A 56828-nucleotide genomic window follows, 5' to 3' on the forward strand; every position below is an offset into this window, starting at 1 on the left:
CCGCCCCGCGATCTCGCGGGGCGGCCCTCTTCGTCATGTACCGGGTCCTACTTCGCCGGCTCCGGCTCCGGCTCCTCCGCCGGTTCCGGCTCCGGGTCCACCGGGGTCTTCACCGACTCGAGGAGCAGCTGGGCCACGTCCACGACCGTGACGGACTCCTTGGCCTTGCCCTCGTTCTTCTTGCCGTTGACCGAGTCGGTCAGCATGACGAGGCAGAACGGGCAGGCGGTGGAGACGATGTCCGGGTTGAGGGACAGGGCCTCCTCGACGCGCTCGTTGTTGATGCGCTTGCCGATCCGCTCCTCCATCCACATCCGGGCACCACCGGCGCCGCAGCAGAAGCCGCGCTCCTTGTGGCGGTGCATCTCCTGCTGGCGCAGGCCGGGGACGGCGGACATGATCTCGCGCGGCGGCGTGTAGACCTTGTTGTGACGGCCCAGGTAGCACGGGTCGTGGTAGGTGATGAGGCCGTCGACCGGGGTCACCGGGACCAGCTTGCCCTCGTCGATGAGGTGCTGGAGCAGCTGGGTGTGGTGGATGACCTCGTACTCGCCGCCGAGCTGCGGGTACTCGTTGGCGATGGTGTTGAAGCAGTGCGGGCAGGTCGAGACGATCCGCTTCGCCGACTTCGGCTTCTTCGTCGACTCGTCCTCGTCGTCCTCGCCGAACGCCATGTTCAGCATCGCGACGTTCTCCTGGGCGAGCTGCTGGAACAGCGGCTCGTTGCCCAGGCGGCGGGGGGAGTCACCGGTGCACTTCTCGTCGCCGCCCATGATCGCGAACTTGACGCCCGCGATGTTCAGCAGCTCGGCGAAGGCCTTGGTGGTCTTCTTGGCCCGGTCCTCCAGGGCGCCGGCGCAGCCGACCCAGTACAGGTAGTCGAACTCCGAGAGGTCCTCGACGTCCTTCCCGACGATCGGGACCTCGAAGTCGACCTCCTTGGTCCACTCGACGCGCTGCTTCTTCGCCAGGCCCCAGGGGTTGCCCTTCTTCTCCAGGTTCTTGAGCATCGTGCCCGCCTCGGACGGGAACGCGGACTCGATCATCACCTGGTAGCGGCGCATGTCGACGATGTGGTCGATGTGCTCGATGTCGACCGGGCACTGCTCGACGCAGGCGCCGCAGGTGGTGCAGGACCACAGGACGTCGGGGTCGATGACGCCGTTCTCCTCGGCGGTGCCGATGAGCGGGCGCTCGGCCTCGGCGATCGCCGAGGCGGGGACGTCCTTCAGCTGCTCCTCGGTCGCCTTCTCGTTGCCCTCCATGTCCTTGCCGCCGCCGGCGAGCAGGTACGGGGCCTTGGCGTGCGCGTGGTCGCGCAGCGACATGATGAGGAGCTTCGGGGAGAGCGGCTTGCCGGTGTTCCAGGCGGGGCACTGCGACTGGCAGCGACCGCACTCGGTGCAGGTCGAGAAGTCGAGGATGCCCTTCCAGGAGAACTGCTCGACCTGGGAGACACCGAAGACGGCGTCCTCGGCCGGGTCCTCCCAGTCGATCTCCTTGCCGGCCGTCGTCATCGGCTGGAGCGCGCCGAGGGCGGTGGAGCCGTCGGCGTTCCGCTTGAACCAGATGTTCGGGAAGCCGAGGAAGCGGTGCCAGGCGACACCCATGTTGGTGTTCAGCGAGACCGTGATCATCCAGGTGAAGGACGTGACGATCTTGAGGCACGCGAAGAAGTAGGTGAGGTACTGGATCGTGCTCAGGTCCAGGCCGTCGAGCAGCGCGATCAGCGGGTACGAGGCGAAGAAGCCCGGCTCCCAGCTCGTCACGTGGTGCTGGACGCCCTCGAGGGCTCGCAGCGTCATGATGCAGAGGCCGACGATCAGGATGACGGCCTCGACGAAGTAGGCCTGGCCCGTCTTGGAGCCGGCGAAGCGGGACTTGCGGCCCGCCCTGGTCGGCTTGCTGAGCTGCCGGATCACGATGAGGGTCACGATGCCGAGGACCGTCATCAGGCCGAGGAACTCGGTGAAGATCTCGTACGGCAGCCAGTCGCCGATGATCGGGATCAGCCAGTCGGCCTGGAAGAGCTGGCCGAAGGCGTTGACGATCGTCAGGAGCAGCGAGAAGAAGCCCACCGCGACGAACCAGTGCGCGAAGCCGACGATGCCCCAGCGGTTCATCCGGGTGTGGCCGAGGAATTCCTTGACCAGGGTGACCGTGCGCTGGGTGGGATCGCCGGTGCGGGTGCCGGCGGGCACGGGCTGCCCGAGGCGCACGAACCGGTAGATCTGCACGGTTGCACGGCCGAACAGCGCGACGGCCACCACCGTGATGGCGATCGACACGATGATCGCGGCGAGTTGCATGAGGGGCTCCTCGGGCGGGCCTACTAAGCGGTAACTTATGGAGTCCGTGCTGAGATTACCCGTTCGGGGCCCCGTGCTGTAGCGGCGCTCGCGGTGATCTGTGTCGCTCAGGCAAACCTTGCCGCGCGACGTCTGCGGACTGCTGGAAGCGTACGCGCCAGGATCGCGAGATCCATCCCCAGCCAGTGGTGGTCCACATAGTGGAGGTCGAGCAGCTCGCGCTCCTCCCACGGCAGGTCCGAGCGTCCGCTGATCTGCCAGGGGCCGGTCAGTCCGGGTCGTACGGAGAGCCGGCGGCGCCCCTCGCCCGCGCACTCGCGGTGGCCGGGCGTCAGCGGGCACGGCCCGACCAGCGACATCCGGCCCCCGACGACGTGCAGCAGAAGGGGCAGCGCGGCCAGCGGGCTCCTCGTGCGGAAGGTCAGCATGGTGAAGGGCCGCCCCCCGAGACCGGCCACCGTGCGGCGGCGCAGCACGCCCCGGCCGGGGGTGGCTCCGCCGAGCGCGACCGAGAGGGCGACGGCCGCGAGGAAGGGGGACAGCGCGACCAGGAGGGCGAGCCCGCCCACGACGTCGAACGTGCGCTTGGCCGTCATTCCCCACACCCTTCCGAGCGGCGAACGAGAATCATGGGATATTCGTGGGATATGGCTGGTTTGCCCGGCATGGGGCAATCGGACTCTCTCACGCGGCACCCCGCCCGGTCCGGGATCGACGCGCGCCCGGCTCCGTATGAGTGAGATAAGGGGTGAAGAGTTGAGCCCCCTCCACTCAGGTCTGTTGACGCAGTCCGCGTCGTCATGCATCCTTGAGTCAGATCCACTCAAGTACGTCAGCTGGAGGAATTGAAATGGCACGTGCGGTCGGCATCGACCTGGGCACGACTAACTCCGTCGTCAGCGTTCTGGAAGGCGGCGAGCCCACCGTCATCACCAACGCCGAGGGCGCCAGGACCACGCCGTCCGTCGTCGCCTTCGCGAAGAACGGCGAGGTGCTCGTCGGCGAGGTGGCCAAGCGTCAGGCCGTCACCAACGTCGACAGGACCATCCGGTCGGTCAAGCGCCACATGGGCACCGACTGGAAGATCGAGATCGACGGCAAGAACTTCAACCCGCAGCAGATGAGCGCCTTCATCCTGCAGAAGCTGAAGCGCGACGCCGAGGCCTACCTGGGCGAGAAGGTCGTCGACGCGGTCATCACCGTCCCGGCGTACTTCAACGACTCCGAGCGTCAGGCCACCAAGGAGGCCGGTGAGATCGCGGGCCTCAACGTCCTGCGCATCGTCAACGAGCCGACCGCGGCCGCCCTGGCGTACGGCCTCGACAAGGACGACCAGACGATCCTCGTCTTCGACCTCGGTGGCGGCACCTTCGACGTGTCCCTCCTGGAGATCGGCGACGGCGTCGTCGAGGTGAAGGCCACCAACGGTGACAACCACCTCGGTGGTGACGACTGGGACCAGCGTGTCGTCGACTACCTGGTGACGCAGTTCCAGAACGGCCACGGCGTGGACCTGGCCAAGGACAAGATGGCTCTCCAGCGTCTCCGCGAGGCCGCGGAGAAGGCGAAGATCGAGCTGTCCTCCTCGACCGAGACCTCGATCAACCTGCCGTACATCACGGCCTCCGCCGAGGGCCCGCTGCACCTGGACGAGAAGCTCACCCGAGCCCAGTTCCAGCAGCTGACCTCGGACCTGCTCGACCGCTGCAAGGTGCCGTTCCACAACGTCATCAAGGACGCGGGCATCAACCTCTCCGAGATCGACCACGTCGTTCTCGTCGGTGGTTCGACCCGTATGCCGGCCGTCGCCGAGCTCGTCAAGGAGCTGACCGGCGGTCAGGACGCCAACAAGGGCGTCAACCCGGACGAGGTCGTCGCCATCGGCGCCGCGCTCCAGGCCGGTGTCCTCAAGGGTGAGGTCAAGGACGTCCTGCTCCTCGACGTGACCCCGCTGTCCCTCGGTATCGAGACCAAGGGCGGCATCATGACCAAGCTCATCGAGCGCAACACCACGATCCCGACCAAGCGGTCCGAGATCTTCACGACGGCCGAGGACAACCAGCCGTCCGTGCAGATCCAGGTCTACCAGGGCGAGCGCGAGATCGCGGCGTACAACAAGAAGCTCGGTATGTTCGAGCTGACCGGTCTGCCGCCGGCCCCGCGTGGTGTCCCGCAGATCGAGGTCGCCTTCGACATCGACGCCAACGGCATCATGCACGTGACCGCGAAGGACCTCGGCACGGGCAAGGAGCAGAAGATGACCGTCACCGGCGGCTCCTCGCTGCCGAAGGACGAGGTCGACCGCATGCGCCAGGAGGCCGAGCAGTACGCGGACGAGGACCACCGTCGCCGCGAGGCCGCCGAGTCCCGCAACCAGGGCGAGCAGCTCGTCTACCAGACGGAGAAGTTCCTCAAGGACAACGAGGACAAGGTCCCCGGTGACGTCAAGGCCGAGGTCGAGGCCTCGCTCGCCGAGCTGAAGGAGAAGCTCAAGGGCGAGGACACCGCGGAGATCCGCACCGCCACCGAGAAGGTCGCGGCCGTCTCCCAGAAGCTCGGCCAGGCGCTGTACGCCGACGCCCAGGGCGCGCAGGCCGCGGGCGACGCCGGTGGCCAGCAGGCCCAGGCCGACGACGACGTCGTCGACGCCGAGATCGTCGACGAGGACAAGCCGAAGGGCGGCGCTGCCTGATGACGGAGGAGACCCCGGGCTTCGAGGAGAAGCCCGACGTCCCCGCCGACGGCACGCCCGAGGAGACCGAAGCCGCTGCCTCCGCCGACAAGGCGGAGGGGGCGGCCCCGGCCGGGGACGCTACGGACGTAGCCCTGCTGGCGCGGCTGGACCAGGCCCGCAAGGCGCTCGAAGAGCGCACCGCGGACCTCCAGCGGCTCCAGGCCGAGTACCAGAACTACCGCCGCCGCGTGGAGCGGGACCGGGTCACGGTCAAGGAGATCGCCGTCGCGAGCCTCCTGACCGAGCTCCTTCCCGTGCTCGACGACATCGGCAGGGCCCGGGACCACGGCGAGCTCGTGGGCGGGTTCAAGTCGGTCGCCGAATCGACGGAGACCATCGTCGCCAAGATGGGTCTGCAGCAGTTCGGCAAGGAGGGCGAGCCCTTCGACCCGACGATCCACGAGGCCCTGATGCACTCGTACGCGCCGGACGTCACCGAGACGACCTGCGTGGCGATCCTGCAGCCGGGGTACCGGATCGGCGAGCGGACCATCCGGCCCGCCCGCGTGGCCGTCGCCGAGCCCCAGCCGGGCGCGGCCCCGGCCAAGGACGACACCAAGTCGTCCGCTGACGAGGAGAGCGGTGCCCCCGAAGAGGGGTAGCGCGAAGATCACCGGAGCTGTCCGGAAGGAGGGACGTCGATGAGCACGAAGGACTTCGTCGAGAAGGACTACTACAAGGTTCTCGGCGTCCCCAAGGACGCCACCGAGGCCGAGATCAAGAAGGCGTACCGGAAGCTCGCCCGCGAGAACCACCCGGACGCCAACAAGGGTGACACCAAGGCCGAGGAGCGCTTCAAGGAGATCTCCGAGGCCAACGACATCCTCGGCGACCCCAAGAAGCGCAAGGAGTACGACGAGGCCCGCGCCCTCTTCGGGAACGGCGGCTTCCGGGCCGGCGGTCCCGGGGGCGGCTCGTTCAACTTCGACCTGGGCGACCTCTTCGGAGGCGCCCAGGGCGGCGGCGGGGCCGGCGGCTTCGGCGGCGGCGGTGGCGGCATCGGTGATGTGTTCGGCGGCCTGTTCAACCGCGGCGCCGGCGCGGGCACCCGTACCCAGCCGCGGCGCGGTCAGGACATCGAGTCCGAGGTCACGCTCAGCTTCACCGAGGCCATCGAGGGCGCGACCGTACCGCTGCGGATGTCCAGCCAGCAGCCGTGCACGGCGTGTTCGGGCACCGGCGACAAGAACGGCACCCCCCGGGTGTGCCCGACCTGCGTCGGCACCGGGCAGGTCTCGCGCGGCAGCGGCGGCGGCTTCTCGCTCACCGACCCGTGCGTGGACTGCAAGGGCCGCGGCCTCATCGCCGAGAACCCCTGCGAGGTCTGCAAGGGCAGCGGCCGCGCCAAGTCCTCCCGCACGATGCAGGTCCGCATCCCGGCGGGTGTGAGCGACAACCAGAAGATCCGGCTGCGCGGCAAGGGAGCACCGGGCGAGCGCGGCGGGCAGCACGGCGATCTGTACGTCGTGGTGCACGTCGACACCCACCCGGTCTTCGGCCGCAAGGACGACAACCTCACCGTCACCGTGCCGGTCTCCTTCACGGAGGCGGCGCTCGGCGGCGAGATCAAGGTGCCGACCCTCGGCGGCCCCGCGGTCACCCTCAAGCTGCCCGCGGGCACTCCGAACGGCCGGACCATGCGCGCCCGGGGCAAGGGCGCGGTCCGCAAGGACGGCACCCGCGGCGACCTCCTCGTGACGGTCGAGGTCGCGGTGCCGAAGGAGCTGGACGACAAGGCACGTGACGCCCTGGAGACCTACCGCGAGGCGACCGCCTCCGAGGACCCGCGGGCGGAGCTGTTCCAGGCCGCGAAGGGAGCGTGACCCGGTGGACGGGCGCCGACGCAATCCGTACGAACTGACCGACGAGTCGCCGGTGTACGTCATCTCGGTGGCGGCCCAGCTCTCCGGTCTGCATCCGCAGACCCTCCGTCAGTACGACCGTCTCGGCCTGGTCTCCCCGGACCGCACGGCGGGTCGTGGCCGGCGCTACTCGGCCCGTGACATCGAGCTGCTCCGTCAGGTGCAGCAGCTGTCGCAGGACGAGGGCATCAACCTGGCCGGGATCAAGCGCATCATCGAACTGGAGAACCAGGTCGCGGCGTTGCAGAGCCGGATCGCGGAGCTGTCGGCGGCCGTCGACGGCGCGGCGGCGGCGATGCGGCAGCGCGAGGCCCAGGTGCACGCCTCGTACCGGCGCGATCTGGTGCCCTACACGGACGTGCAGCAGGCGAGCGCGCTGGTGGTCTGGCGCCCCAAGCGCGGCGAGTAGTCCCCGGACGTCCCGTCCCCGGACCGCAGAAGCCCCCTCCACGGTGTGGAGGGGGCTTCGCCGTGTCCGGAGTCAGGGGATGAGTTCGGCCGCGATGTCGCCGAGGGTCTCCCACCACGGCGCGGCGCCGGTGCCGAACGCGGCGGCGAGGGCGGTGCCGAGGGCCCGGTCGAGCGGGGTCGGGTCGGCGGCCGGGTCCCAGTCGGCGTCCACCCGGCCGTCCCCCGCGGACTCCAGGGTGCCGAGGGTCCGCCCGTTCCGGGTGAGCCGGCTGTCCACGTGCGAGGAGGGCACGAGGCGGTAGCGGATCCCGTCCACGCGGACGTCCACCCGGTAGGAGCGGCGCAGCAGGCGCGCACGGGCGGGCTTGACGGTGGCGGGCTCCCCGTCGACGGTGAGCGCGAGCAGGGCGGCCTTGCGGGTCCCTATCGGCGTGTGGGTGTCGGGTCGGGTTCCCGGGGCTCGTACGAGCTCCACGGTGGGCAGCTCGTACCCGGAGACTCGGAGGGTCCCGGCGGGCCCGTCGAGGTCGATCTGTACGTACACGGTGGTCGCTTGTCCCGTTCGACGCTGGTCAGTTGTCTCCCTCGAGAATGCCCGACTGCGCGATCAGGTAGCCGAGCTGGGCACGGCTCCCGCTGCCGAGGGTCGCGGCGAGCTTGGCGATGTGGGCGCGGCAGGTCCGCACGTTCATGCCGAGGCGCCGGGCGATGGCCTCGTCGACGTGGCCCTCGACGAGGAGTTTGGCGATGGAGCGCTGGACGCCGCCGATGCCGTCCACGGAGGGGCTGTAGGGGATCTCCTCCTCCCAGGGAACGCCGTGCAGCCAGAACTGGTCGAAGACGCCGACGAGGTACTGGACGAGCCCTTCGTGGCGGAGTTCCAGGGCGACCTGGCGGTCGCTGCGCGCGGGCACGAAGGCGACCTTGCGGTCGACGATGATCAGTCGGTCGACGATCTCTTCGAGGGTGCGCAGGTCGAGCCCGTAGGGGGCGACGCGTTCGACGTAGGCGAGGGTGGCCGGATGGTGCCGGGCCGTGTGCTGGTAGAGCGTGCGCATCCGGACACCGCGGTCGAGGAGCGGTTCCATGCGGCGCAGGGCGGCTTCGAGGGTCTCGGGTCTGCGTCCGCTGCCCGGCTGGATGGTGAGGAGCTCCACGGTGCACTCGTTGATGACCCGGTCCAGCGCGGCGTTGATGGCGCTGAGGCCTTCGAGGACCGTGATCGCCTGGGCGCCGGACGGGTCCTGCGTGTGGATGGCCATGAACGGCTCGAACGCGTCCGCCAGGGCTATCGCGTGCTGGCGGCGGACCTGTATCTCCTGCTCGATGGGGTGCACGAGCTGGTTGAGGGCGATCGAGGGCGGCACGGGGCGCAGGCACTCGCTGTCGTCCGGGTCCGGGTGCAGGAGGGAGAGTTCCCTCAGGCAGGGGGCGGCTTCGGCGTCGGCGCGAGCTATTCGGCCGGTGCGGAGGGCACTCGCATAGAGCTCCTTGCCCACGTCGCATAGTTCACCGTGACTGTGCTTATGGCCGGACTCGTCGCATTCTCGCCTCATTTGCACCCCCCTCAGGGTCATGAATTACAGGAACATGATGCCCGGCTTGGCTGGTGGAAAGGGTCGGGAGTGAGCCATCGTCTTACTCGCGGGGGGGAGGTAGTGATCAAAAGAGGTGGAGATCGGCCATGACCAGGATGGTTCGTGCACTTAGCGCCATAGCCGTTGCGGCGGCTGCTCTCGGCGCACTCGCCGTCGGCGAGCCCTCGTGGGAGAGCACCCCGGCGCATTCCGTGGCAGGGCCGGGCGAGCCCTCGTGGGAGTTCGCTCCGGCGCACTCCCTGTGGGCGGGGCCGGGTGAGCCTTCGTGGGAGTCCACTCCCGCGGATGTGGTGCTCGCGTCTCCCTACGAGCCCTCCTGGGAAATCGCTCCCAAGGGCGCGGGCGCGTGACCGTGCCGCCGGACGACCCCAGGTTCCGCCGGGAGATGGCTTCGGCCTACCGATCCGGATGGCATTTCGTCGACCTCGCCACGGCCATCCCCCACCGTGGCGACGCGTTGAAGATCACTCTCTTCGGAGAGCCGATCGTGGTGGCACGGGAGCAGGACGAGGACGTCCGCGCCTACCGCTGCCTCCGCCGTCCCCGCGGCGCCCCACAGCCCATCCGCTGTGCCATCCGGTACGGCATGATCTTCGTCAACCTCGACCAGCGGGACCACCAGCTGATCGAACCCGAGACCATCACCGCCACCCCCCGCAGTGCCTGAGCGATTCCCCCGTCGTTGTAGATCGCTCAAGCACTTCCCCCACACAGCGACGCCATCGCGGACCTGAAACGCGATGGCGTCGCTGTGCTGCGCCCGCGCGTTTCCCCGCGCGGGCGCCTTCGTGTGTCCGGTACGTGTTCCGTACGGGCGGCGGGTGCGCCCTTTCCCGTACGGGACCGGGCGCGGCCTCTCCCGTACGGGTCAGGCGCGGCCCATCGCGCGCGTGAGGGCGATCTCGATGACGACCCGGTCCGGGTTCGGCGCCGGCGTGCGCCCGTAGCGGTCCGCGTAGCGCCCGACCGCGTCCGCGACGACCTCCGCCTCGGTGCGGATGTGCGCGACGCCCTCCAGGGTGGCCCAGCGCCCCTTGTCGACCTGGCAGACCGCGACCCTGGCGCCCTCCGCGCCCGCCGCCAGGACATTGGCGACCTTCCGGCTGTGCTTGTTGGTGATGACCCGCGCGCGGCCGTTCTCGGGGTCGTACGTGACGCCCACCGCCACGACGTGCGGGGTGCCGTCCGGGCGCGGGGTGGTCAGGGTGCACATGTGGTACTCGCGCCAGAAGCCGAGGTACGAGTCGGAAGGGTTCTTCGGGTCGGTCGCCATGCACGGAAACTACCCGGGGCGGGACTCTCCTCGATACCTTGAGCGGGATCGACTCAACTTTGTGTACCCTGGAGGAGTCATAAAGGGAGAGGACCCGAAGCAACCCAGGAGGAGCACCGCACGTGGACGCCGAACTGACCAACCGGAGCCGGGACGCCATCAACGCGGCGAGCAGCCGCGCCGTGTCCGAGGGGCACGCCGACCTGACCCCCGCCCACCTTCTGCTGGCGCTGCTCACCGGTCAGGACAACGAGAACATCACCGATCTGCTCGCCGCCGTCGAGGCCGACCAGGCGGTCGTGCGCTCCGGCGCCGAGCGGCTGCTCGCCGCCCTGCCGAGCGTCACCGGGTCCACGGTCGCGCCCCCGCAGCCCACCCGCGACTTCCTCGCGGTCGTCGCCGACGCCGACCGGCGGGCCAAGGAGCTCGGCGACGACTATCTGTCCACCGAGCACCTCCTCGTCGGGATCGCGGCCAAGGGCGGCCCGGCCGGTGAGATCCTCGACGGGCAGGGCGCGAGCGCATCGAAGCTGCTCGACGCCTTCGAGAAGAGCAGGGGAGGACGCCGGGTGACCACACCCGACCCGGAGGGGCAGTACAAGGCGCTGGAGAAGTTCGGCACGGACTTCACGGCCGCCGCGCGCGAGGGCAAGCTGGACCCGGTCATCGGCCGCGACCACGAGATCCGCCGCGTCGTGCAGGTGCTGTCCCGCCGCACCAAGAACAACCCGGTCCTCATCGGTGAGCCCGGTGTCGGCAAGACCGCCGTCGTCGAGGGCCTCGCCCAGCGGATCGTGAAGGGCGACGTACCCGAGTCGCTCAGGAACAAGCGGCTGGTCTCGCTCGACCTCGGCGCGATGGTCGCCGGAGCGAAGTACCGCGGCGAGTTCGAGGAGCGCCTGAAGACCGTCCTCGCCGAGATCAAGGCGAGCGACGGCCAGATCATCACCTTCATCGACGAGCTGCACACGGTCGTCGGCGCGGGCGCCGGCGGCGACTCCGCCATGGACGCGGGCAACATGCTCAAGCCCATGCTGGCCCGCGGCGAGCTCCGGATGGTCGGCGCGACCACCCTCGACGAGTACCGCGAGCGGATCGAGAAGGACCCCGCCCTGGAGCGCCGCTTCCAGCAGGTCCTGGTCGCCGAGCCGACCGTCGAGGACACCATCGCGATCCTCCGCGGCCTCAAGGGCCGGTACGAGGCCCACCACAAGGTGCAGATCAACGACTCCGCGCTGGTGGCCGCCGCGACCCTCTCCGACCGGTACATCACCTCCCGCTTCCTGCCCGACAAGGCCATCGACCTCGTCGACGAGGCCGCCTCCCGGCTCCGTATGGAGATCGACTCCTCGCCCGTCGAGATCGACGAGCTCCAGCGCTCCGTGGACCGGCTCCGCATGGAGGAGCTCGCCCTCAAGAACGAGACGGACGCGGCGAGCAAGCAGCGGCTGGAGAAGCTCCGGCGCGACCTCGCCGACCGCGAGGAGGAGCTGCGCGGCCTCACCGCCCGCTGGGAGAAGGAGAAGCAGTCCCTCAACCGGGTCGGCGAGCTGAAGGAGCGCCTCGACGAGACCCGCGGCCGCGCCGAGCGCGCCCAGCGCGACGGCGACTTCGACACCGCCTCCAAGCTGCTCTACGGCGAGATCCCGGCCCTGGAGCGGGAGCTGGAGGAGGCGAGCGAGGCCGAGGCCCAGCAGGAGTCGGCCAAGGACAGCATGGTCAAGGACGAGGTCGGCCCCGACGACATCGCGGACGTCGTCGGCGCCTGGACCGGCATCCCCGCCGGCCGCCTCCTGGAGGGCGAGACGCAGAAGCTGCTGCGCATGGAGGACGAGCTCGGCCGACGGCTGATCGGCCAGACCGAGGCCGTCCGGGCCGTCTCCGACGCCGTGCGCCGCACCCGCGCGGGCATCGCCGACCCCGACCGGCCCACCGGCTCCTTCCTCTTCCTCGGCCCCACGGGCGTCGGCAAGACGGAGCTGGCGAAGGCGCTCGCCGACTTCCTCTTCGACGACGAGCGGGCCATGGTCCGCATCGACATGTCGGAGTACGGCGAGAAGCACAGCGTCTCCCGCCTGGTCGGCGCGCCTCCCGGCTACGTCGGCTACGAGGAGGGCGGACAGCTCACCGAGGCGGTCCGCCGCCGCCCGTACAGCGTGGTCCTCCTCGACGAGGTGGAGAAGGCGCACCCGGAGGTCTTCGACGTCCTGCTCCAGGTCCTGGACGACGGCCGGCTCACCGACGGGCAGGGGCGGACGGTGGACTTCCGCAACACCATCCTGATCCTCACCTCGAACCTCGGCAGCCAGTACCTCGTCGACCCGCTGACCTCGGCGGACGTCAAGAAGCAGCAGGTCATGGACGTCGTCAGGGCGAGCTTCAAGCCGGAGTTCCTCAACCGGCTCGACGACCTGGTCGTCTTCTCCGCCCTCGACCGGGCCGAGCTGGGCCGGATCGCGAGCCTCCAGATCGACCGGCTCGCCCAGCGGCTCGCCGAGCGCCGGCTCACCCTGGACATCACCCCGGAGGCCCTGGAGTGGCTCGCCGAGGAGGGCAACGACCCCGCGTACGGCGCCCGGCCGCTGCGCCGTCTGATCCAGACGGCGATCGGCGACCGGCTGGCCAGGGAGATCCTCGCGGGCGAGGTCCGCGACGGCGACACGGTCCGGGTGGACCGCTTCGAGGACGGCCTGATCGTGGGGCCGGCGCGGTAGCTCAGGTGTCGAAGGCCCGGACACGTACGAGGGCGGTGCCGCCGTCCTCGTACGTGATCCGCAGGTTCACGAAGAGCATCTCGTCGAACGACACGTCCAGGCACCGGTCCTGCTCGCAGGAGAACGCGGGCTCCCCGGCCGGGTAGGTCGCTTCCAGCCACCCCCCGACCTCGGAGCGTGGCATCCGGAACTCCGCGTCGGCCACGGTGTCCTGCCAGTGGGCCGCCGTGCAGTGGGCGTCCTCCGCGCTCATCGGGAGGCTTCCCCGGGCGAAGGTCATCACCTCGGAGCAGTCGACCTGCTGCGACTCACCGATCTCGCTCCAGGCCATCGCACCCCAGGCCAGCAGGGCCACCGGCCCGCCGCAGAACACGGTCACCACCGCCGAGACCCACACCCAGGTCCACGCCCGCGGCTTCACCGGCCCGGCCTTCTCCGCCGTTTTCTCCCCCATGAGGACCAGATCTTGTCAGCCCGCAGCGGATCGCGGGAGGTGGGACTTGCCACGAACGGCCCGCGATGGGGGAGGATGGCGAGCATCCGTACGAAGGGAAATACACGGTGAGCATCGACCCGTCCTCGATTCCGAATTTCGGGGGCCAGCCCCAGCCTCAGGCCGCAGGACCGGCGGGCCCCGTCGTCCCCGACCAGGACCTCGTCAAGCAGCTCCTCGAGCAGATGGAGCTGAAGTACGTCGTCGACGACGAGGGTGACCTCGCGGCGCCGTGGGAGGAATTCCGCACGTACTTCATGTTCCGCGGCGAGGGCGAGCAGCAGGTCTTCTCGGTGCGGACGTTCTACGACCGTCCGCACTCCGCCGACGACCGCGCCAAGATCCTCGACGCGATCGACGACTGGAACCGCCGCACCCTGTGGCCCAAGGTCTACACGCACCTGCACGAGGAGGAGGACGGCTCCGCCACCCTCCGCCTCATCGGTGAGGCCCAGATGCTGATCGGCACCGGCGTCGCCCTGGAGCACTTCGTGTCCTCCACGGTCAGCTGGGTCCGCGCCTCCATCGAGTTCGACAAGTGGGTCGTGGAGCAGTTCGGCCTGGAGTCCCCGGAGGACAAGGCCGCGGGTGACGAAGAGGCCTAGGCCCTTCCCGTAGCAGAGCGGTACGAGAGCCCGGCCGGGCCGTGATCATCAGGATCGCGGCCCCGGCCGGGCTCTCCTCGTGACCGCGCCGGGTCACGGAGGGGTGCCTCAGGCCAGCCGCTTGAGCCGGGAGACGGCCTCTTCCAGGACCTCGGTCTTCTTGCAGAAGGCGAAGCGGACGAAGGGGGCGCCGGCCTCGCGGTCGTCGTAGAAGACGGCGTTGGGGATGGCGACGACGCCGGCGCGCTCCGGCAGCGAGCGGCAGAAGGCGAAGCCGTCCTCGGCGCCGAGCGGGCGGATGTCCGTGGTCACGAAGTAGGTGCCCGCGGGGCGGTAGACCGCGAAGCCCGCCTGCGCGAGGCCGTCGCTCAGCAGGTCCCGCTTGGCCTCCAGGTCGGCGCGGAGTCCGTCGAAGTACGCGGCCGGGAGGCGGAGCGCCTCGGCGATCGCGTACTGGAACGGCCCGGAGGAGACGTAGGTGAGGAACTGCTTGGCCGAGCGGACCGCGGCGGTCAGCCCGGGGCTCGCGGTGATCCAGCCGACCTTCCAGCCGGTGAACGAGAACGTCTTGCCGGCCGAACCGATGGTCACCGTGCGCTCCCGCATCCCGGGGAGGCTCGCGATCGGCAGGTGCTCGGTCCCGTCGAAGACCAGGTGCTCGTAGACCTCGTCGGTGACGACGAGCAGGTCCCGCTCGATCGCTAGCTCGGCGACGGCGGTCAGCTCGGCCCGGGTGAGGACGGTGCCGGTCGGGTTGTGCGGGGTGTTGAGGAGGATCAGCCGGGTCCGGTCGGTGACGGCGGCCCGCAGCTCGTCGAGGTCGAGGACGTAGCCGCCCTCGTGGGGGCGGAGGGTGACGGGGACCCTGGTCCCGCCGGCCATCGCGACACAGGCGGCGTACGAGTCGTAGTACGGCTCCAGGGCGATCACCTCGTCGCCCGGCTCGACCAGGGCGAGCAGTGCCGCCGCGATCGCCTCGGTGGCGCCCGCGGTGACGAGCACCTCGGTGTCCGGGTCGTACGCGAGGCCGTAGCGCTGCCGCTGGTGGTCGGCGATCGCCGACCGCAGCTCGGGGACGCCGGGGCCCGGCGGGTACTGGTTGCCCCGGCCGTCCCGCAGGGCGCGGACCGCGGCCTCCCGGATCTCCTCGGGGCCGTCGGTGTCGGGAAAGCCCTGACCGAGGTTGATCGAACCGGTCCTGGCGGCGAGCGCGGACATCTCGGCGAAGATCGTCGTACCGAATTCGGCGAGCCGGCGATTGAGCAGCGGTCGTGTCATGACGGCCATCCTGCGGCGAAGCTCTGGAGTTCCTCAAGTGCGCTTTGGCGCGTGGCCGGGCGGGGGATCGCCATGGCATGAGCATCACACTCTTCCTCTGCGGGATCGCGCTCGTGATCGCGATCGGGGTGGCGATCATCGGATGGGGGCTGAGGGACAGCCGGCGCGGCTCCGGCGGCGGGGACAGCTGGTGGGCCGGCCCGACGGGATCGACCTCCTCGTCCTCCTCCTCGTCCACCTCCTCCTGCTCGTCGTCCTCCTCCTCGTCCAGCTCCTCCTGCTCCAGCTCCTCGTGTTCGAGCTCGTCCTGCTCCTCGTCGAGCTGCTCCAGCTCCTCCTCGTGCAGCTGAGAACCAGGAACGGAAAGGGCTCCGGAGCCAAGCTCTGGAGTTGCTCAAGTCGGCTTTGACGGGATGCCACCCAGGGCATCTTTCTCGCACAACAGAACGGGGGAATTACTGATGGGAATCTTCTTCGGCCTCATGGGTCTTCTGGTCGTCGTGGCGGTGTTCGTCACGATCAAGGGCAGGCTCGGGGGTGGCACCCGGCGGTCGCGGCGGCGCGGCGGGCGTTCGGCCGCGTCCGGCAGCGGCGGCGGCATCACCTGGGCGGACGGCGGCGGGGGCGCTGGCTGCGGCAGCTCGTCCAGCTCCTGCGGCGGAGGCTCCGGCTCCTCCTGCGGCGGGGGCGGGGGCGGCGGCTGCGGCGGAGGCAGCTGAGCGGCCACCTTCCGGTAGGGCCCACGTCGCCTGGCACGTGACGTGGGCAAGGGGCACGGACCTGTCGGCCGAATCCGATTGAACAAGTGAACTGTGGGGTCCCCGAAGGGGTTGGAAAACACAGCAAGTTGGGTAAAAACGCTGCGAGTCGCCCGGGGTCCGTGGTTCTCTCGCTCCTGACAGAGACAGCCCTCGGACCGTGTGTGGACCCGAGCCGGCGATTCCCCACTGCCGTTGAACCCTTCTCCGGGGCGCCCCCGGCCCACCCGTCAAACCGTGTTTGCGGAGCCGACCCATGCTCACCACCCTGAAAACCTCGTACACCGACACGCGTGCGGCCGATCTGGCCTGGGCGCTCGGGCGTGAGCCGTTGCCCGCGCTCGCCGTACTCGACCTCGAACTCGCCGGAGCCAGACTTCAGTTGAGACTGCTCGGCGCCTCCCACCAGGTGCTTCTGGAAGAGGAGGGCCGCAGCTGCTCGGAGACCGTCGCCTGTATGCCCGGCAGCAGCACTCCGCTCCCGCTCGGCGTCTCCAAGCGCTTCGGCGAATGGGAGTACGAATTCGCGGCGCGCGTCGAGACGCTCTCGCACGGCTCCTTCGCGGGCCGCGCGCAGGAGCTGCTCGCACTCGTCGCCGACCACCCCAACGGACTCGCGGGGACCTTCCCCGGCTCCCCGCACGCCTTCACGGCGATGCTGGCGCAGCGCCACGAGGGCCAGGTGCGCTGGCGCACCTGGCACGCCTACCCGCAGGAAGGGCAGTTGGTGGTGACCAGGACCCGTATCGGCGCACGTATGCCCGCAACGCTCTGATACGCCCTCCCGGAGCCCCAGATGCACTCGTGTGGGTGACAAAGGGCATTCAGGTAGTGACGTAGCGTTACGGTCATGATGGAGCCGACCGTGACCATGCCGCCCGAGCGGGTGAGACGGGCGCCCGCGCGGCGGCCCGAGCCGCCGCGCGAGACGGTGCGGTTCCCGGTCCTCGCGGTGGTCTTCGTCTGCGCCGCCTGCGGACTGGTCTACGAACTCGAACTGGTCGCGCTCGCCTCCTACCTGATCGGCGACTCGGTCACCCAGGCCTCCGTCGTGCTCTCCGTGATGGTCTTCGCCATGGGAGTGGGCTCGCTCCTCGCCAAGCGGCTGCGCTGCCGCGCCGCCGTCGGCTTCGGCCTCGTCGAGGCCGGGCTCGCGCTGGTCGGCGGCTGCTCGGCGATGGTGCTGTACGCGGCCTTCGCCTGGCTCGGCGAATCGCGGTACGTGCTCGTGGCGTTCTCGCTCGCCATCGGGGTGCTCATCGGCGCCGAGATCCCCCTCCTGATGTCGCTGATACAGCGGGACGGCCGTCCTGGGCGCACCGGGCGCAAGGCCCCTCACGGGGAGGAGGACGACGCCGCCGGGACGGTCGCCGACCTCTTCGCCGCCGACTACGTCGGCGCACTGGTCGGCGGCCTCGCCTTTCCCTTTCTGCTGCTGCCCTGGCTCGGCCAGCTCACCGGCGCCCTCGTCACCGGCGCGGTCAACGCCGTGGCGGGCGGCGGCCTCGTCCTCTGGGTGTTCCGCCGTGACCTGACGGCCCGCTCCCGGGCCCTGCTCGTCGCCGTGAACCTGTCGGTCCTGGCCGTCCTCGCCACGGCGACCGTGCTCGTCGACGACTTCGAACAGGCCGCGCGCCGCGCCGTGTACGGCGAGCGGGTCAGAGTCGCCGTCCACACCGAGCTCCAGGAAGTGGTGGTGACCGGGGGCCGCGAGGGCCCGCCGGACCTGTTCCTCGACGGGCGGCTGCGGGTCGCGGGACAGGACGAGTACCGCTACCACGAGGCGCTCGTCCACCCCGCGATGAACGGTGCGCACGCGGACGTGCTGATCGTCGGCGGCGGGGACGGCATGGCCGCCCGCGAGGCGCTGCGCTACCCCGGGGTCCGCTCCCTCACCGTCGTCGAGCTCGACCCGGGGGTCGTCCGCCTCGCCCGTACGGACCCGGCGCTCGCCACGCTCAACGCGCAGGCGTTCCGGGACCGGCGCGTCCGGGTGGTCCACGCGGACGCCTTCCACTGGCTCCGGGGCGCCACCGATCGTGTGCAGGAACGGTACGACGTGGTGATCTCCGATCTGCCCGACCCCGGAATCACCCCCAGCACCAAGCTGTACTCGGAGGAGTTCTACGGCCTGGTGGCCCAGGTCCTCACCCCCTCGGGACGGTTCGCCGTGCACGCCGGGTCCGTCGCCGACCGGCCCCGCACCTACTGGACCGTGGACGCCACCCTGCGCGCCGCCGGCTTCGCCACCCGCCCGTACAGCGCGAGCGGCCGTACCCCCGGCTTCTCCGCGGGACCCGACCGCGCCGACCGCACCAGCGGTACGGACCGGGGGCCCGGCGACTGGGGATTCCTCCTCGCCGTCCCCGGCAGCCGCCCGCCCGCCCTCGGTCTCGCCCCCGACGCGCCCCGGCTGCGCTCGCTCGGCGAGAACACCCTGGAGGCCGCGGCGCGGCGGGCCGAACGCGGCCGGGGTGCCGCGGCGCCGCCCCCCTCGACGCTGGTGCACCCGAGGTACGGCGGCTGAGGGTCTTCTCTCCCTGTCCGCCGGGGCGCGCGGGCGTCCGCCCCTCCGTGAGCACCGGGCGCGCGGGCCCTCCGCTCCGCGACCACCGAGGGGCGCGGGCGTCCGCCGCCGCGCCAAACAGGCGACGGCGCGCCCCGGCCTGAGTAGGCTCGGCTTCCATGGAGCATGAGGTGTTCGTTCCGGTCCCGGCCGAGGTTCTGCGCGCGACGCTCACGGACCCTGCCCGGGTGGCGCGCTGCGTACCCGGCCTCCAGCGGGATGCCGACGCGGAGGCGGGCCCTCTCACGGGCCGGCTCAAGGTCCGGGTCGGCGGCAACACCATCACCTACCGGGGCGCCCTGAAGGTCGTCGAGCGGGACGGTGCCATCACCTACGAGGGCCAGGGCACCGAGGCCCGGGGGAAGGGCTCGGCGGAGCTGTCGCTCACCGTCGTCCTCACTCCGGTGGCCGAGGGCACCAGCCTGAGCTTCACCGGCGGTCTGACGGCGGCCGGCCGGCTCGCCGAGGCGACGGACGAGGCGCGGTCCACGGCGGCTTCCCGGCTGCTCGACAAGTTCGTGGAGACGCTGGCCGCCCTCGCCGAACAGCCGGAGTCGGAGCCGCAGCCGCGGTCGGCGCCGGACGGGGCGCCGGAGCCGGACGCGAAGGCGGAGTCGTCCGAAGGGGCGGCCGCCGTCGAGACCGACGGACAGGGCGACACCGCCGACGACACCGACGACACCGACGACACCGACGACGACGGGGTCGACGACGGGGTCGAGGAACCCCGCCGGAGCTCCGTCTTCGAGGCGCCGGTCCCGCCGCCCTCCCTCGACCCCCTCGTGGACGAGGACTTCCCCGGCACCCCCATCGAGTTCCCCGCCCCGCAGCCCGCCGCCGAGGCCGCCCACGCCCGGCGGACCATGATCGGGCGGAGCGCCGAGGAGGTCGACCACGCCCCGCCGCGCGGCCGGTACGCCCCCGTCCCCGCCCCCGAGGCGTCCAGCGCCGGGGCCACCCTGCGCTGGATCGCGCCGGCCGCGGCCCTCGCCCTCGCCTCCGCGGTCGTCGTCGGCCGGGCGCTGCGTCGCCGCCGCTAGGCCGTCTCGGGAAGACACGGCCTGGGGGATGTCCGGAAGGCCCCGCCCGGCCCGCGAAGCCCCGCCCGGCCCGCGCCGGGAAGCGCCCCGGAACATGCCCGGAAAGGGTCGCTCACGTTCGGGGTCCCGCACGATTAGGGTCGGGGCGTGAGCATGCAGACGCGACTGACGGCGGGCGACGCCGAGTTGACCATCAGCCCCGAGAACGGCTGCCGGATCGAGAGCCTGCGCATCGGCGGCACCGAGGTGCTGCGCCAGGGCGAACGCTTCGGGAGCTTCCCGATGGTGCCCTGGTGCGGGCGGACCGAGAACGGCCGCTTCCGCAACGGGGCGACCACCCATCAGCTCCCGGTCAACGCGCCCCCGCACGCCATCCACGGCACCGTCCGCGACCTCCCCTGGAAGACCGCCAGGACCTCCGCGACCGAGGCCGTCCTCACCTGTGAGCTCGGCGATCCCTGGCCGTACAAGGGCACGGTCACCCAGGTCTTCGAGCTGGCCGAGGACTCCCTGACCCTGCGCTTCGGGATCGAGACCTACGACGACTCCTTCCCGGCCCAGGCCGGCTGGCACCCCTGGTTCCTGCGCAACCTCGGCCGGGGCGGTCAGGACGTGCGGCTCGACTTCACCCCCGCCTGGCAGGAGGAGCGCGGGGAGAACCATCTCCCCACCGGCCGCCGGATCGACCCCACCCCCGGCCCCTGGGACGACTGCTTCGGCATGCCCGACGGCGTCGACGTCACCCTCACCTGGCCGGAGGAGCTGGAGCTGAAGGTCGCGAGCCGCGCTCCCTGGGTCGTGATCTACGACGAGCCCGAGGACGCCGTCTGCGTCGAGCCGCAGTCCGGCCCGCCGAACGGTCTCAACACCCACCCGCGTCTGGTGACCCCGATCGACCCGCTGGAGGTCGAGAGCACCTGGACGTGGCGGCGGCTCTAAGCTGCTCAGCATGACTGACGTACGCGCTGAGCTGCTCCAGCAGATCAAGGACAAGGCCGTGGTACACGGCAAGGTGACCCTCTCCTCGGGTCTGGAAGCCGACTACTACATCGACCTGCGCCGGATCACGCTGGACGGCGAGGCCGCGCCGATGGTGGGTCAGGTCATGCTCGACCTCACGGCCGACCTGGACTTCGACTGCGTCGGCGGTCTGACCCTGGGCGCCGACCCGGTCGCGACCTCGATGCTGCACGCCTCCGCCGCGCGCGGGCAGCGCCTCGACGCCTTCGTCGTACGGAAGGCCCAGAAGGCGCACGGCATGCAGCGTCGTATCGAGGGCGCGGACGTCAAGGGCCGTCGCTGCCTGGTGGTCGAGGACACCTCGACCACGGGTGGCTCGCCGCTGACCGCCGTCGAGGCCGTCCGTGAGGCCGGCGGCGAGGTCGTGGCCGTGGCCACGATCGTCGACCGGGGCGCCGCCGAGGCCATCGCGGGGGCGGGCCTGACGTACCTCACCGGCTACCGGCTGGCCGATCTCGAGCTGGCGTAACCGCCGCGAAGTCGTGACTTAGGTCCCGGACCTCGTCGAGAACGGTCCTGACCTGCGTTTTTACCCAGGGGCGGGGTGTTTCACGTGAAACACCCCGCCCCTTCGTGTGCCGTGCCCGTGGGAGCCCGCAGAAGAGTCTGGAAGGATGGGCGTCGACGATGACGTCGCCCCCAGGTCAGGGACAGCAACGCACACACTCCCGCACATCACAAGGAGCGGACGAATGCCCATCGCAACCCCCGAGGTCTACAACGAGATGCTCGACCGGGCGAAGGCAGGCAAGTTCGCCTACCCGGCCATCAACGTGACTTCGTCCCAGACCCTGCACGCCGCTCTGCGCGGTTTCGCGGAGGCCGAGAGCGACGGCATCATCCAGATCTCGACCGGCGGAGCCGAGTTCCTGGGCGGCCAGTACAACAAGGACATGGTCACGGGCGCCGTTGCCCTGGCCGAGTTCGCGCACATCGTCGCCGCGAAGTACGACATCACGGTCGCGCTGCACACCGACCACTGCCCGAAGGACAAGCTGGACAGCTACGTCCGTCCGCTGATCGAGGTCTCCGCCGAGCGCGTCGCCCGCGGCGAGAACCCGCTGTTCCAGTCCCACATGTGGGACGGCTCCGCCGAGACCCTCGCGGACAACCTGGCCATCGGCCAGGAGCTGCTCGCGAAGGCCGCCGCCGCCAAGATCATCCTCGAGGTCGAGATCACCCCGACCGGTGGCGAGGAGGACGGCGTCAGCCACGAGATCAACGACGAGCTGTACACGACCGTCGACGACGCGCTCCGCACCGCCGAGGCCCTCGGCCTGGGCGAGAAGGGCCGCTACCTGCTCGCCGCCTCCTTCGGCAATGTGCACGGCGTCTACAAGCCGGGCAACGTCGTGCTCCGCCCGGAGCTCCTCAAGGACCTCCAGGCCGGCGTCGCCGAGAAGTACGGCAAGGCCTCGCCGTTCGACTTCGTCTTCCACGGCGGCTCGGGCTCCACGGCCGAGGAGATCGCCACCGCGCTGGAGAACGGCGTCGTGAAGATGAACCTGGACACCGACACCCAGTACGCCTTCACGCGTCCGGTGGCGAACCACATGTTCAAGAACTACGACGGTGTCCTGAAGGTCGACGGCGAGGTCGGCGTCAAGTCGACCTACGACCCCCGCACCTGGGGCAAGCTGGCCGAGGCCGGCATGGCCGTCCGCGTGACCGAGGCGTGCGCCGCGCTGCGCTCGACCGGCACCAAGCTGAAGTAACGAAGCAGATCGTGTGAGCGAAGGGCCCGGTACCTCCCCAGGTGCCGGGCCCTTCGTCCGTCGACGAGAGGGCCCGATGTACGACTTCGACCGCGAGATAGACCGGCACGGCACCTGGTCGGTCCAGTGGGACGGGATCGCGGATCGCTTCGGCGTGCCCGACCTGCTCCCCTTCACCATCTCCGACATGGACTTCGCCTCCCCGCCCGAGGTGCTCGCCGCGCTCCGCGAGCGGGTCGACCACGGGGTCTTCGGCTACACCGACTGGCGGCTCGGAGAGTTCCGCGAGGCGATCCGGCACTGGTACGCGAGCCGCTTCGCCACCGAGATCGACACCGACGCGCTGGTCTACGCGCCCTCCGTGCTCAACCAGCTCTCGCAACTGCTGCGGATGTGGACCGGGCCAGGCGACGGCGTGGTCGTCCACACCCCCACCTACGACGGCTTCCGCAAGGCCGTCACCGGGCTCGGACGCGAGCTGCGCGGCGTACCCCTCGGGGACCTCGAAGCCCTCGAACGCGAGCTGGCCCGGCCGGACAGCCGGATGCTGCTGCTCTGCTCCCCGCACAACCCGACCGGCCGGGTGTGGACGGAGGAGGAGCTGACCGTCTTCGCCGAGCTCGCCGAACGGCACGGCGCGGCCGTCGTCAGCGACGAGATCCACGCCGACCTGACCACCGAGGGCCACCGCCACATCCCGTGGACCCGGATCGCCGAGCCGGGCCGCGGCCGCCGCTGGGCCCTGGTCACCTCGGGCACGAAGGCCTTCAACTTCCCGGCGCTCTCCGGGTCGTACGGGATCGTCGGGGACCCCGACGAGCGCACCGCCTTCGTCCGCCGGATGGAGACCGGCGAGGGCCTGGCCTCGCCCGCCGTGCTCTCGCTGACCGCCCACATCGCCGCGTACCGGCAGGGAGCCGACTGGCTGGACGAACTCCGCGCGTATGTGGCGGGCACGATGAGCACGGTCCGGGAGCGACTCGCCACGGGCCTTCCGGGGGTCGACTGGGAGCCCCCGCAGGCCGGCTATCTCGCCTGGATCGACCTGCGGCCGCTCGGCATCGAGGAGGCCAGGCTCCAGGAGGAGCTGGTGGCGGTCGAGAAGGTCGCCATCATGCCCGGCGGGGTGTACGGCACGCCGGGCTTCGTCCGGCTCAACGTGGGCTGTCCCCGGAAGAAGGCCGAGCGGGGTGTGGACGCCCTCGTCCGGGCGGCGGGGCGGCTGCGGACGACCTGAGGGGACGTCGACGGCCCCGGTGGGGCGCGGCGCGGATACCGGGAGGCGGGGTGTCGCAGACGTGTTCTAGTCTTCCTGCACCGTGCCCCGTGTTGAGGGGCCGGAACCATGCTCTTTGGGGGGCTCTTCATCGTGCGCAAGCGCGCTCTCTCGGCCGCGACGTCGTTCGCGGTCCTTCTCGGTTCCGCGACGCTGGTCGCGGGCACGGCGGTCCCGGCGGCCGCCGACTCCGTCGTGCCGCTGAACGTCGGAACCATCGGCGACATGGTGGTCGACGGCGCCCACCAGCGCCTGTACTTCAGCGACACGTACAACAACCGCGTCGTCGTCACCGACTTCGCGGGCAAGTTCGTCAAGGCCATCGACGATCTGGCCTATGTCCGTGACCTCGACCTCTCCGACGACTCGGCCACGGTGTACGCGGCGCTCGAGAACGCGGACAAGCTCGTCGCCATCGACACGGCCCAGCTGGCCGTCACCGCCGAGTACCCGACGGGCCAGGGCACCAAGCCCTCGACCGTCGCGTCCGCCGCCGGCCGCGTCTGGTTCGGCTACGGCGAGAACTGGGACTCGGATCTCGGGTCGGTCGACCTGACCACGGCCGTGCCGACCGTGACCCTGGCCCTCACCACGGGTGCCAACTGGTCGCACGCGCCCACGCTCCGCACCGACCCGGCGGCTCCGGACACGCTCGTCGCCGCCGACGGCACCATCAGCTCGGGCCCGATCGTCGTGTACGACACCGGGTCGGGCACGCCGGTCGTCCGCACGTCCGCCGAGCGCCAGGGGTTCGTGAAGGACATCGAGATCGCCCCCGACGGCAAGAGCGTCGTCGCGGCGGACCGGGTCACCTCGCTCACCAGGCTCAGCCTCACCGACCTCTCCGAGCAGGAGAAGTACCCGGTCTCCTGGAGCGCGGAGGCCGTGGCCGTCGCCCCGGACGGCACCGTGGCCGGCGGGACGAGCGACCGTGACGACGTCGGCGACGTCTTCGTCTTCAACGGCGGCTCCACGACCCCGGCGAGCGTCCGGGACACGAAGTCCTGGATGCTGTTCGGCGGGGAGATGGAGTGGGCGCCCGACAGCACCCGGCTCTTCGTCCCGGTGCAGCTGCCGGGCCAGTCGGAGCACGTGCTCCGGATCTACACATCGCCGAAGCTCCACACCGTCTCCGTGACGGTGAAGGCCCCGGCCAACGCGCCGATCAACAAGCCGCTCACCGTCTCCGGCTCGGTCTCCTCCACGCTGAAGCTCCCGGCGGGCGCTCCGCTCACCGTGACGCGGTACGACGCCGAGAACCCGGCCGGCAAGGCGCTCGGGACGCGGACGCTCGCGGCGAACGGCACCTTCTCGTTCCCGGACACCCCGGCCGCGGCCGGGAAGGTCTCGTACAAGGTGGCGTACATGGGTGACGCCAAGCGCGCGTACTCCACCGGGACGGCCGCCGTGCAGGTGGCGCCCTTCCCGACGTACCTGAAGCTGGACCAGAACCGTCGCACGGTCGACTACGGCACCAACGTGACGTACACGGCCTCGCTCGGCTGGTCGTACCGGAACCGGGTGGTGGAGATCTGGGCCGACCCGTACGGCTCGGAGCCCAAGCGGCTGCTCAAGCGCGGCACGGTCAACTCGGCGGGCAAGCTGTCGGTGACGACCCGGATGACCCGCGACACCTGGGTGACCGCGGACTTCGCCGGTGACACCCGCTCCGGCCGAGCCCACGTCGGCTCCACCGTGTACACCCGGGCCGGTCTGACGACCGCGTTGTCCCAGCACTACAAGTGGTCGAAGATCGGCACCATCTGGTACCAGTCGTACCACCAGACCGGCGACGTGAAGGTCACCGCGTGGAACAACCCGTACCCGGGCCGGATGACCAAGTACGAGGTCCAGGTCTGGTACGCGGGCGCCTGGCGCACGGGCTCCGAGGACTACGTCCGGCTGAACAGCGGCGGTATGGCGTACATCCTGTTCGACGGCGCCGGAGCCGAAGGCGTCCGCGCCCGGGTCCGTACGGCGTACGTGGACGGTGTGTCCGGCGACAACGTGAACACCACGGTTCACGGAGCGTGGAAGTACTTCAACATCACCCGCTGACCCGTCGGCCACGGCCGCCCCGTCGACCGCCGCCCCGTCCACCGTCTCCTCGGATTCCGGTGGGCGGGGCGGCGGCGTTCGGGGGACCATGCAGGCATGGGCGACCGTGACGTACGGATGGCCTCGGGGACCGGGCGATGGATCGTGTTCACGACCGTCCTCGGTTCCGGGATGGCCCTGCTCGACTCCACCGTCGTCAATGTCGCGCTGCCGCACATCGGCGAGGACCTGGGCGCCGACCTGGCCGTTCTCCAGTGGACGGTCAACGCCTACATGCTGACCCTGGCCGGGCTGATCCTGCTCGGCGGGGCGCTCGGCGACCGGTACGGGCGGCGGCGGGTCTTCGTGATCGGGGTGGTGTGGTTCGCGCTGGCCTCGCTGCTGTGCGGGCTCGCCCCGAACGCCGGGGTGCTGATCGCCGCCCGGGCCCTCCAGGGCGTGGGCGGGGCGCTGCTCACCCCCGGCTCCCTCGCGCTGATCCAGGCGAGCTTCCACGAGGACGACCGGGCCCGGGCGGTGGGGCTGTGGTCCGGCTTCGGCGGTGTGGGAGCGGCGATCGGGCCGTTCGTCGGCGGCTGGCTGGTGGACGGGCCGGGCTGGCGGTGGGTGTTCCTGCTGAACGTGCCGCTCGCCGCCCTCTGCGTGCCCGTCGCCCTGCGGCATGTGCCGGAGTCCCGGGACGAGACCGCGCACGGCCGTTTCGACGTGCTCGGCGCGGTCCTGGGCGCGGCGGCGCTCGCCCTCGTGACGTACGCGCTGATCGGCGAGGCCTGGTGGGCGGGGGCGGCCGGGGTCCTCGTCGGGGTCTGGTTCGTGGTGGTGGAGCGGCGGCTCGGCGAGTCGGCGATGGTGCCGCCGTCGATCTTCGCGTCCCGGATGTTCACGGCGGTCAACCTGGTCACCCTGTGCGTGTACGCGGCCTTCGGCGGCTTCTTCTTCCTGGCCGCCCTCCAGCTCCAGGTGGTGGCGGGCTACTCGGCGCTCGGCGCCGGTACGGCCCTGCTGCCGACGACCGTCCTGATGCTGCTGCTGTCGGCGAAGTCCGGGGAGCTGGGGGAGCGGATCGGGCCCAGGATCCCGCTCACGGTGGGGCCGCTGCTGTGCGCCGCGGGGATGCTCCTGATGCTGCGGGTCGGCGAGGACGCCTCGTACGTCCGGGACGTGCTGCCGGCCCTGCTGGTGCTCGGGCTCGGTATGACGGCCCTGGTCGCCCCGCTGACGGCGACCGTGCTCGCCTCGGTGGACGTGGCCAGGGCGGGCCTCGCGAGCGGCATCAACAACGCGGCGGCGCGGGCGGCCGGGCTGCTGGCGGTGGCGGCGCTGCCGATGCTGGCGGGGATGGGGCCGGAGGCGTACCGCTCGGCGGAGGAGTTCGGGGAGACGTTCCGGAAGGCGATGCCGATGTGCGCGGGGATCCTGGTGGTGGGCGCGGTGATCGCCTGGACGACGATGCGGGGCCCCGTGAGGGCGGGCTGCCACCCGGAATGCCGGGTGCACTGCGGGGTGACGTCCCCGCCGCTCGACCCGGGGCAGCGGGACGCCTCGGCGTGAACGGGGCGGGGCGGTTCCGGCGGCGGTGGGCGGGGCGTCCGGGGCCGGGCGTCCGGGGCGGTCCGTCGCGGGTGTCCCGGGCGGGTCCGGTACGCCGTCCGAGGCGGGGCCCGGCGCGGTGGTCGGCGGGTGGGGCGGTTCCGAAGACGCGGCGCGCCGTCCGGGGCGGGGCGGTTGCGGCGCCGGTGGGCGGTGGGTGGGGCGGGTCCGGTGGGGCGGCCGGGGCGTGGGCGCCGCGGCGGGCGGGGACTGAGGCAGACTGACCCCATGGCCATCCACGAGAACCTTCTGGGGGGACCGGCCCCCACCCACCTGCCCGACGACCCGGGACCGCGCGAGCTGCTCGCGAGCGGTACGGCGCCGGCGGAGGTCGCCGCGAAGTACCCGACCTCCTCGCTCGCCTGGGCCCGGCTCGCCGACGACGCGTACGAGCGCGGTTCGGTCGTCGAGTCGTACGCCTATGCCCGTACCGGCTACCACCGCGGCCTCGACGCGCTGCGCCGCAGCGGCTGGAAGGGCCACGGCCCGGTGCCGTGGGAGCACGAGCCGAACCGCGGTTTCCTGCGCGCGCTGCACGCGCTGGCCCGGGCGGCCGGCGAGATCGGCGAGAAGGACGAGTTCGAGCGCTGCTCGACCTTCCTGCGGGACTCCTCGGAGACCGCGGCGGAGACGCTCGGCTGACCTGTTCCGTATCTGACGCTGTCCGGATTTCGCCCTGTCCGACGGACCGGGCGAAATCCGGACGGACCCCTCGATCCGTTCGATCGTGTTCGAGCGGTGCCGGTACGATCCCCGGGACCGCAGGACCGAAGACGCCGGTACCGAGGCCCCATTCCCTCTTCCCCCACCGCCGGCCGACGCAGGGGAGACGTCTGTCGTGGGCAAGCGTGCGGCATCCGCAGGACGGCGACGAACACAGGGCCGACGGCGGGGCGGAGGAAGACGCGGCCCCGCGGCCCGGCTCGCGCTGCCGACGCTGGTCCTGATGACGGTCGCGCTCGGCGCGGGCGTGGCCCTCGCCCACTTCAACGGCCCGGCCCCCGAGGACAGGGCCGCCCCGGCGTCCGCTCCCGCACCGGAGCCGGTCACCGAGAGCCCGTCCCCGACGACGGCCGCTCCCACCTCCCGGCCCGCGACGGCGAAGCCGAAGCGGCCGAAGCCGCCGTCGAAGACGCCGGAGGCCCGGCCGAAGCCGAAGGCGACCCCGAAGGCCCCGGCGAAGGTGGCGGCCGTGCCGCAGTCCGGTGCCGGGACCTTCACCACCGCCCAGGCCTCCGGCGCGCCGATCGGCGAAGGCGGCGAGCTGCGCAGGTACCGGGTCCAGGTCGAGAAGGGGATCGCGCTGTCGGCGCGCGGGGCGGCCGCCGAGATCCAGCGGATCCTGGCGCATCCGCGCGGCTGGGCGGCGCACGGCCGGGGCCGTTTCCAGCTGGTCTCGGGGGAGGCCGACTTCGTCATCCGGATCGCCACCCCGGACACGGCCGACGCGCTCTGTCTGCGGCAGGGCCTGGACACCCGCGGCGAGCTGAACTGCGAGACCACCGACGGGGTCGTGGTGAACCTCAAGCGGTGGATGCTGGGTTCGCCCACCTTCGCGGGGGAGCCCGCCGAGTACCGGCATCTGATCATCAACCACGAGGTCGGGCACGAGATCGGCATCCGGGAGCACATGGGCTGCCCGGGTCCGGGCAGACTCGCACCCGCGATGATGCAGCAGATCAAGGGCCTGAACGGATGCAGATCGAACGCATTTCCGTATGACGAAGACGGTAGCTACATCACCGGCCCGATCGTGTCATGATGCCGTTGGGACGGCGCGCGACGAAGCACGCCTCCCGAGGGGACCGGGGCTCCCGTGACGCATGGACGACCGTGCGCGCGGTGGAGCAGACCGCTACCCGGTAGTTCGTATCGAGGAGACAGAAATGTCACTCTCCCCGGGTTCTCCCGATTCCGCAGCCGGTTCGGTCGCTGTCGACCCGAATCTCGACTTCGCCGGCACGACGCCGTACGAGGACTACGTCCAGGCGGACGTTCTCACCCATCTCCAGCACCTCCGCTCGGACGACCCCGGCGAGATGGTCTTCCTGGTCACCACCCAGGTCATGGAGCTGTGGTTCACGGTGATCGTCCACGAGTGGGAGACCGCGAGCCGCGCCCTGCGCGAGGACCGCGTCCCCGTCGCGATGGACGCGCTCAAGCGGTCCGTGCGCGAGCTGGAGGCCCTCAACCACTCCTGGCGCCCGCTCGCCCAGCTCACCCCCGCCCAGTTCAACGCCTACCGGTCCGCGCTCGGCGAGGGCTCCGGCTTCCAGTCCGCGATGTACCGGCGGATGGAGTTCCTGCTCGGCGAGAAGTCCGCGTCCATGCTCGTCCCGCACCGGGGCGCGCCCCGCGTCCACTCCGAGCTGGAGAAGGCGCTCCACGAGCCCAGCCTCTACGACGAGGTCCTCGCGCTGCTCGCCCGCCGCGGCCTGCCCGTCCCGGACGCCGTCCTCGGCCGCGATCTGGCACAGCGGTACGAGCCCTCGGCCGAGGTCGAGGCGGTCTGGGCCGGGATCTACGCGGACGCCGACCAGAACGGCGAACTCGTCCGGCTCGGCGAGGCCCTGAGTGATGTCGCCGAACTCGTCTGGCGATGGCGCAACGACCACCTGGTGGCGACCCGGCGCGCGATGGGCGCGAAGACCGGCACCGGCGGTTCGGCGGGCGTGGCCTGGCTGGAGAAGAGGGCCCAGAAGAACGTGTTCCCGGAGCTCTGGACGGCGCGCAGCCATGTCTGAGACCTACGGAGAGAAGGCCGCGCGCCTCGACGCGATCGACGAACTCGGCAAGCACCGCGAGAAGTTCGCCCTCGACGCCGGGACCGTCTACCTCGACGGCAACTCGCTCGGCGCGCTGCCCGCCCACGTCCCGGCCCGGATGGCCGACGTCATCACGCGCGAGTGGGGCGAGCTGCGCATCCGCTCCTGGGGCGAGTCGGGCTGGTGGACCGCGCCCGAGCGGATCGGTGACCGGATAGCGCCGATCGTCGGCGCCGCCCCCGGGCAGATCGTGGTGGGCGACTCGACCAGTGTGAACGTCTTCAAGGCGGTCGTCGCCGCCGCTCGTCTGAGTGGTGAGGACCGCGACGAGATCCTCGTCGACGCGACGACCTTTCCCACGGACGGGTACATCGCGGAGTCCGCGGCGCGGATGACGGGGCACCGGATCGTGCCCGTCGAGCCGGCGGGGATGGCCGACGCGGCCGGCCCGCGCACGGCCGCCGCCCTCGTCAACCACGTCGACTACCGCAGCGGCCGCCGGCACGACCTGCCCGGCATCACGGCCGCGCTGCACGCGGCGGGCGCGCTCGCCGTCTGGGACCTCTGCCACAGCGCGGGCGCGCTGCCCGTCGGACTGGACGCGCACGGGGTCGACCTGGCCGTCGGCTGCACCTACAAGTACCTGAACGGCGGGCCCGGTTCGCCCGCCTACCTGTACGTCGCCGAACGGCACCAGGCCGCCTTCGACTCGCCGCTGCCCGGCTGGAACTCGCACACCGACCCGTTCGCCATGACCCCCGGGTACGAGGCGGCCGCGGGCGCGGTGCGGGGCCGGGTCGGCACGCCCGACATCCTCTCCATGCTGGCCCTCGAAGCGGCGCTCGACGTCTGGGACGGGGTCGCGATCGAGGACGTGCGGACCAAGTCCCTCGCGCTCACGGACTTCTTCCTGGAGTGCGTCCGCGCGTACGTGCCGGAGGGCCGGGTCCGCTCGGTGACACCCGACACGCATGCCGAGCGGGGCAGTCAGGTGGCGCTGAGCTGCGAGAACGCGCCCGCCGTCATGGCGGAGCTGATCCGGCGCGGAGTGGTGGGCGATCTGCGCCGCCCGGACGTGCTGCGGTTCGGCTTCACCCCGCTGTACGTCGGGTTCGCCGACGCGGAGCGGGCCGCGCGGGTTCTCTCGGAGGTTCTGGCGGAGGGTCCGGCCGGCCTCGCCTCCTGAGACCTCGACGGTCTCGTACGCGGTCCGATGATCGCCCGATCTGCGGGGGCTCCACTCCTGGTACCGTCCCCGCAGGTCAGGCCAATTCGGCCCCGTACCCGAGAGGTTGGAACAGCATGCCGGACCCCGCCGCGCGCGCCGCCGCCGAAGAGGCGTCCGCCTTCTCGCACCCGGCCGTCGTCCCCGACGCCTCCGCCGCGTACGGCGAACACCCGGACCAGGTGATCGACTTCTACGCCCCGCGCGGCGGCGCCACCCGGGCGCCGCTCGTCGTCGCCCTGCACGGCGGCGCCTGGCGGGCACCGTACGACAGGCAGCACCTGACCCCGTTCGTGGACTTCCTGGCCCGACGGGGCTTCGCCGTGGCCAACGTCGAGTACCGGCGCGGCAGCGACATCCCCCGGCAGGGCGGCGCAGCCCCGGTCGCCGGGCGCTGGCCCGAGACCTTCGACGACGTGGCCGCCGCGCTCGACGCCGTACCGGAGCTGGCCGCCGCGCATCTGCCGCAGGCCGACACCGGCCGCATCGTTCTCACCGGCCACTCCGCGGGCGGCCAGCTCGCCCTGTGGGCCGCCGCCCGGCACGTGCTGCCCGTCGGCTCCCCCTGGCGGCTGCCCGCCCCGCCCCCGCTGCGCGGGGTCGTCGCCCTCGCCCCGATCGCCCATTTCGGCCGGGCGGTCGAGCTCGGGGTGTGCGGCGGCGCGGTCACCGAACTGCTCGGCGACCCCTCCTCGTACGAGGAGCGGGCGGCCCACGCCGACCCGTCGGCGCTGCTGCCCACCGGGATCGCGACCACCGTCGTCCAGGGTCGCGAGGACGTCGACGTCCCGTACACCGTCGCCGACGCCTACGCCGAGGCGGCGGCGAAGGCGGGCGAGACGGTCGGTCTGACGCTCCTGGAGGAGGTCGGCCACTTCCCGCCGATCGACCCGGCGGCGGACGCCTGCGCGGTGGTCGCTGAGGAGATCGCCCAACTGGCCTGGTGAGTACGAGAGGGTCGCCCGGTGACATCCGAGCAACGCGAACGGGTCTTCGAATTCTCGTACAACCCATCGACTTCCTCGTGAGTCTGATCGGACACGGAAGCGGTACTTCCGTGTCCGATCACCTCCTGGGGGTTCACCTTGCGGCTCCGCTCCACCCGTACCCGTCTCGGTCTGGCCGTCACGGCCGTCCTCGCCGTCACGACCCTCGGCGCCGGGACACTGGCCACCGCCCCGGCGTTCGCCGCCGCTCCGGTCGCCGCCCCGGCCGAAGCCGGCGAGGCCACCGGCCTCCCCGTCTTCCCCGAGGGATCCAACCTCGGGGGCGTGGCCACCACCGGCTTCCTCAGCTACTCCTTCGACAGCGGCGGCAACCGGAAGCTCCGCTGGACGTCGTACGCCGGCGGCAACCCGATCCCGGTCCAGGTGCCCGAGGGCGGCGGCTGGACCCTGGGCGCCGGTGACGTGCTCGTCATCGGCGATGCGAGCTGGTCCCCCGAGATGCGCTCGATCACCCTGCGGAACATGGCCACCCCCGCCGCGCCCGGCGTCGCCATCGACCTCGGCGCGCTCGACGGCAACTTCGTGGCAGTCCTGAGCCCGACGAGCGTCCTCGCGCAGGTGAAGAAGGCCGACGGCGGGTCGGAACTGCGCATCGTGACCAAGAACGGCGCCGAGACGACCAGCCGCGCGATCTCGGGGCTCCCCGCGGACGCCACCGACTACTTCGGCTCGACGGCCCACGACGGCCTCGTCCTCGTCGGCTACGAGACGGGCTCGGACCTGCGCACCGGCGGCCGGGCCCTGATCGACCTGGCCGCCGGGACGGTGACCAAGACCTACTCCGCCCACGAGTCCGGTTTCGGCTACGGCGGCCTGGGCTTCTCCGACTCGCACGTGACCTGGTTCGGCTACGAGTTCGGCAAGGGCGACTTCATCACGTCCGTCGACCGGGCCACGGGCAAGGCGACGGTCACCGTCCTCGGCGCCCACCTCGACGAGTGGTACCACGTGCTCGTCGGCGACTGGCTGGTCTACGGCAACCCGTCGAAGCCCGCCCGGGCCCTCTCCCTGACCGGCGGCGAGACCGTCGAGCTCGGCATCACCGCGACGAACGCGGCGGACGTGGCCGACGGCAGCGCGGTCCTGAGGGGCAGCCGCGCCGCCGACGGCGACGGGCTGTTCCGGATCACGGCCGCGCAGGACGGCGCCCCGACGGTCACCAAGGTGGCCGACACCGCCGAGCTGGTGATCCCGCTCTCGATCGACCAGGTCCACGTCCCCGAGGCGGTGGACCTGGACAGGTCCGGCGGCAGGGTGAACCTGGGCTGGACGCTGTCGGACAGCGACGCGACCCTGGACGTCACGCTCACGCACATCGCCACCGGCAAGGAGTTCCGGACGCGGGTGACCGCCCCCGCCACCGGCACCCGCTTCGACTTCGACTGGGACGGTGTCATCGGCGAAGCCGACGCGCCGAACGGCAAGTACGCCGTGGAGGCCGAGGCGACGCCGACGGGCGGCACGGGCGAACCCGCCTACCAGGGCTGGTTCATGAACCTCACCCGGACGTACAACCCGCACGACCTGAACGACAACGGCTCCACCGACGTCCTCGCCAGGGACGCGTCCGGCCAGCTGTGGCGCGACGATCTGCGGGACCGCCCCGACCACGGCCAGGTCAACGTCGCCGGGCGCACCCGCATCGGCCACGGCTGGGGCATCTACCGCCAGATCGAGGCCGTCGGCAACGTCGGCGGCGCCGCCCACGGCGACGTGATCACGGTCGACGGCGCCGGCGTGCAGTGGCTCTACCTCGGCAAGGGCGACGGCACGCTCGCCCCCCGGGTGCAGGTCGGCACGGGCTGGCAGATCTACAACAAGATCGCCGCCGGCTCGGACCTCGACGGCGACAGCCGTCCCGACCTGGTGGCCACGGACAGCGCCGGCGTCCTCTGGTTCTACAAGGGCACCGGCAGCTACGCGAAGCCGTTCGCGCCCCGCGTCAGGATCGGCGGGGGCTGGCAGATCTACAACCACCTCGCGGCCGTCGGCAACATCGCCGGAGCCTCCGCCGGAGACCTCGTCGCCCGCGACAAGGACGGCGTGCTCTGGCTCTACCTGGGCAAGGGCGACGGCACCTTCGCGCCCCGGATCAGGATCGGCGGCGGCTGGAACGCCTTCACCCAGCTCGTCGGCGCCGGCGACCTCGACAACGACGGGCGCCCCGACCTGATCGCGTACGGGCGGGACGGCGCGAGGTTCTACCGCTCGACGGGAGTCACCACCGCCCCGTTCAGCCTCGGGCAGACCCTGCTGTACTCCGGCGACGGCGCCACGTTCGACAACGTCTCCTGAGACGGGCGCTCTAGTCCTCAAGGGGGACCCGGAAGGATCCGCAACGAGCGGGACGACCGGGTCCCCCGCCGCCCGTACCGTGGTCGACGTGACTCAGACACAGACCCCCGAGACGAGCCGCGCCCCCGAGTTCCACCTGGTCCAGGTCGTCCTCGGCGGGCTGCGGCAGGAACTCTTCCACGATGCGCTCGCCTACCGCCCGCTCCAGCCGGCCGAGGTGAACCCCAGGGTGGCCCGCTTCGTGCCCAAGGGGATACGCCCGCACCTCGGACTGTTCCCGCACACGGTCGTCGCCTTCCTGGCCCTGATCGTCTTCGCCCTCGGGTACGAGGAGTTCGACACCGGGTTCGCCCCGCTCTCCCTGGCGGTGATCTGCGCGCCGCCCGCGATCGTGCTGCTCACCCTGGTGCGGCCGGTCCTCGCCTTCTGGGCCTCGCTCCTCAGCGCGCCCGTCATCGGCTACCTCACCGGCTACGACGCCGGCTGGCCCTGGTCGCACATCACGTTCTTCTCCCACCTCGTGGTCCTCGGCGTGGTCGCCGCCCGCTCCCGGCCCCGCGCCTCGGCGTGGATGTGGCTCGTGACGGCCGCCTTCTGCCTCTTCACCGAGATGTTCCTCGGAAGGGGATACACCTCCGACTCCGTCCCGCTGCTCTTCGTCGCCGCCCTCGTCCTGCTCGCCGTCACCGTCCTCCAGGTCCGCCGCCAGGCCGACCGCGAGGTCACCGCCCAGCTGACCGTGACCGAGCAGGAGCGCTCCAAGAGGACCCTCCTGGAGGAGCGGACCACCATCGCCCGCGAGCTCCACGACGTCGTCGCCCACCACATGTCGGTGGTCGCGATCCAGGCGGAGGCCGCCCCCTACCGGGTCGAGAACCCGCCGCCGGAGCTGGAGCAGGCCTTCCTCACCATCCGCGAGAACGCCGTCGCCGCGCTGACCGAACTGCGCCGGATCCTCGGCGTCGTCCGCGCCGAGGACTACGAGGCCCCCGACGCCCCGCAGCCGACCCTCGGCGACCTGGACTCGCTCGTCCGCAACGTCCAGGAGGCCGGACTCGTCGTCGAGAAGACGGTCACCGGCGCCGTGCGCGAGCTGCCGCAGGGCGTGGAGCTCTCCGCGTACCGGATCGTCCAGGAGGCCCTGTCCAACGTGCTGCGGCACGCGCCGGGCGCGGCCGCGAAGGTCGAGGTCAGCTATGTCCTCGGCGGCCTCGGCCTCCGGATCGCCAACGGTCCCGCCCGGGGACTCGTGAAGCCCTCGCCGGGCGCCGGTCACGGCATCACCGGCATGCGGGAACGTGTGACGATGCTCGGCGGGGAGATGACGGCCGAGGCGACCGAGGACGGTGGCTACGAGGTGGCGGCCTTCGTCCCCGTGAGCCGTGAGGAGGCCGACCAGTGATCCGCGTACTGATCGTCGACGACCAGATCATGGTCCGTGAGGGATTCTCGGTGCTGCTCGGCGCGATGCCGGACATCGAGGTCGTCGGGGAGGCGGTCAACGGCCGGGAGGCGGTCGCCCAGGTCGCCGCCCTCCACCCCGACGTGGTCCTCATGGACATCCGGATGCCCGAACTGAACGGCATCGACGCGACCCGGGAGATCGTCACCGCCGACGCGGACGCGAAGGTCCTCGTCCTGACCACCTTCGACCTCGACGAGTACGTCTACCAGGCGCTGCGCGCCGGCGCCTCCGGCTTCCTGCTCAAGGACGCCTCGGCCCGGCAGCTCGCGGACGGGGTACGGATCGTCGCCGCCGGCGAGGCGCTGCTCGCGCCGACCGTCACCAGGCGGCTGATCACCGAGTTCGCGAAGGCGCCGGGAAGCTCCCCGCGCCCGCCGGCGATGGCGCAGATCGGAGAGCTGACGGAGCGGGAGACGGAGGTTCTGGTGCTCATCGCGCAGGGCCTCTCCAACTCCGAGATCGCCGACCATCTCGTCGTCGCCGAGTCGACGATCAAGACGCATGTGAGCCGGATCCTGGTGAAGCTGGCCCTGCGGGACCGGACGCAGGCGGCGGTGTTCGCGTACGAGGCGGGTCTGGTGCGCGTCGGCGGCTAGGGGGTGTCGGGACTTTCCGGGCACCCCCCGGGCCGTCTCTTCCGGGTCCTGCCCGGCCCGCGCCGCCCGGCGCCCCCTGGAGCCGGTCCCGGTGCGCGGGTAGCGTCCGGTCATGGACGCTGCTGACACCGTGTACGACCCCTGGTCCCCCGGGTTCGTCGCCGATCCCTACCCCGCCTACGCGGAGCTGCGGGCGGCGGGCCGTGCCCACTGGCACGCTCCGACCCGCCAGTGGCTGATCCCGCACCACGAGGACGTGTCGGCGCTCCTCAGGGACCGGCGGCTCGGGCGGACGTACACCCACCGCTTCACCCACGAGGAGTTCGGGCAGGAGGCGCCGGACGCCGCGTACGAGCCCTTCCACACGCTCAACGACCACGGGCTGCTCGATCTGGAGGCCGCCGACCACGGCCGGATCCGGCGGCTGGTGTCGAAGGCGTTCACGCCGAGGACGGTGGAGAACCTGGCGCCGACGGTACGGCGGCTCGCCGCCGATCTGGTCGGCGGTCTGGTCGCGGCCGGCGGCGGCGATCTCCAGGCCTCGGTCGCGGAGCCGCTGCCGGTCGCGGTGATCGCCGAGATGCTGGGAATCCCGGACGACGAGGAGGAGCGGGGACGGCTGCGTCCCTGGTCGGCGGCGATCTGCGGGATGTTCGAGCTGAACCCCTCGAAGGAGACGGCCCGGGCGGCGGTCGAGGCCTCGGTCGAGTTCTCGGACTATCTGCGGGAGCTGATCGCGCGGCGGCGGCGGGAACCCGGCGACGATCTGATCTCGTCCCTGATCGCGGTGGAGGAGCTGACCGAGCAGGAGATGGTCTCCACCTGTGTCCTGCTCCTGAACGCGGGCCACGAGGCCACCGTCAACACCACGGTCAACGGCTGGTGGACACTGCTCCGGGAGGGCGTCCGTCCGGATCCCGAAAAGTTGTCCACAGCTGTGGAAGAACTTCTGCGGTACGACACCCCGCTCCAGATGTTCGAGCGCTGGGTCCTCGACGACATCGAGATCGGCGGCCGGACCATCCCCCGCGGTTCCGAGGTCGCCCTGCTCTTCGGCTCCGCCAACCGCGACCCGGCCCGCTTCGGCCCGACCGCCGACACCCTCGACCTCACCCGCGCGGACAACCCGCACATCACCTTCGGCGCGGGCATCCACTACTGCCTCGGCGCCCCGCTCGCCCGGCTCGAACTGACGGCGGTCTTCGGCGAGCTGCTGCGCCGGGCCCCGGGCCTGCGGCTCGTGGCGGAGCCGGTACGGAAGCCGGGGTACGTGATCCGGGGGTTCGAGGAGCTGCTCGTGGAGGTGTGAGCCCCGGCGGGCGCCGGGACCCGCCCGGCCCCGGGGTGCGAGCCCCGCCGGGCGGCCTACAGGGCGGCCCGGGGAGCCGCGTCCTCCTCCGAAGGCGCCGGAGGGCTCATGGGCGGGGCGAGCCGGGCGAGGAGCGCGGCGCCCTCCGCCCCGCCCGCCGGCCGGTACGGCCCCGCGGGCCACAGCGCCCGGCCCTCGAACCGGGCGACGACGACCGGCAGGCCGTCGGCGGAGAAGTCGCGCCAGCCGCGCAGCTCGACGGTGCCGGCGGGATCCGACGGCAGCCCGAGCCACGGGTGCTTGGCGGTGCCGGGCGCCACCAGCGGGAGGAGCCCCTCGGGCAGGTCGTGCGGTCCGCCGTGGGCGGCGAAGACGACCAGGACGGGAATCCCGTCCCGCGGGTCGTGGAGCAGGACGTACCGGCGCGGGACCGGTACGGGGGAGCGCGCCGCCCGGGCCATCAGCCGGACCGCGGGAATCCCGTTGGTCAGCAGCCGGTGGCCGGAGTACGCGAGGGCCGCGAGCGCCACCATCGCCACGAGGAACAGCTTCATCAGGCCGCCCCCCTCCGGCCGGAGGGCCGCCGCCACGGCCGTCGCCGCGCAGAAGGCCAGCGCCACCAGCACGCGGCCGGCACCGGCCGCCTGCCGCAGGCTGCGGACGCGCCACCACGCCACCTCGCGGGCGTCCGCCTCGGGGCGCCGGGTCCTGGTCCGGGGCCGTGCCACGGCCTGCCGCCCGGCGTGGGCGGCGAGCCGCGCGTACGTCGGCGCGCCGGACGGGTCGGACTCGGGCGGCTTGACCAGGCTCACGCGGGGGGCCGGAACGGTGGCCGTGACCGGACCTGGGACCGGACCCGTGACCGGACCCGGGACGGGCGGCACCAGGTCCGGCGTCTGCGGCTGGACGGGAGCCGCCCGGCCGAGGAGACCCGTCCGCGCGGCCTGCTCCACGATCCGCCGGCGCGCCCGCCGGTGCTTCACCGGCCTGGTCCAGAGCAGCGCCCCGCCGCCGGGCGGCGCGAGCACCCCGCCCCTGGTCGGGTCCCCGCACCACCACATCACCCCGTCGGGGCCCGGCCGCAGCGGCTCGTACCGCTGCCGCATGGCGACCACCTCCAGCGGCCACAGCCCGTCCCCGGCCGGGGACCGCAGCACGACGGCCTCGGTGGTCCGCATGCTCCGCACGGCCACCGCGGCATGTGCCGACCAGGCCGCGGAGCCGAGCACGCGTCTCATCCGGCGCGCCAGGAACCAGGAACCGGCCCCGGCGCCGAGGACGAGCACGCCCAGGGCGACGAGCGCGCCGATCAGGTCGCCCGCCCACGGCTCACCGGGCGCCACGAGCGCGACCCCCGCGGCGGGGACGAACAGGACGCATCCGCCCGTCACCACCGCGCCCGCTCTTCGCCCGTACCGGTCCAGCGCCCGTGCCGTCTCCGGCAGATCCAACGCCCGCGCCATCCCGCATCCCCCGTCACGCATGCCGTCCACGCCACGCGTGACGTTAGACGGCGGCCGTACCCCGGCACCAGTCCGGACGGCCCCGGCTCGGCTCGACGGCCCGGCTCGACGGGGCTCGGCTCGGCCGGGCGAAACGATCAGTCGCGGGTCGGGGTCAGTCCCTGGGAAGCGTGAGGCCCCACGCCTCTCCCAGGACCGTCCAGGTCCGGCGGCGGACCGGCCCCGTGACACGGCCGTCCGCGCGGTAGCGGAAGTCCGGGCCGGAGACCGTGAGGACCCGGGCGGTCGCCTGCCGGGGCGGGGCGGCGGCGGGGTGGACGGTCACCTCCGCCGCACCGCCCGCCGAGCGGACCGTCAGGCTCTCCACCGGGGTGTCGACATCCGTGAGGAGCACCCCGTCCACCTCCACCCGCAGCCGGTGGGTGCGGACCGCGAGGGCCGTCGGGGCGGGCCGGACCAGGGTGCGCACCAGGGAGCGGCAGGTGCCCCAGACGGTCGGTGCCGCCGAGCTCAGGTCGGGTACGGCCGGCACCAGGAGCTCGTCGAGGACGACACCGTCGCTGTCGTCGACCAGCAGGTCCAGGCGCCGCACCCGCCCGTCGAGGACCGCCCGCGCGGCGGCCGGCGTGGAGCGCGGCACGCCGAGCGCGTGGGCGATTTCCAGGGAGTCCGGAGCGCCGATCGGGACGAGGGAGAGGGCCCCCGTGGCGAGCTCCCGCTCGCGGTGCAGCAGGGCCACCGCGCGCAGCAGCGTGCGGTCGTCCCCGAGCACCACGGGGCGCCGGGAGCCGCGCCGGGCCAGGGCCCGGCAGAATTCCTCGGGGCTGTCCGGCAGGCAGATCTTCGCTTCCGCGCCCGCGGACAACACATCTTTCGCGATCCGCACGGACTCGCCGTCACTTCGGCGGGCGACCGGGTCGATGACCACCAGCAGCTGGTCGTGAGCCGACACCTCGGTCCTTCCTCGGGTAGCATCTTTGTGCAAGAGCCCCTTGCGCTATTGCGCCAGGGGCTTCGTCTATTCCGGGGCACACCGGTGAGGCGGCCTCGGCCCCTGACCTTGGACATGCCCCACCCGGAAGGGGTGTACGCCTGTGCCCGCACTTGTGCTGCTCGGTGCTCAGTGGGGTGACGAGGGCAAGGGAAAGGCCACCGATCTCCTCGGTGGATCCGTTGATTATGTAGTGCGCTACCAGGGCGGCAACAACGCCGGCCACACCGTCGTCGTCGGCGACCAGAAGTACGCGCTGCATCTTCTCCCTTCCGGAATCCTCTCGCCGGGGTGTACCCCGGTGATCGGAAACGGTGTCGTCGTCGACCCGGCGGTCCTGCTCTCCGAGCTGAGTGGACTGAACGAGCGTGGCGTCGACACGTCCAAGCTCCTGATCAGCGGTAACGCTCACCTGATCACCCCGTACAACGTCACCCTCGACAAGGTGACGGAACGGTTCCTCGGCAAGCGCAAGATCGGCACCACGGGTCGCGGCATCGGCCCGACCTACGCCGACAAGATCAACCGCGTCGGCATCCGGGTCCAGGACCTGTACGACGAGTCGATCCTCATCCAGAAGGTCGAGGCGGCGCTGGAGGGCAAGAACCAGCTGCTCGCCAAGCTCTACAACCGTCGTGCGATCGACGCCGCGCAGATCGTCGAGGAGATGCTCCAGTACGCGGAGCAGATCAAGCCCTTCGTCGCGGACACCACCCTGATCCTCAACAACGCGCTCGACGAGGACAAGGTCGTCCTGTTCGAGGGCGGCCAGGGCACCCTCCTGGACGTCGACCACGGCACGTACCCCTTCGTCACCTCCTCGAACCCGACCGCGGGCGGCGCCTGCACCGGCGCCGGCGTGGGCCCGACGAAGATCAGCCGGGTCATCGGCATCCTCAAGGCGTACACGACCCGTGTCGGCGCCGGCCCGTTCCCGACGGAGCTCTTCGACGCGGACGGCGAGGCGCTGCGCCGCATCGGCGGCGAGCGCGGTGTCACCACCGGCCGTGACCGCCGCTGCGGCTGGTTCGACGCGGTCATCGCGCGGTACGCGACCCGGGTCAACGGCCTGACGGACTTCTTCCTCACCAAGCTCGACGTGCTGACGGGCTGGGAGCAGATCCCGGTCTGCGTCGCGTACGAGATCGACGGCAAGCGCGTCGAGGAGCTGCCCTACTCGCAGACCGACTTCCACCACGCGAAGCCGATCTACGAGATGCTGCCGGGCTGGTCCGAGGACATCACCAAGGCCAAGACCTTCGCCGACCTGCCGAAGAACGCGCAGGCGTACGTGAAGGCCCTGGAGGAGATGTCGGGCGCCCCGATCTCCGCGATCGGCGTCGGCCCCGGCCGCACCGAGACGATCGAGATCAACTCGTTCCTGTAGGACCTGTAGGACCTGCAAGGCCTGTGGGTCCTCGCAGCACGACACCCGCCGCCCACGCCTGTTCCACCAGGCGCGGGCGGCGGGTGTCGTCGTACCCCCGCGGTGCGCTCACCCGTCCAGCTTCGTGTCCCGGCCGGTCTTCTCCCAGGTCGTCACATCCGACCTGACCTGGTCCAGATGGCCCAGGATCGTGTCGATCGAGTCGTCGCCGAGGGCGAGCCGCAGAGGGGTCTCCTTCGCGTCCAGTGCCGCGAGGACCGCCGCCGCGGCCTTCGCCGGGTCGCCCGCCTGCGTTCCGCCGCCCGTCTCCACGAACGTGCGGGTCGCCCCCACCGTGTCCGCGTAGTCCGCGATGCCGTCGCCGCTCAGGCTGTGGTTGCCGAAGAGGCTCGTACGGAAGGCGCCCTGCTCCACGATCAGGACGTCGATGCCCAGCGGGCGCACCTCCGCGGCGAGCGCCTCCGACATGCCCTCCAGGGCGAACTTGGTGGCGCTGTACGCCCCGAAGCCCGCCATCGACATCTGGCCGCCGACACTGCTGAGCTGCACGATCGCCCCCGAGCGGCGGGCCCGCATATGGGGCAGGACGGCGCGGGTGAGAGCGGCGGGGCCGAAGACGTGGACGTCGAAGAGGGAGCGCAGCTCGGCGTCGCCGGTCTCCTCGACCGAACCGACGTGGGTGCGGCCCGCGTTGTTGACGAGGACGTCGATGCGGCCGTGGCGCTCGGCGACCTCCGCGACGACCCGGTCGACCGCCGCCGTGTCGGTGACGTCCAGGGCGACCGGGTCCACCTGGTCGGGATGCGCGGCGACCAGGTCCTCCAGGGTCTCCGTGCGGCGGGCCGCGGCGACCACGACATCTCCGGCGGCGACCGCCGCCTCGGTGAACGCCCGCCCGAAACCGCTGTTGGCGCCCGTGACCAGCCAGACCCTGCTCATGTCCGTACTCCCTCGTCGTCTGCTTCCCGGTGACACAACAAGCCTGTGCCACAGGGGCGTTGGTCGTCCAAGAGCTGTCGTGATAACCCATGGGCATGACGATCACCGACGTGCACGTGCGGGAGCTGCGCTACTTCCTCGCGGTCGCGGAAGAGCTCCACTTCACCCGGGCCGCCGAGCGGCTGTACGTCTCGCAGCCCGCGCTCAGCAAACAGATACGAGCCCTGGAGCGACAGCTCGGCGCCCCGCTCTTCGACCGCGACCGGCGGGGCGTCGCCCTCACCTCCGTCGGTACGGCCCTGCTGCCGCACGCCCGCGCCGTACTCGCCGCCTGGGAGACCGGGCGCGAGGCCGTACGGCGAGCCCGGGAGGCCGCGGACCACACCCTCGTCGTCGGGATGAGCACCAGCCCCGGGCGCGGCGGACTGCTGCCCGCGATCCGCTCCCGCTTCACCGGGGCCCACCCGGAGGCCGCGCTCAGGCTGCGCCAGGTGGGGTGGGAGGACCCGACGGCGGGACTCGCCGACGGTGCCAGCGACGTGGCGTTCGTCTGGCTGCCGCTGGCCGGTGCGGAACGCTTCCGCTGGGTCGTGGTGGCCGCCGAACCCCGGCTCGTCGCCCTCCCGGAGAACCATCCGCTGGCCGCCCGCGAGCGCCTGGACTTCGCGGACCTCCTCGACGAACCCTTCCTCGCCCTGCCGGACACCGGCCCCGAACTGCGCGACCACTGGCTGGCGCTGGACTCCCGGAACGGCCGCCCGCCGGTCGTCGGCGGGGAGATCGCCAGTGCCGACGAGACGTACGAGGCGCTCGTCGGCGGCCTCGGCATCTGCCTGGTCGCGGCCGGCAACGCCCCGCTCCTCGCCCGGGACGGCGTCGTCGTCCGCCCCGTCGACGGCGTCGCCCCCAGCCACTTCGTCCTCGCCTGGCGCGCCGACGACACCCGCCCCCTGGTCCACGCCTACGCCCGGGCGGCGGCCGGGGCCACCCCTCAGGACCGGTAGTACTCGTTCGGTTCGCCGTCGAGCATCGGGTAGACGAGGAGCCGGTCCTTGCCGTTCAGCCTGTCGACGGCGATGTAGCCGGACATGCCCTCCTGGCACTCCCGGTCCCAGGCGGTGGTGTCCCGGGTGTGGGGGCCGATGATCAGCAGGTTGCCGACGCCCGCGAGGACGGACGTGAGGCCGCAGGACCAGTCCTCGTCGGTGGGCACGCCGTCGACGACGCGCGGATAGCCGTTGATGACGCTGACCACCGGGGCGCCGACCGGGCCCTGGGTGATCGTCACCTGCGAGGTGTAGCGCTCGTCGTTCTCGCCGTAGACCTCCGGGGCCGGGATGCGCGACCAGCGGCCGAGGAAGCGGGCCGGGACGACCGCGGTGCCGGTGGGGGCCTTGCGGAACGTGGCCTTCGCGGCGCCCGAGCTCCACTCCAGGACGTCGGGGGAGCGCAGCGTGAGGGTCTGGTGGGCGGCGGGGACACAGCGCGCGGTGGGCACGCTGGTCGTCACGTCGGACTCGCCGAAGACCACCTTGTCCTCGTCGGCGGAGACGAGCCGGGAGCGGCCCATGCACATCCGGGTCTCGGTGACCTGCACGTAGACCGCGTTCTTGCTGCCGGGCGTGCCCTGGCTGATCTCGATCCGGGCGGTCTCGCGGGGATGGTCGGGGGAGCCCTGGAGGACGCCCTCCCAGGCGCCGAGGAAGGTGGCGGGGACGATCCCGGAGGGGCGGGCGGAGGCGCTGCCCGTCCCGCCCCGGCCGCCGTTCTTCCCGCCGTCGCCGTCGCGGTCGGGCCAGAAGGAGTACGTGACGGTGGCCGCGGCCGCCAGCGCGAGAGCCGCCAGACCGGCGATCAGGGCCGTGCGGCCCCGGCGCCGGGCCGGCGGCCGGGGCGCCGTGGAGGCGGTGGACGGCAGGGGAGTGGGCGGGGTCGGGTCGCCGGCCGCGCGGGCGGTGGAGCCCGTCCCGGTCGCGCTCTCCGTCTCCGCCTCCAGGAGCCGGGCCGCGTGGCGGCCGAGCCGGGCGAGTACGTCCGCCGGGAGCCAGGGGTCGGGGACCGGCAGGGTCTCCGCGATCTCCTCGGCCGAGGGGCGGCCCGCCGCGTCCTTGGCGAGACAGGCCCGGATCAGCCCGGCCAGCTCGGGGGCGAGATCCGTCAGGTCGGGCTCGTCGTGGGCGATGCGGAACATGGTGGCGTGGACGCCGCTGTCCGCCGTCCCGAAGGGGGAACGGCCGGTCGCCGCGTACGCGAGGACCGAGCCGAGGCAGAAGATGTCCGACGCGGGGGTGAGGCGATCGCCGCGGACCTGCTCGGGCGACATGAATCCGGGGGAGCCCACGACCGCGCCGGTGGTGGTCAGACCGCCGCCGTCGGCGATCGTGTCGACGGCGCGGGCGATGCCGAAGTCGATGATCCGGGGACCGTCGACGGTGAGCAGCACATTGGACGGCTTGAGGTCGCGGTGGACGAGTCCCGCGGCATGGATGTGGACCAGGGCGCGGGCGAGCCCGGAGGCCAGCGCCTTCACGGTCGCGGGCGGCAGCGGCCCGAACTCGTCGCCGACCACGGTCCGCAGCGAGGGCCCCGGCACGTAGCCGATCGCCACCCACGGCGACTCTGCTTCGGTGTCCGAGCCGAGGACGGGCGCGGTGCCCGTGCCGCCGACCCGCTCCAGGGAGGCGACCTCCCGGGCGAACCGGCGCCGGAACTCGTCCTGGGCGGCCAGCTCCGCGTGCACCACCTTCACCGCGACGGTCCGCCCGCCGGCCGAACGCGCGAGGAACACCCGGCCCATCCCTCCGACCCCGAGGCGGCCGAACAGACGGAACGGGCCGATGCTGACCGGGTCTTGGGCGTTCAATGGCTCCACGTCGTCAGAGCATGCCAGACCGGGGGTCAGCCGTCCCCACAGATCCGCAGCCCCTTCGGGGTGGCGCAGGGCAGATGGCCGTGGGTGCGGACGACGTCCTGGCCGCTCCCCCGGCTCAGATAGGTGAGGAAGCTGGAGGCGAGTGAATCGGCCGGCGGCTCGCCCCAGGTGTAGGCGTATTCGATCTCCCGGTACGGGTACGGGGAGTCGCCGATCTCGTCGACGCTCGGCCGGTACCCGTCGAGGGCGACCCGGCGCAGGCCCTTCAGTACGCCGCCGTTCCGGAACTCGGCGTATCCGATCGCCCCGGGCAGCCGGGCGACGGTGGACAGGACCTGTTCCGTGGAGTCGAGTTCGCAGCGGACGACCCTGGACTCGGGGTCGTTGCTGGTCGCGCAGTCCAGGGAGGAGTTCGCGGGCTCGTTGCGTCCGAGGACGCGGCGCTGGAACACCTCCCGGGTGCCGGAGCCGGCGTCCCTGCTGACCAGCAGGACCGGCTGGTCGAGGCCGGGGACCAGCTCGCCCCAGTTGGTGATCTCGCCCCGGTAGATGCGGCGGATCCGGTCCAGGGAGAGGTTGTCGACGGGCACCCCGTCGTTGACGACGACGGTGAAGAGGGAGACGGCGACCATGGTCTCCCGCAGCTGCGGGTAGCCGCCGGGCTTGCGCCCGTCGGAGAGGGCGACGACGGCGGGGGAGCCCTTGGCGGTCCTCGCCCCCTCCTCGGCCAGCTTCCGGATCCCGGAGGCCGACCCGTGGGCGTCCACGATCACCTCCGCGCCCTCGCAGTCCTTCTCGTACTTCTTCGCGAGCTCCCGCACGACGGGCGCGAAGGCCGTCGACCCGGTGACGGTGAGCGTGCCCCTGGCGCAGCCGATGGGGGGCGGGGTCTGCTCCCGGACGATGATCGCCGCGAGGGCGACCACACAGACGGTGAGGACGACGGTGACGGTCCGCGCGACCCGGCTGAAGACGGGCGGCTTGTCGTCGGGGGTCGTGCTGTGGTTGACGTGGACGATGCCCTCGTCGAGGGTGCCGTGGACCTGGACGGGGACGCCGACCGGGCCGTCGGTGAGCAGGACGAGCAGCTTGTAGTGGGCGCCCCGGTTGAGCGGCACCTTGGGCAGGACGACGGTGCTGTCGCCGTCCGACGGGCCCGGCCAGTCGCGGAAGTGGGTCAGGAGGCCCGGGTGGTCGGGGGCGGTCACGACGACCGCCGTCACCTTCCGGGTGCCGAAGCCCACCGTGAGTCCGTGGTCGCCGCCGTCGGTGTAGTGGTCGCGGGTGATGGCGAGGGCGCCGTCGTTCTCGATCCTGAGCAGGACGAGGGTGGAGTTCTCCAGGGCCGGGGTGGCGTTGAAGAACCCGCGCCGCACGGTCGCGCCGGGGCCGGTCGCGGCACCGTCCGTGGCCCCGTCGCCGATGGCGGTGTCGAGCTGGACGCGGTAGCCGAGGCGCCGCTGGTGCGGCACCCGCCGCTCGTACCAGACGGCACCGGTCGAGACGAGGACACCGAGGAGTGCGGTGACCACGGCGATGAGGTTCTCAGCGGTAAGCCAGTCCACCCGCGCGACGGTACGGACGTGTGTGCGGTGACGGGGGGTGCGTCGCTGCCCGTCACCTGGAGTTCTTCCTTCCGTCGGCGGGCTCCGGGGCCCGCCCTGCGCGGGCGGCTCATCAGAGGTTGCCGGGGGTGTGGAGCGTGGGTGTAATGGCCACGAGGGGGCCTTTTGTCTGAGGAGAACCCCATGCGTGTCGTCGAAGTGACCGCCTACGGCGGACCCGAGGTCCTCAGAATGGCCCGCCGGCCCGAACCGGAGGCCGGGGACGTCCCGGGCAGAGTGCGGGTGCGGCTCAAGGCCGCCGGTGTGAACCAGGCGGATCTGCGGATCCGTGCCGGTTACTACGCCGACGCGGTCGGTGCGCTCAAGCCCCCGTTCGTCCTGGGGACGGACTTCGCGGGAAAGCTGCTCGACCCCGTGCCCGGGCTGGCCCCCGGGACCCGGGTGGCCGGCTTCGTGCCCTGGTACGAGGAGCTGACCGGCGAGGGCACGTACGCGGAGGTCGTACGGGTCGCCCCGGAGTGGCTGGCCCCGATCCCGGACGACGTCGAGTTCACCGTCGCCGTCTCCGTCCCCCTGGCCTCGGCCACGGCCCAGCAGGCCCTCGACCGGCTGGCGCTCCCGGCGGGCTCGACGCTGGTGGTGACCGGCGCGAGTGCCGTGGTGGGCCGTCTCGCGGTCCAGTACGCCGCGGCGGCCGGACTGCGGGTCGTGGCCGTCGCCCACCAGGGCGACGAGAGCGAACTGAGGATTCTCGGCGCGGAGCACGCCGTCCCGCGCGGCGGCACACCGGCGGATGTGGTCGCCAGGGTGCTGGAGGTCGTGCCGGAAGGGGCGGACGGGGTCTTCGACGGAGCGCTCGCCGGTGAGGGAATCCTTCCGGTGCTGAAGGACGGCGGCGTCTTCGCCGCGATCGCTCCCGACCGGATCCCCGTGGCCGAGCGGAGCATCCGCGTCGAGGCCGTCCGGGCCGGGACGGACGCGGCCCGGCTGAAGGAGACGCTGGAGAAGGTGGCGGCCCGCGAGCTGATCACCCGGGTGGCCGACGTCCTGCCCCTGGAGGAGGCCGCCGAGGCCCACCGTCGCGCGGAGGCGGGACACCGTCCGGGCCGGATGGTTCTGCTGATCTGAGAGGCGGGCTCCTCCCGGCGTACGAGGCTCGGGCCGGCCCGTGAAGGGGCTGGCCCGAGCCCTGTCGTTCCCCTGTGAGAAGCTTCAACTCTCCGGCGGCATATGACTGTGCCGCCGTCGAGGCATGGACTGATTTGAGTGAATCCCAGGGGGGAATCTTCATGATCAACCGACGCAGCCGCGCGTTCCGCGGCGCGATCGCAGCCGCCGCCGTCACCGTCGCGATGGCCGCCACCGCCGGCACCGCCTTCGCCGCCGGCGACCCGGCCGGAACGGCCCGTGCCAAGGCCGTGGCCGAGCACCAGGCCAAGGCCTCCCAGCGCGCGGGCACCTTCGCCGCCGAGGACGCCCCGGTGGAGACGCCCACCTTCCCGATGACGGGCGTCCACAAGCAGAGCTCCGAGTGGTACCTGTACTTCCCGAACCTCGAGGGCGGTTTCGACCCCCGGCTGAACATCGGGCCCGCGCCGTACGCCATCTCCGACGAGATCGACGTCGACAACGACAAGGACGGCTGGAGCGACGGCGGTTGGACCGTCTACAAGGACGGCAAGCTGACCTTCACCTACATGGGTGATGACATCGACTTCAACCAGAAGCAGGTCGGCCGGGGCTGGAACATCTACAGCACCGTCCTGTCTCCCGGCAGCATCGGCGGGGCCGGCGAGGCCGACCTCGTCGCCGTCGACAAGGCCGGTGTCCTGTGGTCGTACCTCTCCTACCCGGAGGGTGACCTCACCCCGCGCACCCGCGTCGGTGGCGGCTGGGACGCGTACAACCAGATCGCCGGCCAGGGCGACCTGACCGGTGACGGCAAGGTCGACATCGTCGCCAAGGACAAGAGCGGCGTCCTGTGGCTCTACAAGGGCACCGGCAACTACAAGGCCCCCTTCGCGGGCCGGGCGAAGATCGGTGGCGGGTGGGGCATCTACGACCGGATCCTCTCGGTCGGTGACCTCGACTTCGACGGCACGGCCGACCTGATCGCCCGCAAGCCCAACGGCGACCTGTTCCGGTACTCGGGCTCGGGCAACGCCTCGGCCCCGTTCCAGAAGCCGGTCAAGATCGGCAACGGCTTCCAGATCTACAACCTGCTCTAGCGGTACCCGCTCCGGCGGCACCCGTCCGGCGCGTTTCCCCGACTCCGTGGCCCCGCGCCCGGAGTCGGGGGCGCGCCGGACCCGGTCAGGGCCGTGGCTCGTGCCACGGCCCTGACTCATGTCCCGAACGGCTCGACGAGGTCGTCGCCGGCGGCTCCGGTCGAGCCGGTGGGTCCGCTCACCGTCACCGAACGGGCGCCGTGTGTCGCCCTGTTGGGGCCCACTCATCAGCCGCCGAGATGAGTGGGCCCCAACTTTCACCATTTCTGGTCTAGACCTTGACAGGTCCAGACCAATCGCGCTTCGCTGTGGCTTCCCCGACCCGGATCCCCCCACCCGGAAGGAAGCACGCATGCTGCGTAAGTTGGTCACCGCGATGGCCGCGCTCTGTACGGCCGTCGGTCTCGCCGTCCTTCTCGTCCCCGCCGCCTCCGCCGGTGCGGCCGCCGCCTGCGCGGCCGCCTGGAACTCCTCCAGCGTCTACACGGGAGGGATGACGGCCTCGCACAACGGCCACAACTGGTCGGCCAAGTGGTGGACCCAGAACGAGACCCCCGGCACGACCGGTGAGTGGGGCGTCTGGGCCGACCAGGGTGCCTGCGGCGGCGGGCCCACGACCCCGCCCACCACCCCGCCGACCACCCCGCCGACCGGCGGATTCGTGGTCTCCGAGGCCCAGTTCAACCAGATGTTCCCGAGCCGGAACCCCTTCTACACGTACGCGGGCCTCACCGCCGCCCTCAAGTCGTACCCCGGCTTCGCCAACACCGGCAGCGACACGGTGAAGAAGCAGGAGGCCGCGGCATTCCTCGCGAACGTCTCCCACGAGACGGGCGGCCTCGTCCACATCGTCGAGCAGAACACGGCCAACTACCCGCACTACTGCGACACGAGCCAGTCCTACGGCTGCCCCGCCGGCCAGGCCGCCTACTACGGCCGCGGCCCCATCCAGCTCTCCTGGAACTTCAACTACAAGGCCGCCGGTGACGCCCTCGGCATCGACCTGCTGAACAACCCCTGGCGCGTCGAGCAGGACCCGGCCGTCGCCATGATGACCGGCCTCTGGTACTGGAACACCCAGAGCGGCCCCGGCACGATGACCGCCCACAACGCCATGATCAACGGCGCCGGCTTCGGCCAGACCATCTGGGCGATCAACGGCAGCCTGGAGTGCAATGGCCGCAACCCGGCCCAGGTCCAGAGCCGGGTCACCAAGTACCAGCAGTTCACCCAGATCCTGGGCGTCCCCACCGGGGCGAACCTCTCCTGCTAGTCGGCTCCACCCGCCGCTCCGGTCGAGCGGCGGACGATGACAGGGCGGCGGGCCCCACGGCGAACGTGGGGCCCGCCGTCGTCCTTCGGGTCGACAGAACCACGCAGGCCGCATGAGCCGGCGCGGGCCGTACGGAGCCGGTCGCGTGAACGAGGACGAGCGGCGGGCCAACTAGGACGGGAGCCGACCCAGTTGCTCCCTAGCCTCGTCCCATGAGCGACATCAAAGCGGTCCCGGACGGCTACACCACCGTCACGCCCTGGGTCATCGGTCACGACACGGCGGGGCTCATCGACTATCTGGAACGGGCGTTCGGCGCCGAGGACCTGGGCCGGTTCGTCATGGAGGACGGCACGATCGGGCACGCGGAGCTGCGCATCGGGAACGGGCGGATCATGGCCTTCGACAGCCCGCCGGGCTGGGGGCCGACGCCCGCCTTCGTGCGGCTGTACGTGGAGGACGCGGAGGCCGTGCACCGGCGGGCGGTCGAGGCGGGCGGCACGTCCGTGACCGAGGTGACGCATCTGTTCTTCGGCGACAAGGTCGGGCGGGTCCGCGACCCCTACGGGAACCTCTGGTGGATCCAGACCCACATCGAGGACGTCGACGAGGCGGAGATGGGGCGGCGGCTCGCCGACCCCGAGTTCACCCGCGCGATGGAGTACGTGTCGGGAGCCCTCCGGGAGGGCCCCGACGCCGCGGCCCCGCCGGACCGGCCGGAGCCGTCGACGGGCCCCCGGGACCGTCGGGGTCCCTGAACGTCATCGGATTCCCGAGCCCCGGACGCCGTCAGGAACCCCGGACGCCGTCGGGGTCCGCGGCGGGCTCCGGCGTCCCGAAGCTCGCGGCGACCGTTTCCAGGGCCTCCGAGAGCCTCGCCAGCACCCGCACCGTGTCGTCGAAGGCCTCCTGGCCGCCCAGCTCCCGCACGAGCGCGGCGGCCAGCGCGGCGTGACCCGGGTCGATGCGGCGGATCGCCGCCCGGCCCTGCTCGGTGGGGGCGAGGAGCTTGGCCCGGCGGTGGGCCGGGTTCGGCTCGTACGCCGCCAGTCCCTCCCGTACGAGCAGGTCCGCGATCCGCTGGACGCTCTGGCGGGTGATGCCCATGACCCGGGCGATCCCGGCGACCGGGAGGGGCTCCGGGAGGACCGCGCCGAGGACCTGCCACCAGGCGGCGGTCAGGCCCGCCGGCTCGGCCAGCTTCTCGGAGACGCCGAGGAACTGGCCGTTGAGCCGGAAGACGCTCAGGGCGGTGCGGGAGAGTGCGTCCTGCGATGCGCGGGTCATCTACTCGTCGTCTTCCGCGTTGAGCTCGGCGTACGCGGCCGGGTCCGAGTCGTGGAAGAGGCGGAACCAGGCGTCCCGCTTGCCCTCGTAGGCGCCGAGCGCGCCGAAGATCTCCCGTGCGAAGGCGACCGGCTCCGTCGGGCCCGCCGTGATCAGGTCGCCGGTCCCGGCCTCGCCCGCGGACGTCACCGCGTCCGCGTCGACGTAGTGCTCGCCGCCCTTGTAGCCGGTGGCGGCCAGGTAGAACGAGACCGCGCCGGTGTGCGGGCGGTCGTCGAGCAGGCCCTCCCTGGCGAGTCCGGCGGTGGCGCCGCAGATCGCGGCGACCGGCACGCCGGCGTCCAGGAAGGTGCGGGCCGCGGTCGAGAAGGGGGCGAGCTCGTCGCCCTCGTCGTACTTGTCGGCGCCGGGAAGGATCAGCAGCGCGCTGTCCTCGGGGCGGAGGTCGCCGAGCGCGAGGTCGGGGACGATCCGCAGGCCGGCGATGGTCGTGACGGGCTCCCCGGCGACCGGGCCGACGGTCCTGACCGTGTAGCCGGCGCGGGCGAGCCAGGCGGTGGCGTGGCCCGTCTCCCAGTCGGCGAGGGTGTCGTACACGGCGAGATGAACGGTCTTCGTTTCCATGACGGACCCCATGACTGACCCCTTGGTCGGTGTGATCGATGCCCTGGTGCTTATGACAGGAGACTGTCATGACGACAGTATGCTGTCAATGGGGTGGGAGGGGAGGACAGCGCCACGGGAGCGGGTGCGGGAACAACGTGTCGCGTCCGCCCCGGTCTCGGTGGACAAGATGGCCATAGTCCGTCCTACCTGCGGTTCCTTACCCTCGACCGCATGACCCCTCATGTCATCGAACCCGATCCCCAGGCCGGGGCCGCCGTCAAGGCCGCCGACCGCGCGCACGTCTTCCACTCCTGGTCCGCCCAGGGCCTGATCGACCCGCTCGCCGTCGCCGGCGCCGAGGGTTCGTACTTCTGGGACTACGACGGAAACCGCTACCTCGACTTCAGCAGCGGCCTCGTCTACACGAACATCGGCTACCAGCACCCGCGCGTGGTCGCCGCCATCCAGGAGCAGGCCGCGAAGCTCACCACCTTCGCGCCCGCCTTCGCCGTCGACGTCCGCTCCGAGGCCGCACGCCTCATCGCCGAGCGGACTCCCGGCGACCTGGACAAGATCTTCTTCACCAACGGCGGCGCCGAGGCCGTCGAGAACGCCGTCCGCATGGCCCGGCTGCACACCGGCCGTACGAAGGTGCTCTCCGCCTACCGCTCGTACCACGGCGCCACCTCCACCGCGATCAACCTGACCGGTGACCCGCGCCGCTGGGCCTCCGACAGCGGCACCGCGGGCGTCGTGCGCTTCTGGGCGCCGTTCCTCTACCGCTCGCCCTTCTACGCCACCACCGAGGCGGAGGAGTGCGCACGGGCCCTCCAGCACCTGGAGGACACGATCGCCTTCGAGGGTCCGGCGACCATCGCCGCGATCATCCTGGAGACCGTGCCCGGCACCGCCGGCATCATGACCCCGCCGCCCGGCTACCTCGCCGGCGTGCGCGAGATCTGCGACAGGTACGGCATCGTCTTCATCCTCGACGAGGTCATGGCCGGCTTCGGCCGCACCGGCAGGTGGTTCGCCTCCGAGCACTTCGACGTCGTGCCCGACCTGATGACCTTCGCCAAGGGCGTGAACTCCGGTTACGTGCCCCTCGGCGGCGTCGCCATCAACGCCGAGATCGCCGCCACCTTCGACAAGCGGCCCTTCCCGGGCGGCCTGACGTACTCCGGTCACCCGCTGGCCTGCGCCGCGGCCGTGGCCACCATCCAGGTGATGGCGGACGAGAAGGTCGTCGAGAACGCCGCCCACATCGGCGAGAACGTCCTCGGCCCCGGCCTGCGCGAGCTCGCCAAGCGTCACCCGTCCGTCGGCGAGGTCCGGGGCATGGGCGTCTTCTGGGCGCTCGACCTGGTCAAGAACCGCGAGACGCGCGAACCGCTCGTCCCGTACAACGCGGCCGGCGAGGCCAACGCGCCGATGGCCGCCTTCGGCGCGGCGCTGAAGAAGAACGGCCTGTGGCCCTTCATCAACATGAACCGCACCCACGCCGTCCCCGCCTGCAACGTCACCGAGGCGGAGGCCAAGGAAGGCCTCGCGGCCCTGGACGCCGCCCTCTCGGTGGCCGACGCGCACACCGTGTGACCCCGCGGGGCTCTTCGGAGAAGGCCCCCTCCGTCTGGACTAGGGTGTCCGAAGCCGGACGGAGGGGGCCGACCCATGCCCGCGAGCGGAGCTGTCACCCGCAACACCCTGCGACAGCAGATCGCGGACGCGCTCCGTGACGAAGTGCTCGCGGGCCGTCTCCAGCCCGGTCAGGAATTCACGGTCAAGCAGATCGCCGAGCAGTACGGGGTCTCCGCGACCCCCGTCCGCGAAGCCCTCGTCGACCTCTGCGCGCAGGGCCTCCTCGACTCCGACCAGCACCGCGGCTTCCGCGTCCACGAGTACTCGGTCGACGACTACCGGGGCATGGTCGAGGCCCGGATGCTGGTCGTCGACGGCATCTTCCGCCGCGACGCGGCCATGGTGCCGCCCCGCTCCGCCGTCACGGAACCCGACCTCGGCATCGGGGTCGCGCTCGTCTCCGTACGCCGCAGGGGCGAGGCGGCGGCCCGCGCGGCCCGCGCCGGGGACCTCGACATCCTCATCGGCTACGACATCCGCTACTGGCGCGAGCTGGGGCGCCTGGTCTCTGCCAACGACTACATCGCCGACTTCCTGCACCGGCTCCGTGTCCAGGCCTGGGTCTTCTCCGTGCCCTACCTGCGCTCCGAGCGGGACATGCTCGGCTGGCTGTGGAGCGACCACGTGGAGCTGGTCGACGCGATCACCCGCGGTGACGCCGACGCGGCCGTCGATGTCGTACGGCGGTACAACGCGCACTCGATGGAGTGGGCGGGGTACCTGGAGGCTCGGGCCCGCTGAGGCCGGGGCCGGCCGGCGTGTACCAGTGGCGGGGCGCGTTGGGCCGGGGCCGGAGTTCGGGTTGAGGCCGGGTCTTCGAGGGCAGTTCCTCAGCGGGTGGACGGTTCCCGAGGGGCTCCGACTACCCTGGCCGTCCCCGCAAAACCACCTGCGAGCGTCCCCCGCAACTGACGGAGAGCGAGCCTCCCTTGGCCTGTGACCTGTGGCTGGTCCCCCTCGTCGACGTGCTGTGCCACAGCCCCGACAATCCCTTCGCCGAAGAGATCGCCGCCTACGACGCGGTGCTCAGCGCGTCCGGTCTGCCGACCGTGCCCGTCTACGCGTACATGCCGGGACTCTCCGGAGACGTCGCCCCGATCGCCGGCTTCGACTACGAGGCCCTGCACTTCCTCCGCCGTGCCTACCTCCTCCAGATGTGCGGACTGCCGGTCGAACCGGTCGGCGAGCTCGGCGGGGACTACGAACAGCTCCTGGAGATGTTCGAGGCGACCGCGCAGCAGTCGCACCTGGTCTGGCACTACGACCACGCGGGCGCCTACGTGCCGGTCGACTTCCCGGTGCCGCTCGCCAGCGACGAGCTGCTGGAGGGCGGCGGACCGCTCGGCTCCTCGTACGGGCTGCTGCGCGAGCTGCAGTTCGTGGCGCCCTCGATCGGCATCGACCCGGCGAACCCGCCGGCCGCCCCCGTACCGCCGGAGCGGCCGACCTCCCTGGAGGAACCGGCGGCCGTGCCGGCCCAGCAGGACGGCGGCCCCTTCGCGCGGGAGCGCCATGTGTGGCTGGGGCTGCACGCGGCGGCGACCCGGAGCCTGGCACAGGGCTCCATGATCATCCTGAGCTGAGGTCCGCCGGGGTCCCGGGAGCCGGGCTCCGACGGCCCCGTGGCCTGCTCCGACGATCGACGCCGGAGCGGGCCCGGCGGGCCCGGTCGGCCCGGCAGCCCCCCAGTCGGCCCGGCGGGCCGGGCAGGCCTAGCGGGCCTCCGGGGGCCGCTGGCGCGGCATGTTCGGACGGGTGCCGGGCGGCAGCGGGAAACGCCCCGCCGGGTGGGCGCTCTCGGGCCGCGCGGGCATGACGCCCACCGACTGGAGCGCGAGCGGCGCCGGACCCGAGCGGAACTCGACCATCCAGTCCGCGGTCTCCGCCCGTACGAGCTCCGTCACGTCCTCGGAGAAGCGGCGCAGCACGCCCAGACAGCGTTCGGCGGCCTCGCTCGCCGTGCCCTCCGTGGGGCCCAGGACCTCCCGGACGCTCTCCGAGGCCCAGTCGAACTGCAGGGCCTGGAGACGCCGCTGCACGGCCTGTGCCGTCGCCACGTCCCTTATCCAGCCGGACGTCAGCCCGAAGTACCGGTCGCAGGCCAGACAGGCGGCGCCGAGCAGCAGCGAGAGATAGCCCCAGCCGGCGGTGCCCTCCGCCACGCCGGTCAGGTCCAGCAGCGGGAGCGCGGCACCGGCGATCACCCCGGCGGCCGTGCCGATCCGCAGGAGCCGGGCGCTGCGGCGCTTCCAGACGCGGTCGGAGAGGTACCACTCGGCGGTGCGCAGGGCATTGGACTCCACCCAGCGGTACAGCTCGTCGAGCCGTTCCGCGGGCTCGCCCCAGTCACCCAGGGGGAACGGCGTACCGGTCAGATCGCGGTGGACGTCTCCCCCGGGGGGCCCCGGTGGCTGCATCTCCGGCTGCTGGCTCACCGGGGGACTCCTCTGTTCAGCTCAGTGCTCATGTCCTTCTGTGACGTGCGGTGCACGTGGTGCCTGCCCTTCCTACCGCCGAATGGTGGGCGGTGGGCCCGGAATCCCAGGATTTCCGCCCGCAAGGGGGTCTTGATCAGGTAGAGGAGCCCGCAGTTTCTCACCCGAAAGAGTGATGGAGG

Annotated in this window: 51 protein-coding genes; 36 read left to right on the forward strand and 15 right to left on the reverse strand. The window is 71.8% G+C overall.

The annotated features are described in order from the left end of the window. Positions 1 to 47: 47 nt before the first annotated feature. The gene (locus IE311_RS14170; protein WP_189832023.1) at positions 48 to 2309 is read right to left on the reverse strand and encodes a (Fe-S)-binding protein; all 2262 of its coding nucleotides are present in this window, start codon (positions 2307 to 2309) and stop codon (positions 48 to 50) included. A gap of 107 nt (positions 2310 to 2416) precedes the next feature. Next, positions 2417 to 2905 carry a sugar transferase gene (locus tag IE311_RS14175; protein ID WP_189832024.1) on the reverse strand — a complete coding sequence of 163 codons (489 nt, stop codon included), beginning with the start codon at positions 2903 to 2905 and terminating at the stop codon, positions 2417 to 2419. A gap of 254 nt (positions 2906 to 3159) precedes the next feature. On the opposite strand from IE311_RS14175, the gene dnaK reads away from it, so the two are divergent. From dnaK to IE311_RS14195, 4 genes are read left to right on the forward strand one after another with little or no spacing between them, the layout of a single operon-like run. Continuing rightward, positions 3160 to 5001, forward strand: coding sequence for a molecular chaperone DnaK (gene dnaK, locus IE311_RS14180; protein ID WP_189832025.1), 1842 nt, complete (start codon positions 3160 to 3162; stop codon positions 4999 to 5001). Further along, positions 5001 to 5645, forward strand: coding sequence for a nucleotide exchange factor GrpE (gene grpE, locus IE311_RS14185; protein WP_189832026.1), 645 nt, complete (start codon positions 5001 to 5003; stop codon positions 5643 to 5645). The genes dnaK and grpE overlap by 1 nt, the downstream gene beginning before the upstream one ends. Positions 5646 to 5684: 39 nt before the next feature. Next, on the forward strand, positions 5685 to 6866 hold the full coding sequence (gene dnaJ, locus IE311_RS14190; protein WP_189832027.1) for a molecular chaperone DnaJ: 1182 nt from the start codon (positions 5685 to 5687) through the stop codon (positions 6864 to 6866). A gap of 4 nt (positions 6867 to 6870) precedes the next feature. Further along, positions 6871 to 7314: a heat shock protein transcriptional repressor HspR gene (locus IE311_RS14195; RefSeq protein ID WP_073908257.1), complete on the forward strand. Its 444-nt coding sequence runs from the start codon at positions 6871 to 6873 to the stop codon at positions 7312 to 7314. 72 nt (positions 7315 to 7386) lie between these two features. Here IE311_RS14195 and IE311_RS14200 read toward each other — a convergent pair whose 3' ends face one another. Both IE311_RS14200 and IE311_RS14205 read right to left on the reverse strand, forming a co-directional pair. Next, positions 7387 to 7860, reverse strand: a complete 474-nt coding sequence (locus IE311_RS14200) for a hypothetical protein (protein WP_189832028.1) — start codon at positions 7858 to 7860, stop codon at positions 7387 to 7389. Positions 7861 to 7888: 28 nt separating this feature from the next. Then, positions 7889 to 8893 carry a helix-turn-helix transcriptional regulator gene (locus IE311_RS14205; RefSeq protein ID WP_189832029.1) on the reverse strand — a complete coding sequence of 335 codons (1005 nt, stop codon included), beginning with the start codon at positions 8891 to 8893 and terminating at the stop codon, positions 7889 to 7891. 367 nt (positions 8894 to 9260) lie between these two features. Between IE311_RS14205 and IE311_RS14210 the strand changes: the two genes are divergently transcribed. Next, the gene (locus IE311_RS14210; RefSeq protein WP_030323603.1) at positions 9261 to 9581 is read left to right on the forward strand and encodes a Rieske (2Fe-2S) protein; all 321 of its coding nucleotides are present in this window, start codon (positions 9261 to 9263) and stop codon (positions 9579 to 9581) included. Between the two features lie 201 nt (positions 9582 to 9782). Here IE311_RS14210 and IE311_RS14215 read toward each other — a convergent pair whose 3' ends face one another. Continuing rightward, complete coding sequence (locus IE311_RS14215) at positions 9783 to 10187, reverse strand: pyridoxamine 5'-phosphate oxidase family protein (protein ID WP_189832030.1); 405 nt, start codon at positions 10185 to 10187, stop codon at positions 9783 to 9785. Between the two features lie 122 nt (positions 10188 to 10309). Between IE311_RS14215 and clpB the strand changes: the two genes are divergently transcribed. Beyond that, complete coding sequence (gene clpB / locus IE311_RS14220) at positions 10310 to 12901, forward strand: ATP-dependent chaperone ClpB (RefSeq protein WP_189832031.1); 2592 nt, start codon at positions 10310 to 10312, stop codon at positions 12899 to 12901. Between the two features lies 1 nt (position 12902). Here clpB and IE311_RS14225 read toward each other — a convergent pair whose 3' ends face one another. Then, positions 12903 to 13355, reverse strand: a complete 453-nt coding sequence (locus IE311_RS14225; RefSeq protein WP_189832032.1) for a hypothetical protein — start codon at positions 13353 to 13355, stop codon at positions 12903 to 12905. A 107-nt stretch (positions 13356 to 13462) separates the two neighbouring features. Here IE311_RS14225 and IE311_RS14230 point away from each other — a divergent pair, with 107 nt between their 5' ends. Continuing rightward, on the forward strand, positions 13463 to 13999 hold the full coding sequence (locus tag IE311_RS14230) for a YbjN domain-containing protein (protein ID WP_189832033.1): 537 nt from the start codon (positions 13463 to 13465) through the stop codon (positions 13997 to 13999). A 108-nt stretch (positions 14000 to 14107) separates the two neighbouring features. Here IE311_RS14230 and IE311_RS14235 read toward each other — a convergent pair whose 3' ends face one another. Next, a complete protein-coding gene (locus IE311_RS14235; protein WP_189832034.1) occupies positions 14108 to 15286 on the reverse strand; it encodes a pyridoxal phosphate-dependent aminotransferase in 1179 nt (392 codons plus the stop codon). A 133-nt stretch (positions 15287 to 15419) separates the two neighbouring features. Between IE311_RS14235 and IE311_RS14240 the strand changes: the two genes are divergently transcribed. The 20 genes from IE311_RS14240 to IE311_RS14335 all read left to right on the forward strand — a co-directional run bounded on the left by IE311_RS14240 (position 15420) and on the right by IE311_RS14335 (position 37962). After that, the gene (locus tag IE311_RS14240) at positions 15420 to 15686 is read left to right on the forward strand and encodes a hypothetical protein (RefSeq protein ID WP_189832035.1); all 267 of its coding nucleotides are present in this window, start codon (positions 15420 to 15422) and stop codon (positions 15684 to 15686) included. Positions 15687 to 15738: 52 nt separating this feature from the next. Next, positions 15739 to 15996, forward strand: coding sequence for a hypothetical protein (locus tag IE311_RS14245; RefSeq protein WP_189832036.1), 258 nt, complete (start codon positions 15739 to 15741; stop codon positions 15994 to 15996). A gap of 295 nt (positions 15997 to 16291) precedes the next feature. Beyond that, entirely contained in the window at positions 16292 to 16810 is a 519-nt protein-coding gene (locus tag IE311_RS14250; RefSeq protein ID WP_189832037.1) for a DUF2617 family protein, read from the forward strand. Positions 16811 to 16885: 75 nt separating this feature from the next. After that, positions 16886 to 18562, forward strand: coding sequence for a polyamine aminopropyltransferase (locus tag IE311_RS14255; RefSeq protein WP_189832038.1), 1677 nt, complete (start codon positions 16886 to 16888; stop codon positions 18560 to 18562). 158 nt (positions 18563 to 18720) lie between these two features. After that, on the forward strand, positions 18721 to 19641 hold the full coding sequence (locus IE311_RS14260; protein ID WP_189832039.1) for an SRPBCC family protein: 921 nt from the start codon (positions 18721 to 18723) through the stop codon (positions 19639 to 19641). Positions 19642 to 19794: 153 nt separating this feature from the next. Beyond that, entirely contained in the window at positions 19795 to 20580 is a 786-nt protein-coding gene (locus tag IE311_RS14265) for an aldose epimerase family protein (protein WP_189832214.1), read from the forward strand. A gap of 10 nt (positions 20581 to 20590) precedes the next feature. Then, the gene (gene pyrE, locus IE311_RS14270) at positions 20591 to 21130 is read left to right on the forward strand and encodes an orotate phosphoribosyltransferase (RefSeq protein WP_189832040.1); all 540 of its coding nucleotides are present in this window, start codon (positions 20591 to 20593) and stop codon (positions 21128 to 21130) included. Between the two features lie 223 nt (positions 21131 to 21353). Continuing rightward, entirely contained in the window at positions 21354 to 22376 is a 1023-nt protein-coding gene (fbaA, locus tag IE311_RS14275; RefSeq protein WP_189832041.1) for a class II fructose-bisphosphate aldolase, read from the forward strand. Between the two features lie 76 nt (positions 22377 to 22452). Then, positions 22453 to 23613, forward strand: coding sequence for a MalY/PatB family protein (locus IE311_RS14280; protein WP_189832042.1), 1161 nt, complete (start codon positions 22453 to 22455; stop codon positions 23611 to 23613). A 108-nt stretch (positions 23614 to 23721) separates the two neighbouring features. Beyond that, positions 23722 to 25710, forward strand: coding sequence for a YncE family protein (locus IE311_RS14285; protein ID WP_189832043.1), 1989 nt, complete (start codon positions 23722 to 23724; stop codon positions 25708 to 25710). Positions 25711 to 25806: 96 nt separating this feature from the next. Continuing rightward, positions 25807 to 27261: an MFS transporter gene (locus IE311_RS14290; RefSeq protein ID WP_189832044.1), complete on the forward strand. Its 1455-nt coding sequence runs from the start codon at positions 25807 to 25809 to the stop codon at positions 27259 to 27261. Between the two features lie 267 nt (positions 27262 to 27528). Next, on the forward strand, positions 27529 to 27942 hold the full coding sequence (locus tag IE311_RS14295) for a DUF3151 domain-containing protein (protein ID WP_189832045.1): 414 nt from the start codon (positions 27529 to 27531) through the stop codon (positions 27940 to 27942). A 196-nt stretch (positions 27943 to 28138) separates the two neighbouring features. Further along, positions 28139 to 29062, forward strand: a complete 924-nt coding sequence (locus IE311_RS14300) for a DUF3152 domain-containing protein (protein ID WP_189832046.1) — start codon at positions 28139 to 28141, stop codon at positions 29060 to 29062. A 124-nt stretch (positions 29063 to 29186) separates the two neighbouring features. Beyond that, positions 29187 to 30044 carry a tryptophan 2,3-dioxygenase family protein gene (locus IE311_RS14305; RefSeq protein WP_189832047.1) on the forward strand — a complete coding sequence of 286 codons (858 nt, stop codon included), beginning with the start codon at positions 29187 to 29189 and terminating at the stop codon, positions 30042 to 30044. Further along, entirely contained in the window at positions 30037 to 31251 is a 1215-nt protein-coding gene (kynU, locus tag IE311_RS14310; RefSeq protein WP_189832048.1) for a kynureninase, read from the forward strand. The genes IE311_RS14305 and kynU overlap by 8 nt, the downstream gene beginning before the upstream one ends. Before the next feature lie 116 nt (positions 31252 to 31367). Next, complete coding sequence (locus IE311_RS14315; RefSeq protein WP_189832049.1) at positions 31368 to 32237, forward strand: alpha/beta hydrolase; 870 nt, start codon at positions 31368 to 31370, stop codon at positions 32235 to 32237. Positions 32238 to 32375: 138 nt separating this feature from the next. Beyond that, positions 32376 to 34592: an FG-GAP repeat domain-containing protein gene (locus IE311_RS14320; RefSeq protein WP_229901918.1), complete on the forward strand. Its 2217-nt coding sequence runs from the start codon at positions 32376 to 32378 to the stop codon at positions 34590 to 34592. A 79-nt stretch (positions 34593 to 34671) separates the two neighbouring features. After that, on the forward strand, positions 34672 to 35994 hold the full coding sequence (locus IE311_RS14325; RefSeq protein ID WP_189832050.1) for a sensor histidine kinase: 1323 nt from the start codon (positions 34672 to 34674) through the stop codon (positions 35992 to 35994). After that, positions 35991 to 36653 (forward strand): response regulator, encoded by a 663-nt coding sequence (locus IE311_RS14330; protein ID WP_189832051.1) that lies wholly within the window; start codon positions 35991 to 35993, stop codon positions 36651 to 36653. Before IE311_RS14325 ends, IE311_RS14330 begins: the two co-directional genes overlap by 4 nt. Before the next feature lie 112 nt (positions 36654 to 36765). Beyond that, complete coding sequence (locus IE311_RS14335; protein ID WP_189832052.1) at positions 36766 to 37962, forward strand: cytochrome P450; 1197 nt, start codon at positions 36766 to 36768, stop codon at positions 37960 to 37962. A gap of 56 nt (positions 37963 to 38018) precedes the next feature. On the opposite strand, the gene IE311_RS14340 is transcribed toward IE311_RS14335, so the two are convergent. Together IE311_RS14340 and IE311_RS14345 are read right to left on the reverse strand one after the other, a co-directional pair. After that, complete coding sequence (locus IE311_RS14340) at positions 38019 to 39425, reverse strand: hypothetical protein (RefSeq protein WP_189832053.1); 1407 nt, start codon at positions 39423 to 39425, stop codon at positions 38019 to 38021. Positions 39426 to 39579: 154 nt separating this feature from the next. Further along, complete coding sequence (locus IE311_RS14345; protein ID WP_229901919.1) at positions 39580 to 40377, reverse strand: diacylglycerol kinase family protein; 798 nt, start codon at positions 40375 to 40377, stop codon at positions 39580 to 39582. Between the two features lie 142 nt (positions 40378 to 40519). Here IE311_RS14345 and IE311_RS14350 point away from each other — a divergent pair, with 142 nt between their 5' ends. Continuing rightward, positions 40520 to 41803, forward strand: a complete 1284-nt coding sequence (locus IE311_RS14350) for an adenylosuccinate synthase (RefSeq protein WP_189832055.1) — start codon at positions 40520 to 40522, stop codon at positions 41801 to 41803. 108 nt (positions 41804 to 41911) lie between these two features. Here the strand turns inward: IE311_RS14350 and IE311_RS14355 are convergent, their stop codons facing one another. Next, complete coding sequence (locus IE311_RS14355; protein ID WP_189832056.1) at positions 41912 to 42742, reverse strand: oxidoreductase; 831 nt, start codon at positions 42740 to 42742, stop codon at positions 41912 to 41914. Positions 42743 to 42837: 95 nt separating this feature from the next. Between IE311_RS14355 and IE311_RS14360 the strand changes: the two genes are divergently transcribed. Further along, positions 42838 to 43746, forward strand: coding sequence for a LysR family transcriptional regulator (locus IE311_RS14360; protein ID WP_189832057.1), 909 nt, complete (start codon positions 42838 to 42840; stop codon positions 43744 to 43746). Here the strand turns inward: IE311_RS14360 and IE311_RS14365 are convergent. After that, positions 43734 to 45614: a serine/threonine-protein kinase gene (locus IE311_RS14365; RefSeq protein ID WP_189832058.1), complete on the reverse strand. Its 1881-nt coding sequence runs from the start codon at positions 45612 to 45614 to the stop codon at positions 43734 to 43736. The two genes, IE311_RS14360 and IE311_RS14365, sit on opposite strands and share 13 nt — an antisense overlap. Positions 45615 to 45640: 26 nt before the next feature. Continuing rightward, complete coding sequence (locus IE311_RS14370) at positions 45641 to 47179, reverse strand: substrate-binding domain-containing protein (RefSeq protein ID WP_189832059.1); 1539 nt, start codon at positions 47177 to 47179, stop codon at positions 45641 to 45643. A 183-nt stretch (positions 47180 to 47362) separates the two neighbouring features. Between IE311_RS14370 and IE311_RS14375 the strand changes: the two genes are divergently transcribed. The 4 genes from IE311_RS14375 to IE311_RS14390 all read left to right on the forward strand — a co-directional run bounded on the left by IE311_RS14375 (position 47363) and on the right by IE311_RS14390 (position 51438). Next, the gene (locus IE311_RS14375; RefSeq protein WP_189832060.1) at positions 47363 to 48307 is read left to right on the forward strand and encodes an NADP-dependent oxidoreductase; all 945 of its coding nucleotides are present in this window, start codon (positions 47363 to 47365) and stop codon (positions 48305 to 48307) included. A gap of 161 nt (positions 48308 to 48468) precedes the next feature. Further along, complete coding sequence (locus tag IE311_RS14380; RefSeq protein ID WP_189832061.1) at positions 48469 to 49407, forward strand: FG-GAP repeat domain-containing protein; 939 nt, start codon at positions 48469 to 48471, stop codon at positions 49405 to 49407. A 352-nt stretch (positions 49408 to 49759) separates the two neighbouring features. Then, the gene (locus IE311_RS14385) at positions 49760 to 50680 is read left to right on the forward strand and encodes a glycoside hydrolase family 19 protein (RefSeq protein ID WP_189832062.1); all 921 of its coding nucleotides are present in this window, start codon (positions 49760 to 49762) and stop codon (positions 50678 to 50680) included. A gap of 212 nt (positions 50681 to 50892) precedes the next feature. Next, complete coding sequence (locus IE311_RS14390) at positions 50893 to 51438, forward strand: VOC family protein (protein WP_189832063.1); 546 nt, start codon at positions 50893 to 50895, stop codon at positions 51436 to 51438. A 31-nt stretch (positions 51439 to 51469) separates the two neighbouring features. Here IE311_RS14390 and IE311_RS14395 read toward each other — a convergent pair whose 3' ends face one another. Both IE311_RS14395 and IE311_RS14400 read right to left on the reverse strand, forming a co-directional pair. Next, a complete protein-coding gene (locus IE311_RS14395) occupies positions 51470 to 51967 on the reverse strand; it encodes a MarR family winged helix-turn-helix transcriptional regulator (RefSeq protein ID WP_189832064.1) in 498 nt (165 codons plus the stop codon). Continuing rightward, positions 51968 to 52591 (reverse strand): DJ-1/PfpI family protein, encoded by a 624-nt coding sequence (locus tag IE311_RS14400; RefSeq protein ID WP_229901920.1) that lies wholly within the window; start codon positions 52589 to 52591, stop codon positions 51968 to 51970. Positions 52592 to 52804: 213 nt separating this feature from the next. Between IE311_RS14400 and IE311_RS14405 the strand changes: the two genes are divergently transcribed. The 3 genes from IE311_RS14405 (at position 52805) to IE311_RS14415 (ending at position 55794) form a co-directional block, all read left to right on the forward strand. After that, the gene (locus tag IE311_RS14405; protein WP_189832066.1) at positions 52805 to 54169 is read left to right on the forward strand and encodes an aspartate aminotransferase family protein; all 1365 of its coding nucleotides are present in this window, start codon (positions 52805 to 52807) and stop codon (positions 54167 to 54169) included. A gap of 75 nt (positions 54170 to 54244) precedes the next feature. Then, positions 54245 to 54952 (forward strand): GntR family transcriptional regulator, encoded by a 708-nt coding sequence (locus tag IE311_RS14410; RefSeq protein WP_189832067.1) that lies wholly within the window; start codon positions 54245 to 54247, stop codon positions 54950 to 54952. Positions 54953 to 55140: 188 nt separating this feature from the next. After that, positions 55141 to 55794 carry a hypothetical protein gene (locus IE311_RS14415; protein WP_189832068.1) on the forward strand — a complete coding sequence of 218 codons (654 nt, stop codon included), beginning with the start codon at positions 55141 to 55143 and terminating at the stop codon, positions 55792 to 55794. A gap of 129 nt (positions 55795 to 55923) precedes the next feature. Here the strand turns inward: IE311_RS14415 and IE311_RS14420 are convergent, their stop codons facing one another. Next, a complete protein-coding gene (locus tag IE311_RS14420; protein WP_229901939.1) occupies positions 55924 to 56628 on the reverse strand; it encodes an SLATT domain-containing protein in 705 nt (234 codons plus the stop codon). Positions 56629 to 56828 lie beyond the last annotated feature (200 nt).

The sequence above is a fragment of the Streptomyces zaomyceticus genome (genome assembly GCF_014656215.1).
GTDB classification, from domain to species: Bacteria; Actinomycetota; Actinomycetes; order Streptomycetales; family Streptomycetaceae; genus Streptomyces; species Streptomyces zaomyceticus.

What these genes read in the sequence shown, in the direction of transcription:
- IE311_RS14170 (WP_189832023.1), bottom strand. Translation starts at nt 2,309, where the DNA reads ATGCAACTCGCCGCGATCATCGTGTCGATCGCCATCACGGTGGTGGCC.
- IE311_RS14175 (WP_189832024.1), bottom strand. Translation starts at nt 2,905, where the DNA reads ATGACGGCCAAGCGCACGTTCGACGTCGTGGGCGGGCTCGCCCTCCTG.
- dnaK (WP_189832025.1), top strand. Translation starts at nt 3,160, where the DNA reads ATGGCACGTGCGGTCGGCATCGACCTGGGCACGACTAACTCCGTCGTC.
- grpE (WP_189832026.1), top strand. Translation starts at nt 5,001, where the DNA reads ATGACGGAGGAGACCCCGGGCTTCGAGGAGAAGCCCGACGTCCCCGCC.
- dnaJ (WP_189832027.1), top strand. Translation starts at nt 5,685, where the DNA reads ATGAGCACGAAGGACTTCGTCGAGAAGGACTACTACAAGGTTCTCGGC.
- IE311_RS14205 (WP_189832029.1), bottom strand. Translation starts at nt 8,893, where the DNA reads ATGACCCTGAGGGGGGTGCAAATGAGGCGAGAATGCGACGAGTCCGGC.
- IE311_RS14215 (WP_189832030.1), bottom strand. Translation starts at nt 10,187, where the DNA reads ATGGCGACCGACCCGAAGAACCCTTCCGACTCGTACCTCGGCTTCTGG.
- IE311_RS14225 (WP_189832032.1), bottom strand. Translation starts at nt 13,355, where the DNA reads ATGGGGGAGAAAACGGCGGAGAAGGCCGGGCCGGTGAAGCCGCGGGCG.
- IE311_RS14235 (WP_189832034.1), bottom strand. Translation starts at nt 15,286, where the DNA reads ATGGCCGTCATGACACGACCGCTGCTCAATCGCCGGCTCGCCGAATTC.
- IE311_RS14240 (WP_189832035.1), top strand. Translation starts at nt 15,420, where the DNA reads ATGGGGGCTGAGGGACAGCCGGCGCGGCTCCGGCGGCGGGGACAGCTG.
- IE311_RS14245 (WP_189832036.1), top strand. Translation starts at nt 15,739, where the DNA reads ATGGGAATCTTCTTCGGCCTCATGGGTCTTCTGGTCGTCGTGGCGGTG.
- IE311_RS14250 (WP_189832037.1), top strand. Translation starts at nt 16,292, where the DNA reads ATGCTCACCACCCTGAAAACCTCGTACACCGACACGCGTGCGGCCGAT.
- IE311_RS14255 (WP_189832038.1), top strand. Translation starts at nt 16,886, where the DNA reads ATGATGGAGCCGACCGTGACCATGCCGCCCGAGCGGGTGAGACGGGCG.
- IE311_RS14260 (WP_189832039.1), top strand. Translation starts at nt 18,721, where the DNA reads ATGGAGCATGAGGTGTTCGTTCCGGTCCCGGCCGAGGTTCTGCGCGCG.
- IE311_RS14265 (WP_189832214.1), top strand. Translation starts at nt 19,795, where the DNA reads ATGCAGACGCGACTGACGGCGGGCGACGCCGAGTTGACCATCAGCCCC.
- pyrE (WP_189832040.1), top strand. Translation starts at nt 20,591, where the DNA reads ATGACTGACGTACGCGCTGAGCTGCTCCAGCAGATCAAGGACAAGGCC.
- fbaA (WP_189832041.1), top strand. Translation starts at nt 21,354, where the DNA reads ATGCCCATCGCAACCCCCGAGGTCTACAACGAGATGCTCGACCGGGCG.
- IE311_RS14280 (WP_189832042.1), top strand. Translation starts at nt 22,453, where the DNA reads ATGTACGACTTCGACCGCGAGATAGACCGGCACGGCACCTGGTCGGTC.
- IE311_RS14285 (WP_189832043.1), top strand. Translation starts at nt 23,722, where the DNA reads ATGCTCTTTGGGGGGCTCTTCATCGTGCGCAAGCGCGCTCTCTCGGCC.
- IE311_RS14290 (WP_189832044.1), top strand. Translation starts at nt 25,807, where the DNA reads ATGGGCGACCGTGACGTACGGATGGCCTCGGGGACCGGGCGATGGATC.
- IE311_RS14295 (WP_189832045.1), top strand. Translation starts at nt 27,529, where the DNA reads ATGGCCATCCACGAGAACCTTCTGGGGGGACCGGCCCCCACCCACCTG.
- IE311_RS14305 (WP_189832047.1), top strand. Translation starts at nt 29,187, where the DNA reads ATGTCACTCTCCCCGGGTTCTCCCGATTCCGCAGCCGGTTCGGTCGCT.
- kynU (WP_189832048.1), top strand. Translation starts at nt 30,037, where the DNA reads ATGTCTGAGACCTACGGAGAGAAGGCCGCGCGCCTCGACGCGATCGAC.
- IE311_RS14315 (WP_189832049.1), top strand. Translation starts at nt 31,368, where the DNA reads ATGCCGGACCCCGCCGCGCGCGCCGCCGCCGAAGAGGCGTCCGCCTTC.
- IE311_RS14335 (WP_189832052.1), top strand. Translation starts at nt 36,766, where the DNA reads ATGGACGCTGCTGACACCGTGTACGACCCCTGGTCCCCCGGGTTCGTC.
- IE311_RS14340 (WP_189832053.1), bottom strand. Translation starts at nt 39,425, where the DNA reads ATGGCGCGGGCGTTGGATCTGCCGGAGACGGCACGGGCGCTGGACCGG.
- IE311_RS14355 (WP_189832056.1), bottom strand. Translation starts at nt 42,742, where the DNA reads ATGAGCAGGGTCTGGCTGGTCACGGGCGCCAACAGCGGTTTCGGGCGG.
- IE311_RS14360 (WP_189832057.1), top strand. Translation starts at nt 42,838, where the DNA reads ATGACGATCACCGACGTGCACGTGCGGGAGCTGCGCTACTTCCTCGCG.
- IE311_RS14375 (WP_189832060.1), top strand. Translation starts at nt 47,363, where the DNA reads ATGCGTGTCGTCGAAGTGACCGCCTACGGCGGACCCGAGGTCCTCAGA.
- IE311_RS14380 (WP_189832061.1), top strand. Translation starts at nt 48,469, where the DNA reads ATGATCAACCGACGCAGCCGCGCGTTCCGCGGCGCGATCGCAGCCGCC.
- IE311_RS14385 (WP_189832062.1), top strand. Translation starts at nt 49,760, where the DNA reads ATGCTGCGTAAGTTGGTCACCGCGATGGCCGCGCTCTGTACGGCCGTC.
- IE311_RS14390 (WP_189832063.1), top strand. Translation starts at nt 50,893, where the DNA reads ATGAGCGACATCAAAGCGGTCCCGGACGGCTACACCACCGTCACGCCC.
- IE311_RS14395 (WP_189832064.1), bottom strand. Translation starts at nt 51,967, where the DNA reads ATGACCCGCGCATCGCAGGACGCACTCTCCCGCACCGCCCTGAGCGTC.
- IE311_RS14400 (WP_229901920.1), bottom strand. Translation starts at nt 52,591, where the DNA reads ATGGAAACGAAGACCGTTCATCTCGCCGTGTACGACACCCTCGCCGAC.
- IE311_RS14405 (WP_189832066.1), top strand. Translation starts at nt 52,805, where the DNA reads ATGACCCCTCATGTCATCGAACCCGATCCCCAGGCCGGGGCCGCCGTC.
- IE311_RS14410 (WP_189832067.1), top strand. Translation starts at nt 54,245, where the DNA reads ATGCCCGCGAGCGGAGCTGTCACCCGCAACACCCTGCGACAGCAGATC.
- IE311_RS14420 (WP_229901939.1), bottom strand. Translation starts at nt 56,628, where the DNA reads ATGCAGCCACCGGGGCCCCCCGGGGGAGACGTCCACCGCGATCTGACC.